Source organism: Jeotgalibacillus proteolyticus, from assembly GCF_050107735.1.
GTDB lineage: Bacteria > Bacillota > Bacilli > Bacillales > Jeotgalibacillaceae > Jeotgalibacillus > Jeotgalibacillus proteolyticus_A.
The window spans coordinates 1-57,671 of record NZ_JBNILO010000010.1 but is presented as its reverse complement, the minus strand read 5'-3'; the positions used below and the strand labels follow the sequence as shown (position 1 = coordinate 57,671).

Here is a 57,671-nt window from a genome sequence, read left to right as displayed (position 1 = left end):
AAGTCGTAAAACCAAGCTGAATTGTTATGCTCCAACTGCCAATTGCAGCAAAAAGAGGGTGAAATGAACCCATTTCACCCTCAACTGTACCCTAAAATTCAATTAATGCTCTCATTGCTTCCAAACGATTTCTGGAAATCGGCAAGTTTACCTTGTTGCTTCCCCGAAGTATTAATGTATACGAATTTTTCGAGTAGCTCACTAATTCGGAGACCCGCTGTAAATTCACTAAGTAGGATCTGTGGCATCTGAAGAATCCGAATCGGGTAAGCTTTTCTTCCAGTTCATTCATTGTCAAAGCAGTGGGGAAATATTCTTCACCGATACGGATCGTGCTTACGCTGTTGACACTTTCAATGAAATCAATTTCGTCCGGGCTGAAAAAGATGGTTTTATCAGCCATCTTACTCGATACCTTGTACACGCTCGCCGGTTTACGATCTGTATCGTTTGCTTCAGAAGACTCTGCTTTGCTTTCATTGATAAGATCTGTTTTTTCTAAACCGGTATTCCGGTTGCATCGATAAATCTCGTTACTCACTAATACGAGCTCTTCAAGAAAATGAGAGGTGAATAAAATGGCGACATTTTGAGACTGCAGGTATTCCAGTGCTTTTTTATATAGCTCGATGCCCTCAACAGTAGAATGGCTTAAGGGACTTTGAATCAATAAAAGCTTTGGGGAAAATAAGGACATTCGAAATAAACTGAGCCTTTTCTTTTGATCAAATGATAAATGCTTGATCTTTGTATCCCACACATCGGATAAAGAAAAAATGGCACTGAATTCCTTCAAAGGATTTTTAAAGTCAGCAATTTTCTTGAAAATGTCTAAATAGCTGAAAACAGACAAATTGTCATATAAACCATCCTCCGTAAATTCCATCAGGATCCCATTTGTTTCTCTGTTAATCTGGCCGCTCGAAGGAGTCATTTCACCGGTGAGTAATTTGAAGAAAACGCAGCTTTCTTCGTTCGTCATCTTGATGCCGATTTGAGATTGTTCTTCTATCATTAAATCGATGTTTTTTAAAAGGGTGGTATTGTCTTCTTGTTTCATGACATTTTCTAACGTGACTAATGGCACCGTCAACACTCGCTTTCGTTGTGATATGGGATTGTCCATTTCATACATTATGGTTGTATAGGACTTAAAAGAAAAGGGCTATGCATTGATTTATGTTGCTTGAATTCCTCAGTTTTTTGCAACACTTACATATGGAGTGATCGTAACGTACGTCGCAGTTCTGGCAATGAGTTTTAAATAAATTGCAGATTACTTCGTTGTTTAATAGTAAAGTAAAATGAAAAGGATGAATAAAAGAAGTGCTTTTTGGCTCTATGGTAAAAGGTCATCCGACAGAAAAAGATCATGAAATAATTTTTGAAATGCGAGGCTGATTAAATTGGATAAGAAGGTCCATATTCTTGTAGTGGAAGATGATGCAGCTATTAATCGACTGCTTTGTGATGTCGCAGCTAAAGGCGGATATTTTCCTAAGCCCGCATTTTCGGGCACTGAAGCGATGGTTTATCTGGAAAACCAGGATTGGGATATGGTGTTAATTGATTTAATGCTCCCGGGTTTATCAGGTGAAGAACTTTTAGAAAAAGTGACAAACCAAAGTGATGTTCCAGTCATTATTATCTCTGCAAAGCTTGAAACACAATCAAAAGTTAATGCTTTAAGGTGCGGGGCTGATGACTATATTACAAAACCTTTCGATATCGAAGAGGTGTCTGCCAGGATCGATTCCTGTCTCAGAAGACGCGGCAGGTCCAACACGACGATTACAAAACTTGAACATAAAGATATCATGATGGATAAGGAAGCTAAGATTGTAGAAGTGAGTGGAATGGAGATTAAATTGACAGCTCGGGAATATGAGATCTTGCATTTGATGATGTGTTCGCCAAATAAGGTTTTTTCTAAGGCTAATTTATTTGAAAGTGTCTGGCACGAAACCTTTCATGGTGACGATAATATCATTAATGTTCATTTAAGTAATATTAGAAATAAATTATCCAAGGCTAATCAGCAGGAAGAATATATTGAAACTGTCTGGGGGATGGGCTACAAGCTGAAAACTTAAGAGTTTCTTAAGCATTTACTTAAGAGTATTTTAAGGTTCTCTGCTTATTGTTAAATCATCAAGCTTAAGGAGGGAATCAAATTGAATGAGCATGTCTTACGAACGAATGGGCTGTCAAAAAAATATCAACATACTATGGCACTAGATAAAGTGAGTCTACGTATTAAAAAGGGCTCCATCTATGGATTTATAGGGCAAAATGGCGCAGGGAAATCAACATTGATTCGTGTAATAACAGGTCTTGCTTCTCCATCTCAAGGAACGTATGAATTATTTGGAAAAATTCATGAAAGGGAAATCATTGAAGCAAGAAAAAGAATTGGCACCATCATTGAAGGTCCTGCTTTGTATCCGCAAATGACGGCTGTCGAAAATCTTGAAGCCCATCGTCTGTTAAAAGGGATACCAGGGAAAGAGTGTATTGATAAAACACTTAAGATGGTAGGTTTGCAGAATACAGGAAAAAAGAAAGCGAAGAATTTTTCTTTAGGAATGAAACAGCGTCTCGGACTTGCCATAGCCTTATTGGGGGATCCTGAGTTTCTGATTCTTGATGAGCCAATCAATGGACTCGATCCAATGGGTGTAGTTGAAATAAGAGAATTACTAAAGAAGCTGAACCGGGAATACGAAATTACGATCTTAATTTCAAGCCATATTTTAAGCGAGCTGCATTTGCTTGCCACCCATTATGGCATTATTCATAAGGGGAAGCTGATTGAGCAGTTATCTGCAAAAGAACTGCAGGGGAAATGTCAGCAGTATTTGCATATAAAAGTGGATCATCCAGAGAAGGCGGCAACGATAATAGAAAGTCAGTTGTCTACCCGGGAGTTTGAAGTTATGCCTGATGGAATCATTAAATTATTTACTTTAGTAGATTCTCCTGGAAAAGTGTCCAGTATTTTAGCGGGTGAAGGGCTGGTTATTGAACAATTTATGCCGATGGGAGAAGATTTGGAAACGTATTTTACTAATCGCATCGGAGGTGAAAAGCATGGGCAGACTGATGAAAGCGGAATGGTATAAATTAACGAAAGATCGTTCGTTCCGATTTTTGACCTGGATGCTGTTGATTGCTGCCGTGCTGGGCCCGCTTGTGGAATTCGATAATGGGGCTCCCGGGCTTCCTGCTGTAAAAGATTACTACATTGAAAGCATCCTCGGTCCGCATGCAAATATAGTAAAGCTTATTCCAAGTATTCTCGCCGGCTTTTTTATTACAAGCGAATACTCTATAGGGACCATGAAAAGCATGGTTTCTGCTGGTAATAACAGAATGAGCATTTATTCTGCAAAACTTTTTGTATTTTCACTTGGAGCCATTTTGTTATCGCTTATTTTGCCGATCATTATGACAGGGATGAGTGCTGTTTATTTTGGCTTCGAAGGCATGCCTGAATGGTCCTACTATTTCCAAACGATCGGATTAATCCTTTTATATGCTGCAGCTTTTGCCTCGATTATGGCGGTTTTTTCTATCTTGTTTACTGACAGCGGAAAAACGATAGGGTTTCTGCTGATGTTTTTTGTGTTTGTGGATTGGCCCTTGCAATTAGTAGCAGTTAAAATCCCTTCGTTTGAACCAGTTCTTTCTCATTCTGTTTTCAAGTTAATTTACGATATCAGTATTGTGAATGACGTAAGCAGCACGGATAAACTATTCCTTTATGGAATTCCCGTTTTAACGTTCGTGCTCTTTTGGGGAATAGGCGTTTCTATTTTTATGCGAAAAGAAATTAAGTAAACGAAAGGTGAGTGAGGGTAGATGCTCTACTTAATGATTGGTGCGATAATAGGGTTTATTTATCTACTCACTCGCCTGTATCTGCTCAAAAAAGAAATAAAAAACACAGCACGGCAGCTTCATCAGGTGAACCAAAATCAAACCAATAAAAAATTGGATGTTTCCTTTTTTGATCGGGATTTTGAGGAACTGGCAATGAAGATTAATGGGCAGATTGATTTAACGAAACAGGCGGAAGCGACGAAGCGTTCAACTGAATATGAGCTGAAACAAGCGATCTCACATATTTCTCATGACATCCGCACCCCTATGACATCAATTATAGGCTATATTCAGCTCTTGGAATCAGATGAAATTAGCTCAGAGTTAAAAAAAGAATATCTGGCAACAATTAAAAATAGTGCAGCACGATTGAAGGTTTTACTTGAGGATTTTTTTGAGTTATCCATTATTGAACAAGATGATTTTCCTTTAAAGATGGAAACGATACGACTAAATGATTTAGTTATGGATACATTATTCAGTTTCTACGGAGAATTTACCAACAACCGCATAGAGCCGAATATTCACATTACTGAAGATGAGATTTATATGAAGACGGATTCTTCTGCATTCATAAGAATTATAGAAAATTTAATCGTTAATGCTATCAGATATTCTACAGGCGATATTATCATTGATCTGGAGAAAATGAATTCAGTGGTACAGCTGAAAATTTCAAATACTGCAGACAACATAAGTGAAGAGGATGTAAAGCAAATGTTTGACCGTTTTTTCAAAGCAGATCAAACGAGAACGGGAAAAGGAACTGGCCTGGGCCTGCCCATTGCCAAAAGTTTGATGGGGAAAATAAATGGAACGATTCGTGCAGAGTTAAGGGGTAATTACTTAACAATCACATGTGAGTGGAAAATCTAGCTGCGGAGAAATGTAATCTGAAGAAAGTTCAGGAGATGAGGCATGAAGGAAGAGATGAAATCGTTAAAACAAGCGAAGACGGTAAGGCCAATCAGCACGATTAGTATCTAATTAATCATTCGTTTACCTTAGCAGTCATAAATGGTTAAAGGATAATCAACTAGGATGATGTTTAACACGTCATCCTTTTTTGGTATCTCTATATACACAGTAAGAAAAAAATAGATGATTGTGCTTTGGCATGGAAATGCAAACATCTATTTCCCGGCAATGTCTTTCCAAATTGTAAGCTATCTTACGAATGAATCTCCAAGCATGAAAGAGGAACTGCTTCCTGTTATAGTTTTTTTGTATCAAGGGATTAAATCTTAGATTAAAAACTGATCACACCAACCAAGCTTTGAGAGGAGAATGCAGCATGGCAAAAATGAATGAAAAAATTACCGCAATTTCTAAAGGAATGTATACAGAGGGTAAATCTCATGAGCATACGGTTGTAATTGATGAACCGGCTAGCATGGGAGGGACGAATGAAGGTGCAAATCCTTTAGCTACTCTGTTGGTATCGCTCGCAGGGTGTGAGAACGCAATCGCTAACTTTGTAGCAAAAGAAATGGAGTTTGATCTGCAAGGCATCGATTTTGAAGTGCAGGGTGAGCTAGATTCACGTGGAATGATGGGAGACGAAGAGGTTCGTCCATATTTTCAGAAAATCACCGTACATGCATCCGTTCACACGAGTGAATCCGAAGAACGTTTAAAAGAACTGCAGGAAAAAGTAGACAAGCGCTGTCCTGTATACACCACTATGGTAGCCGCAGATGTTGAAATGGTCCCTAAATGGATTAAAGCATAATCAAAGGATTGTCCCTCTTGAAAGAAATCAAGGGGGATTATTCAATCATTTCGGCAAATACTTCTCTGGAAAAGATAAATGACTTACTCTTTTTGAAGAGGCCGGCAGAATTGTAGGGGGCTGTTTCACTTAAACGGCTCAATTAAGGATTTTTTAGAAACTCCTGTGTCCTGTCAGCGTCAATGGATAATACAGTTTTCTTTTGAATATAACCCTCTTTTTTTAGTTGGCTCATAATGGAGCTGGTGGTTTCTCGAGTAGCACCAATCATATTGGCAAGGTCCTGATGAGTCAGCTTCATCTCGATCGTTTGCCAATTTTGTTTTCTTCTTCCCGTCTTTTGACTGAGCATTAATAATAGGTATAATAATCGATGTTTAATACCGCTTAGAGCTATTTTTTCACTCAGACCGTAAAAGTCTTTTAACCTCGAAGACAGGATATCGATTAATTTTAAGGCGACAAGTGGGTTTTGTTTTATGAACTGTTCATAGTCACTATGACTCAGCGTGCAAATGCAGGTATCCGTCATCGCTTCAGCGTAGGTTTGATCATCCGTTAAACTAATTGTAGACGTTTCACCAAATATATTTCCATCAACCAGAATATCCAACGTGAATTGTTTACCTTCCTCATTCATTCGAAATAGGCGTACTTGTCCTTTTTTCAATAATAATAAAGCATTAATAGGGTTATCAGGAGAGAGTATGATCGTCCCCTTTTTAACAGATCTCATTTCGCTTATTTGATTAATACGTAACAGCTCTTCTCGAGACAGTTCCTCAAACAAGCTGATTTGAGATAGCAGGGCCAGTTTATCCACTTTCATTCACCTCATTTTATGTCCTCTTACATTTCTTATCCTTCTCAGTTAGACCATCATTCAATTTAATGTATAGTGAAGTCTTTAAGGACTAATATAATTTTATTTTGTCCTATTTACAAGTGAAGCAGCTGGCGTGCAGCAATAAAGATAACTTCTGCTCTTCATTTTACTTAAACGTTTCCAGAGAAAATATACTCCATGAAAGTCCGGTAGTAAAAAAAAACCCGGTTTCTCAAATTGAGCAGCCGGGCAGTTCCTTATTTGTGCAATGAATTGCCTTTATAGGACGGGTGTAAAAGGGGATTATTCTTCAGTCAAACCAAGCCATTTTTTTACTGGATTGCGGAAATATAATGTAATTCCCAGTAAACCTAGAAACACAGCTGCAGCGATCATTATCGTAATTACTTCACCTGAAGCGATACTCGCCCCTAAGAAGCTGTAAGCGAAGGTGCCAGGGATCATTCCAAAAATAGTGGCGAAAATAAATGACTTAAAACGCACTTTGGAGATTCCCCCAGCGTAACTTAGCAAATCAAAGCTCACAATGGGAATGAGTCTTAAAGTGAAAATGTATAAAAAACCACGTTTCTCCATTTGTTTAAAAAGCTTTTCTGACCATGCAAAGTTTTCTATTTTTAATACGGACCTTCCAAATAAACGGGCCATTATATATCCCGTTGTGGCTGCACCCGTAGCTCCAATAATGATATACAAAACGCCTGGCCACACGCCAAAAGCTAATCCAGCACCGAGAGATAGAACTGATGTAGGGAAAAATACGATGGGTCCGATTGTATAAATCAGAAAAAAGATTACAGGTCCCCACCATCCAAAGGACAAAATAAAATCCCTGATATCTGAAGGCCTGATGTCAAAATGGAAGTGAGTAATGTATGAAACTGTGATAAATAACAGCACGATTGAAATCACTTTTACCCACTGGGATCGGGATGTCATATGCGTCTATTCCTTTCTGAGGAGGCTTATTAAACTATTGTAAAAAACAGCACATTCTGCAAGGGGGTTACTCTTCTGGATCCAAACTAAATACCTGCTGCCTTCACCAGTTTAAAGAACTCGTCATGAAGATAATGTGTGCTGTCTTACAAAAAAATAGGTTTTCACAAAAAGTTCATGAGTGGTGTTTACCAGAGAGGCGATAGGATGGGGGCAGGTGATGACCAAATAGTAAACAACAACTGATGGGGTGTACGGTTCGCAAGGCGTTATGTCAGCATGCCATGCTTAGCCTCCAAAGAAAGCATGAAAGTGGCTGTACAGTTACATCAGCCACTTCGTTAAGATCAGTACTATTCTATCTATTTCGTTTCTAAGTTCTTGATTGTTTCTCCTTCAATAATCACAGGCTGATAATACGTTTCGTTCGGCAGATCTTTTGTTCCTTGCAATTTTTTTATAATCCACTCAGCAGCATCGCGTCCCATTTTTTCCTGTGGATGGGTGAGAGTGGAGAGTTTGATGTTGGCATTTTTTGCAATATACGAATTATCCTGGCCAATAACGGATAGTTGTCCTGGAACAGTGATACCGAGCTGGTTGCATACATTGATTACTTCCAGACCGACTTCGTCATTGTAGCAAACGATTGCTGTAAGCATGTCTTTATTATGAGTTAGAAATTGTTTTAAATTGTTGTATAGGTCGAGCTTTGTCTCAGTTTTAAATGAAAGAACATGCTCTGGTTGGAACTTTAACTTTGCCTCGCCAAGTGCCTTAATATAGCCTTTCATTCGATATTTCCCCTGTAAATCATCCATTTTTGAGATAAGCCCAATATTGGAGTGGCCTTTTGAGATTAGTTCTTTCGTGGCGAGGTAGCTTGATTGCACGTCATCAAGCCGGAGAAACGGGACATCTAATTCTTCATAATGTGCATTAATCATAATAAGTGGAACGTCCTGTGCCTTGAACGATAAATAGTAGGCAATATTGGGATTGTACAGATTGCTTTTGGTCGGTTCTACGATCAGGCCGTCCACACCGAATGACAGCATCATTTCAAGGGCCTTTTTTTCCTGTTCGACATCGTTGTTTGTGCTGACTAACAGCAGTGAATAATTGTCTTCTTTTAATCGCTCTTCAATTCCCCGGATAATCGAAGGGAAAATGTAATCGGAGATGTAAGTGGTAATGACTCCAATTATTTTATTGTTGGCATTGTCACGGGACTTTGATAGATATTGATTGCTGACGTAGGTCCCTGACCCTTTTTCACTTCTTAAAAATCCGTCGTTGGATAGCTCCAAAATGGCTTTTCGAACAGTATGGCGGCTGACCCCGTATAGCTCCTGCAAAGCAGATTCAGTGGGAATTTTTTCTCCTGCTGTATAATCTCCTGAAAGAATCTTGCTTTTTATATCCTCAAACAATGTCTGATACTTTGGCTTCATTGAGAAATCACTACTTTCTGTGTTCGATTAAATGCTTAGTGGAGTCAGTTGTCTGCTCATAGTATAGCGCAGCTTGATTTGGTTGAAAAGCTGTACTCTTTAACCTGCTTTCAGAGGATTATTTGTATGTACATTTATTGTTTGTTTGACAAATAGTACGTACAGAAATTATACTGGACATGTTGAAAACGCAATCAAAAGAGGTGAAAAAGTGAGTGGAGTACAATCAGAAATAAACCAGAGCGTTGCAAATGGAGAGACATCACTCGGAGTGGAGCTTGGATCTACGCGGATTAAAGCAGTATTAATGGATCATCAATTTAATACAATCGCCTCTGGTAGTCATGAGTGGGAAAATCGTCTGGAGAATGGTTTTTGGACGTACAAATTGGAGGATATACTGACAGGTTTACAGGAAGCTTATCGGGATTTAAAGGAGGAAGTGGAGCGCAAGTACGGCGTCACCCTTCGTAAAATTGGATCGATTGGCATTTCAGCTATGATGCATGGCTACTTGGCTTTTGACAAAAAGGGTGAGCTGTTAGTTCCGTTTAGAACATGGCGAAATGGAACCACATCTTCTGCGTCAAAAGAATTAACGGAATATTTTAACTTTAATATCCCGGAACGATGGAGTATTGCCCATCTTTACCAGGCAATTCTGGATCAGGAGAAACATGTAGAAAAAGTGGATTACATCACCACATTAGCCGGGTTTATTCATAGGCTGCTGACGGGACAGAAGGTGATTGGGATAGGAGACGCTTCAGGAATGTTTCCTATAGATGAATCTACTCATACCTACAATGAAACGATGGTGCAAGCGTTTGATGAACTGATCGGAAGCCATAGCTATCCGTGGAAACTGAAGGATATTATGCCCGCTGTCTATCAATCTGGCAATCAGGCAGGAGAGCTGACTGACGTCGGTGCTAAACTGCTGGACCGCTCAGAAAGTCTGCAGCCTGGAATTCCATTCTGCCCTCCTGAAGGAGATGCGGGAACTGGGATGGTTGCTACCAACAGTGTAAGAAAACGGACTGGAAATGTCTCTGTGGGAACGTCGGTTTTCGCAATGATCGTGCTGGAGAAGAAGCTTTCAAGGGTATATCCACAAATTGACCTGGTGACGACACCAAGCGGCAGTCCTGTTGGGATGGTTCATGCTAATAATTGTTCAAGTGACCTCAATGCCTGGATCGGTTTGTTTCGTGAGTTTTACGAATCGATGGGACAAAAAGCAGAAACGGGTGAGTTATTTACAGTGCTGATGAACAAGGCCCTTGAAGGAGATCCAGATGGCGGTGGATTGCTCAGCTACGGGTATTACTCAGGTGAAAATATTACAGGTGTTGAAGCAGGCCGCCCGCTGTTTGTCCGTTCGCCGCAGAGTCAGTTTACGTTAGCGAACTTTATGCGCGTTCATCTATTTACAGCCTTTGGCGCCTTGAAATTAGGCGTGGACATTATGACGAAAGAAGAAAATGTCTCCATTGACCATCTTCTTGGCCATGGCGGGTTATTTAAAACGCCTGTTGTCGTTCAGAAAATACTCGCTGCTGCAATGAATGTTCCGGTCTCTGTTATGCCAACCGCTGGAGAAGGGGGAGCCTGGGGAATGGCCATTCTCGCTCATTATATGAAGGAAAAAGAAGAGAATGAAAGTTTAGAAGAATTTCTGGATGAAAAAGTGTTCTCGAGTGCTGAGGTACAGGAAATTCATCCTGATCAAGTGGACGTTGAAGGCTTTGAAGCATTTATCAAGCGATATACAGAAGGACTATCGATTGAACGGGCTGCCATTAACAGTCTGTCTGAACGGGAGGGATTGAGTTGTTAGAGCAGCTGAAAGAAGAGGTATTCAGGGCAAATCTTGAATTGCCGAAGCAGGGACTTGTGAAATACACATGGGGAAATGCGAGCGCGATTGACCGTGAGAGTGGGTTGTTTGTGATCAAGCCCAGCGGTGTGCAGTATGACGAAATGAAAGCAAGCGATATGGTGGTCGTGGATTTAGATGGCAATGTTGTAGAAGGAGAGCTTAATCCTTCCTCAGATACCCCCACTCATGCAGTTTTGTATAAGCATTTTCAAGAAATTGGGGGCATCGCACACACCCATTCCACATGGGCGACGATTTGGGCTCAGGCAGGTCTTGATGTACCCGCTATGGGCACTACCCATGCAGATACTTTTTACGGGGATGTCCCATGTGCCCGTTTTTTAACGCAGGAGGAAATTGACCGCGGCTATGAAGCAGAAACAGGACATGTCATTATAGAAACCTTCAAGCAAAGAGGGCTGGATGTGTTAGCTGTACCAGGCGTCCTGCTTCAGGGACACGCTCCATTTACATGGGGAAAAGACGTAGCATCCGCCGTCATGAATAGTGTGGTGCTCGAGGAAGTATCAAAAATGAATTTATTTGCACGGGAATTAAATCATTTCGCCAAAGAGCTGCCGCAGCGGATTTTAGATAAGCATTACTTAAGAAAGCATGGCGAGAATGCTTATTATGGACAAAAATAATAAAACGATGAAAAAGGGGATTTGAACATGACAGAGAAAAAAGAGTTTTGGTTTGTTGTAGGCTCACAGCAGCTTTACGGAGAAGAAGCGCTGGCTCAGGTTAAAGCCAATGCCCAGTCGATGACAGATGCATTAAATGAAAGCGGTATCTTACCGTACAGGCTTGTGCTGCAGGATTTGGCAGTAAGTGCAGATAAGATTACAAGCATGATGAAAGAAGTAAACTACCGGGATGAAGTAGCGGGCGTCATCACCTGGATGCATACATTCTCCCCGTCAAAAATGTGGATCCGGGGCACAAAATTATTACAGAAACCGCTGCTGCATTTAGCGACTCAATTTAATGAAAGCATACCGTGGCAATCCATTGATATGGATTTTATGAACCTGAATCAATCGGCTCACGGCGACCGGGAATATGGATTTATGAATGCCCGTTTAAATAAAAATAATAAGGTTGTAGTCGGCTACTGGGAACGGCCGGAGGTTCAAAAACAGATGGCAGACTGGATGGATGTTGCGGTTGCGTACAATGAGAGTTTCAACATTAAAGTTGCCCGCTTCGGAGATAATATGCGCCATGTTGGAGTAACTGAGGGAGATAAAATTGAAGCACAAATTCAATTCGGTTGGACGGTTGACTACTATGGGATTGCCGATCTGGTTCAGTATGTAAAGGAAGTTTCAGAGGAAGAAGTAGATGCTCTGTTTAAAGAGTATGAAGAACTTTATGCATTTGATTACGGTTCTTACAGCAAAGAGGACTGGACAGCAAGCGTAAGAGTACAGGCCGGCTATGAAATTGCCATTAAGCGTTTTCTTAATGAGGGAGGTTATACTGCTTTCACCTCGAACTTTGAAACACTGCATGAGATGAAGCAGCTTCCGGGTCTTGCCGTTCAGCGTTTAATGGCACAGGGGTACGGCTTCGCAGGAGAAGGAGACTGGAAAACAGCAGCGCTTGACCGCCTGCTTAAAGTTATGAGCCATAACCAATCAACTGGATTTATGGAGGACTATACGTATGAGCTGGCTTCGGGGCAGGAATCTATTCTTCAGTCCCATATGCTTGAAGTGGATCCTACGCTTGCAAACAATAAACCAGCTATTGTGGTTTCGCCTTTAGGAATCGGTGACCGGGAAGATCCTGCCCGCTTAGTTTTTGACGGGAAAGCAGGAGAAGGTGTAGTCGTGTCGATGGCTGACTTTGGCACGCACTTCAAGCTGTTGATTAATGAGGTTTCAGCGTTTGAACCAACCGTAGAAGCACCAAAACTGCCGGTGGCACGCGTGCTGTGGGAAGTTAAACCGAATTTTCACGATGGCGTGAAGGCCTGGATCGAAAATGGCGGCGGTCATCATACTGTCGTATCCCTTAACCTCACCACTGATCAAATTGTTGCTTACGCAAAGCTGGTTGATCTTGAATACGTCATTATCAAGTAAAGCTGCAGGATCCTATTAGCTATGAGGAGCCGGACCGTCTATTATATCATCGACGGATTCGGCTCACTTTAAGAGATTTCGCTTGTATAAAATTGACTGTTACCAAGAAGCGGAGGGCTGTTAAACGGTCCAACGCGTTCCTGGATCACTATATGCATCTTGTGCTTGCAGACAAGGAGGATACAAATGTTAGAAAAACATTCAACCTGGTATGTTATTGTCATAGCAGTATCGGCTGGTATGGCCGGACTGTTATATGGCTTTGATACAGCAGTTATTTCTGGAGCGATTGGTTATTTGCAGGAGCTATATGATTTAAGCCCCGCAATGGAAGGCTGGGTCATCTCCTGTGTCATGATTGGGGGAGTCCTTGGAGTTGCGGCATCCGGTTTCTTAAGTGAACGATTCGGCCGTAAAAATATTATGATCGTAGCAGCGGTGCTGTTTATTATTTCAGCGCTTGGTTCAGCCTTTGCGACAGGTGTAACCATGCTGGTCTGGGCCAGAATCATCGGCGGGTTTGGAATCGGTTTTGCTTCCGCACTATCCGTTACCTACATCAGTGAATGTGCGCCGCCGGCTATCCGGGGGAGACTTGGATCACTTTATCAGTTATTCACGATCTTTGGTATTTGCGCCACATTTTATATCAACTATGGCGTGGCCAACAGCGGAAGCTATGCATGGGGGCTGGAAGAAGGATGGCGCTGGATGCTCGGCTATGGAACCATACCGGGAATCATTTTTTTAATCCTGTTATTCTTCATTCCGGAAAGTCCGAGATACCTGATAAAAAAAGGCAGGGACTCAGAGGCATTTCAAATTCTCAAGCGTATTAACGGAGAAACGGTCGCGAAAAAAGAATCAAAAGAAATTAAAGCTTCACTGGATGTTGAGCAAAGCTATTCAGCCAAGGAACTTTTAAAGCCAGGGCTTCGTATGGCACTCGGTGTAGGTATTTTCCTTGCTCTGTTCAACCAGGTAATCGGAATGAACGCTGTCACGTATTATGGACCGGATATCTTCAGAAGTGTCGGCTTTGAGAACAATACCGAATTCCTGGCAACAAGCATCATCGGTAGTGTGCAGGTAGTCTTCACCATCGTTGCCCTTTTATTAATTGATAAGCTGGGAAGAAAGAAGCTGATGGCAATTGGCTCCAGCCTCATGGCCATTTTCATGGTCCTGATTGGAAGCGTATTCTACTTTGAACCGGCCAGCAGCGGACCCCTGCTTATTATCTTTATCGCTGGATTTACTGCCGCCTTCTGCGTTTCCATGGGACCCATTCCCTGGATTATGATCCCGGAAATTTTCCCTAACCATCTGCGTGCTAAGGCAGTCGGGATCGCAACGATGTTTCTATGGGGAGCCAATTGGGCAATCGGTCAATTTACACCAGTTCTGATTAACAATATGGGCGGTGCATTCACTTTCTGGATGTTTGCCGTCATCAATGTCATTTGCTTCACCTTTGTCATGACCATTGTTCCTGAAACGAAAAACAAAACCCTCGAAGAAATAGGGGAGCTGTGGAAGCCAAAGAATAAAACTGAAAAGCAAATAGCACGGGAAGGATAGATGCGTGAAAAAGTCAGGCCATTGGGTCTGGCTTTTTTCAATACTGATCTTATTAGCATAACAAGGCCCAAGAAGACCAACGCCGTCCCTGCGGAAAGCGTCCGTCTAAAGCACAGTAAGATGCTCAAAAAGCCTGAGACACCTTTTGTCTCAGGCTCATTGGTATAATAACCAATTGATCAGAAGTTTGATTAATGCCCCATCATTTCTTCAGCAATTTCCTCACCGCTTAAGTCTGAGAAGTAATAAGTCGGCCAGTTGGTGACTTCATCCAGCAGCGCTTCGCGGTCATCTCCCCAATACAAGTGATAGTGGTCTGCATCGGTTGGTTCGATTCCGTGGTCACTGAACTGAATATAGGCAGGCATGGATCCTTCCTGTTCTTCATCCAGTTTGAAAATGTAACGTACGCCACGGTTGCCTTTTTCATACTCAAGTACCTCATACCCGTCATACGTATAGCTTCCAGAAGATTCTTCACCGTTTTCAAAGAAGGTAAACGTATCTCCTTCAATCACAATGCGATCAACTTCTGTTTCATATCCTACCTTGTAGTATTTCTTGTATTCTTCAGCCGTCATGTCGCCTTCTTCTGCTTTATGGGCAAACACTTCGTCTAACGTTCCATCTTCTAAATATGGATAAACAGATTGCCAGTCGCCTTCCCAATCAGACAGCTCACGGTCTTGAATTTGGTCGTCTTCGAAGTAGCCGTCATAGATTTTTTGTGCTTCTTCATCTACCTCATGATCATGATCGTGGCCATGCTCATGCTCCTCGTCGTGATCATGATCGTGCTCTTCTTCATGGTCATGATCATGCTCTTCTTCGTGGTTAGCTTCCTGTTCCTCAACTTCTTCTGAAGCAGAGCCGTTTTCCTCTTCATTTGTAGCCGTATTTTCTTCTCCACAAGCCGCCAGCGTGAAGGCAGTTAGAAAAACAAACATTATCATCCATTTTTTGCTCATATGTATCTCCTCCTCATATTTTACATAACACAATATATCGTAATCATTACGATTTGTAAATAGTAATCATTCCTTTTTACGAATTTAATTCAAAAGCTCATTTTTAAAAGCAGAAGGTGATTAGAATACCAATCAGTCGATGCAGAAGCGCTAAAAAAGCCTGAAACACATTGGTTTCAGGCTCATCAATTCTATAAGAAGAGCAGCACAAATCCCTGCATATAGATCTGTGTCATCACATAAAACGCTATCGCATACTTGTAATTAAACATCAGACTGTTCTTCACAATACTCAGCCGATTTACAGCGCTTAATACAATCGTCGGTAAAATAAGGGGGGAGAGCATGATGGAAATCACACTTCCGGAGGTGATCCCAAGAACAATTAGCTCCGGTGGATAAGGTACTTCAACACCCTGTAAAATTCCTGATACTAAGACGATCACAGTTAGAGGTCCAAGTCCGATAAAGCCTAAAATAATAACCACAAAAGGCAAAATCCAGAGGAAGTTTAAAAATGGAACGGCATCTGTTACATAAAATAGACCATCCACGATATACTCACCATACCCTGACTGATTGACTGCATCGATTAAAAATCCGGCAGCTAACAGTATAGAAAACTGCTGTGCCTTATTAGGGATGCCATTTTTCAAATAATGCTTCCCGTTTTCTATGATCCTGATGCTTTTTTGGGTAATGAAAAAATAGATCGTGACCCAGGCCGTGATCACGATAGGAATGATAAATAGTAAACTGGCATCCCAGATCGCATTTAACAGAAAAATAGATCCAAACAGAGTAATAAAGAGAAAAACAAACTCAATTACATTCCGTTTTCCCTGTGTTTCAGAAAACGTGTTTTTTGAGATTTTTGCGAGCTGTTCCTGAATTCCTTCCGTCAGGTCCACTCCGTAATGCCGTTCCTGGAAGTAGGAAAAAAGTACAGCAAGCAGCACCCCTGCAAAAGAGAGGAAAAAGCCCTGCAGAATCGATAAACCTAATGAAGCGCCAAGTGCATCAACGGCAAATATGAAACTCGGAATGCTGACAACCCACATGGTGGTTAAGGCAAAGGCACGAAGTAAAGCTGTTCCTTTATAGTTTTCCCAGACTTCACCCTTTTGATCGCTTAAAAATCCGTTTACCATTCCATACACCATTGGAATCGCTCCAAATAATAAAAAGTAGGAAATGATTTGTGTAATCATCAGCATGCCAAAATAAAATTTACGGCTTGTATTCAAAAGCTTTTGTGCAAAATGGATAACCGATTCTATATAAGGCTTTTCTTCAAGTACCCAGCTGATAGAAGGGACAATCAGTAAAAGTGCAATCAGTCCGCTCATTACCGTAAAGCCCGCAACGCCTGATTGAATTAGAGAAGTATCAGCTGATAAATGAATGATCACCGCAATTCCAAAAAGTAAAAGAGAAATGGAGGCCTGTTTCAACGGGAGAAAAAAATATCCGATTATAAAAGCGGCTAAACCTAGTAAAGACAAGGTTGTCACTAGTGATTCACCTTGTATGAACGAAACGATAAAATGCATGATAACGTACAAACTGATTAATAGGGTATATCCCCGTTTAGCGAATTGATTCATTCTGGATACTCCCATCTTTAAATATGACTCTCAACTATGGTATCACAGCAAAGAGGAAAGAACGTATTAGGTGATTTCACATAAATAGTTTTTATCTTATCCAGACTATAAACAAGGATTTAGCCATTGAGTATAGAATTGATAGGGAGAACAAGTTACCTATGGCAGAACGACTACATAGAAAGGGAGGTGATTTCATGGATTTAGGACAAACAATCGCAAGTGGCAACACTGCGCAGATCTATCTCTCTAACAATAAGATTATAAAAGTTTTCAAGGATTTTTTGCCTGATACAGAGTCTGTAAAGGAAGCCAATAAACAAAGATATGCCTATTCGTGCGGGCTTCCAGTACCTGAAGTATTGGAGGTGGCCACCATAAATGGAAAACAAGCCATCATCATGGAATATGTGAATGGAGTTTCATTAGGGGATAGGTTCTTACAAAATAGAGAAGCCATGCATGAATACTTAGCGATTTCAGTGGATGCCCAGCTCAAGATTCACAGTGTCATCCCGGATAACATTGAAACGATGTTTGATAAACTTCATAGGCAGATTGAGTCCCTGCAGAAAGTAGATCAAAGAATTAAAGAACATTTGTTAAAAAAACTGGATTCCTTCACCTATGAAAGCAGGCTTTGTCATGGAGATTTTCATTTATTTAACTTAATTCAGATAGGTCAGCAGATTATGGTTATTGACTGGGTTGATTCGAGTGCAGGGGATATTCGCGCAGACGTCTGTCGAACCTATCTATTATATATGCCTTTTTCAATTGAATTAGCGGAGTTGTATGTGACTATTTACTGTGAAAAGAGCGGGCTATTAAAGTCGGAAATTATGCAATGGGCACCCATTATTGCTGCGGCAAGATTAGCTGAACATGTTTCAACGGAAGATTCAGAACTGCTGATGAAGTTGATACAGAACAACTCCTAGTTCAAAACATGAGCAAGAAGGGATAAAATAAATGACATTTCCAGAATTAGAAACTAGTCGTCTGAGACTCGTCGAAATAAAAGAAGATCACATACAAAGCTATTTTGAAATTATGTCTAATGATGATCTAACAAAGTATTATGGTATGGATTCACTGAAAAAGCTGGAACAAGCTGAGAGTATCATTGCTTCTATGCAACGTACATATAAGAGTAAAAGAGGGATCAGATGGGGGATAGTGCTCAAGGAAACAGGTGAGTTTTCCGGTACGGTCGGACTGAATAATCTGAATCTGCCGGCAAAGCGTGCAGAGATTGGCTACGAGTTGAAGCCCTCGCTCTGGGGGAAAGGGATTACGAGTGAAGCCGTAGGGGAAGTGCTTCACTATTCATTTGATCATCTGGATTTATTCCGAATGGGTACTGTCACCTTCCCTCAGAATATACCGTCTATCAAGCTTTTGAAAAAAGCAGGATTTACAGAAGAAGGACGGCTGAGAGGGTACCTTTATCAAAACAATCAGTCCCACGATGCGGTGGTGTTTTCGCTTTTAAGAACGGAAATAAAGAACGCTCTTCAATGATTGTGAAGATTGATACAACTTGTTAACCAATTCAGGAGGTTGAGAAAGGCAAAGTCTCCTTCTTCTGTAATAATAAAAATTATCATACCACTCTACCAAATAACTGAATTTTTTGATATATTTTTATTTGTAGTGCATTTGTTTTCTGAATAAACAAGCTTGCAGTGCTTCGCAGTCTCTGGTTAACATTTTTTCTGCAAGCCCTAAAGGTATTACTGTTTTACTTTCAGGCTTTTAAATCCGGATGTTGTCATTCATTCAAGGATGCTTGGATTACAAAATGGGAGGCTTTAAAATGAGAACAATAGCAGAAGGTAATACGTTAATCACCGAACGCACGTTTTCTGTTTCACAGGAGAGGCTGTTTCAGGCTTTTACAAATTCAAATGAACTTGAAGCGTGGTGGGGTCCTGAAGGCTGGCAAACAGAAAACAAGCGGTTTGAATTTGAGCCGGGCGGAATCTGGCACTACTGCATGAAATGTGAGGATGAAAGCCAGGGTGATTTCTACGGCATGGAATCATGGGGGATTGGAAAATTCAAAGAAATCCAGGCACCTGAACGATTTCACTATGAGGACATGTTTTCCGATCCGGAAGGCAACGTGAACACGGAAATGCCTGCAATGGATATTAAAGTGGAGTTTAAACCGGCAGATGGCGGCACGATGGTTGTGACAACTACAACATTTGATTCACCTGAAACATTGGAAAAAATGAGCGAGATGGGCATGATCGAAGGATATAACTCACAGATGACAAAACTGAAAAACTACTTAACTAAATAGAAGCTTGCGGGGCAGCCAGTAATAAATTCTTACGTGTACTTACTGCACGGGAATTTTCAGGCTGCCTTTTATTTGTGAAAGATGGTAAAAGAATCTGAATAGGGGACGCGGAATGAAACATACACTTTGGGCAATCTTAGGGGCCAGCATAGCATGGGGTGTCATTAGCTGCTTTACAGATGACTGGGACATGTGGGGGTTATCGTGCTTAATTATAGGAATCGGAATAGTATACGGGATTCGAAAATATAGCGAAGAAAACACGTGGTGATTTTTCAAGATTACGGGATTAATTTGTTTTAAAAGGGAGTTATACAACATTAAGACTATCAGGACCAGCGCAATTCTGACCTTTAGAATTACGCTGGTTTTTTATTTATCAACATTTTTGATTCTTGACAGCATCACTACTCTGTTTTACTATATACTAGTAGTAAGTTATACTAAATACCAACGTCAATATTGTAAGGCAAGTCAAAAATGCAAGGGAATCAGGAGGGGAAAATGGATAATTTCAGAGAAATGCTGAAAGGGGTGCTTGAGGGGTGTGTACTTGAGATCATCAGCCGCGGCGAAACCTATGGCTATGAAATCACACAGCAGCTGCGGGAGCTTGGTTTCACTGATGTAGTGGAAGGAACGGTATACACCATTACTATGAGGCTTGAAAAAAACAATCTGGTGGACATTAAGAAAAAGCCATCCACTATGGGTCCCCCAAGAAAATTTTACACACTCAATGCAGCAGGACATGAGCATCTTGAAACGTTTTGGAGAAAATGGGATTTTGTCTCGAGCAAAATCAACGAAGTGAAAGCAAAAAAAATTCAAAAGGATGTGTAACATGAGTATATTTGAGAAGATTATCGGCAGCATGAACGACAAGCGGGAATGGAAGGCGATGGAGGCGCGGGCAGAATCACTTCCAAGTGAATACCACAATGCTTACAAAGCAATGCAAAAATATTTGTGGAACACTGGGGGTATAATCGATTGGCAGGAAACGAAACTGGTCTTTACTCACATCATTGACCTGCTTGAAGAAGCAGCTGCCAATGACAAACGCGTGAAAGAAGTGACCGGCGGTGACGTAGCAGCTTTTTGTGACGAACTGGTCATGGATGCGAAATCCTGGAGAGATAAAGAACGGCAAAAGCTGAATGACTCGATTAAATAATCGCATCGGCTGAAAAGAATACGTAGGCCAGCACTCCTGTGACAACGGGGTACTGGCCTTTTTCCTTATCAGCTTTGCTGCATCTGATACACTTCTTCATATGGCTGCACTACCACAAATCCATTGCCAGAGAATTTCATTTGCACAGATTCTCCGCTTCCTCTACTAAATAAGCTTTTCAGCTGAATATCTGTTACGAATTCCGGCTCAAGGTTTCCGGACCAGGCGACCGTTGCGTTAGGATCTGTGAATACGGGTCTGTCTGGTGTAACGAGTAAAGTAAGCGGCTCATAGTGAGAAGTAAAGGCAACAAGTCCCTGTCCCTCGAGACGTACATTAAATAGTCCGCCGGCCATCATTCCCGCTACACGGCGCATGAGCTTGATGTCCCAATCAAGGCCGTCCTGAAAAGCAAGAAGGTCATTCCCATTTATAAAAATGCTTTCTCCCTCCAGATCCAAAACAGTGATTTTCTTCCCCATATCCGCTACATACAGTTTTCCCTGCCCGTTGGCTTTCATTAGCTGAGCGCCTTCGCCACTTAATGCTTTTTTTACAAATCGTCCAATACCGTGCTCTAACATTCCTTCACGTTCAAACTTGATGGCTCCCTCATAGGAAATCATTGATCCCGCTTTTGCCCATACCTGTCCGTTTAAATTCACTTCTAAAATCCGGTCTGTTTCGAGCTCAAAAAAGGCACGAGCGCTTTCTTCCTGCTTTGTTTTCTGAACAAATTGTTTAATGGAGTACTTTGACATAAAAATTCCTCCTTAATGTGGATACTATTCTTACGTTTGGGCGGACCAAAAGTTCTGATTAAGAAAAAACTTTGATTACAAGCGCATTAAACGTCAACTACTCTTGATCCATTTCTTCAGCCATTTCGTTGATGTGATCACCAAAATTTGTTGCTATGTATGGCATAGTTGGTGAAAAAGTTAACTTTCCCAACATCTTCAAATGATCGGTTCCATTTAAACATTTTCATGAAAATCGTGAATGTAGGTTTGTAATGCGATTTTTCTACCCGAAGCTTTTGTTTAAGAAATCTTTTAATGATGCGATAGGTTCTTATCGAGTATCTAGTATTTAAATAGATAATGATATCTGCCTCATTAAAACTGCTGCGCATCCAATCTTCATTGTGGATACCTTCTACAATCCATTGATTAGTTTGAAGAATGCCGTTTAGATATTCTTCTCTTTCCGGTTCAGTTCTTCTGATATCTCCATTGCTGCTTCTGATCCAAACCGCATTATCCAGTTCGAAATAAGGGATTCTTAACATGGCGGAAAGTTCTTTTGCTAACGTCGTTTTACCGCTTCCTACAGAGCCGATAATGTGGATTTTATTTAGAGATTGTTTTTTCATATTTTCACTCCGTTTTATTGCCGTTTACCGTTTTTATTCCAGTTCATAGTTTGAATCTCCTCCTTCCTTAACACAAATAAGTTGTTTTACCAGTAAATTAAAAGGTAAATACGTATAAAGGAACAGGGAGGTGCAGCAATGAGATACCCAATCACAATTTTTATTATAGTAATTGCTGCTATTTTGAGCGGATGTACATCTGAAGAAGAAAAAAATAGCGATGCTTTGAAACAGCAGGAAGGCATTATTGCGGAGAAAAATGAGGATCACATTTTAGTAATTCCAAACTTCAAAAAAGAAGATATTGAAAATAAAAGAAACGAAGAGCTGGTGATGATGGCCAGCGAAAATGGGGGCGCCTTCTATGAAGTTGAAGCTGAGCAATTGAAAGAGCTGGAGAAGGGCATCCGGGTTCTAGTGTATTGGAATGGTGAGCAGGAGGAATCAGATCCTCCCATACGTCAGGCTGAAGAAATAGAATCCTTACAGTAAGAAAAATGTTTAGCATAAAAATAGTACATATCATCTAATTCGTTTAACCGCATCTGCCACAGGGTAATTAGCGGGATGTAAGTGTTTATATGTAGTTAAATCAGGGAGGTAAATTCCATGGAAAAATTTAAAGTAACGTATCATTTGATTACTGGAGCAGAAGTAGTCGATCATGTGAAGGCTGAAGATAAAACAAGCGCAGTCCTAATGTTTGGTCATGATGAGAATAAATTTTTGGAAAGTGCAGATGGCAAACTCCATAAGTTTAATTTAAAACATGTAGTAATGGTGACAGTGGATCCAAATTAAACAGGTAATTATAAAATAAGAGCATTCAGTTGAGTGCTCTTTTTTTAAATAAAATTTTTAGTTGAAGAGCAATGCTGCCTTTTTCGGCTCCATTACATAGGTCATAAAAGGTTTTAAGCTGCCGCTTTACATTCATGTTGAAAGAAGAAGGAAGAAAAAGGAGTCAAAAAGGTAAGTCAGTGAGAATTTTATACAATTCACCTACTAGTTTGGAGGGATCTTATGAAGTATAAAGGTGTATTTTTAGTTATGCTTGCCGCTATATTCTGGGGTGTTAGCGGAGTGATTGGGGATATCCTTATGGATAGAGAATGGAGCCCCCTTGTCATCTCATTTTACCGAGGAGCAATCGGTCTGCTGCTTTTTCTCGTATGGTTTTTACTGCGCTTTAAGAAAAACTGGATTGTCTCTAAACCTTTATATATCTGGTCCCTGCTTGCTGGCGTAGGAGTAGCTGGGAATTTCACTTTCTATTTTTTAAGCATCGAGGCTTCCAGTGTACCGGTAGCGTCCACATTAATGTACACCGCGCCTGTCTTTGTACTGATTACTTCTTTCTTATTAAAAATGGAGCGCTCTACATGGTTTAAATGGGCCTGCATAGGCGGAGTGCTCCTGGGCATTATTCTTCTTACCGGCGCGTACAACCCCGGTTCTATTTCAGTAAGTTTCGCAGGAGTTGCAACAGGACTTGCCGCTGGGCTTTCCTATGCTTTATTTATATTCGGATTCAAAAAAGCATCTACATACGGTAAGCCTCCTATTATCTTAACCATCGCATTTTTGTCATTTTGCCTAGTACTCTTCTTATTTACAGACAATAATCAGGCAGCAGCCGTACTGACTTCAAATGACATTGGCTGGTTTTTATTATTAGGATTGTTGGGGGCGGGACTGTCTTTCATTTTCTATGTTATTGGGATAAGGCTGACTGCCGCTTCAACTGCTTCTATGGTGGCCATGATTGAGCCGGTCACAGCATCCTTGCTTGGCGTTTTACTGCTTGGAGATCATTTGGGTGTCATTCAAGTCCTTGGAATGGTGGTCATTCTGACAACCATTACGCTGCTTAGCGTGAAGCAGTCATCGTGAGTCATGTAAAACATGCCATTGTCCCTGTAATAGTATAGTTGAACCCCTCAAAAAACCTGTGACACCTCGTCGCAGGCTTTTTTCTGTGCTGAATAAATACAATCCATTCTGTCAGTTTCTCTTAAAGTAGTTTCAATCCCTAAAAATGACATGATTATGTGTGAAAGACGAAGGGATGTAAGCGCTTTTTTGTGATGATATACTGGCAAAAACATCATGGAAAAGAGGAGTTTTATATGAAATTCAGCAATGGGAATTGGATGGACAGGGAAGGCTTTACTCTGCAATATCCGTCACAGCTGCATGATACAGCCGTTCACGAAGACAAAGCAGTTTTGTATGCCCCGTTTGTTCCTGTGGTACATAGAGGGAATACACTCGACGGAGGTATGATGACGATTGAGTTGACAGCACCGGCAACAGATGTCATTGGTGTGAAACTGATTCATCATAAGGGGAAAATGAAGGAATTTCCTTCATTTGAAGTAAGATCTGGTGAGCCGTCCTTTCATACAGAAGACACAGATCGTACGTTCACGTTCCAAAGCGGCCGGCTAAAAACGGAAGTGAACAAGTCTGGTGGATGGTCTGTTCAGTTTAAAGGGGACGATGAGCTGTTAACTGAAACAGGCTCGAGAAATATGAGTTATATCATGAGTGATGAAAAGCAGGTTTTCATGCGCGAACAGCTTTCACTGGATGTGGGGGAACTTATTTACGGTCTTGGAGAGCGGTTTGGCCCATTTGTGAAAAATGGACAAAGCATTGATATTTGGAATGAAGATGGCGGCACAGGAAGTGAGCAGGCCTATAAGAGTATTCCATTTTACATAAGCAGCAAAGGATACGGAATTTTTGTCAATCAGCCGGAGAACGTCTCGTTTGAAGTTGGGTCTGAAAAAGTGTCCAATGTACAGTTTTCCGTTAAAGGGGAGTCGCTGGAGTACTATGTGATCTATGGTCCGACAATGAAAGAAGTGCTGAAAAAATACACCGATTTAACGGGAAAGCCATCTTTGCCGCCTGCATGGTCGTTCGGATTATGGCTGAGCACGTCCTTTACGACCGATTATGATGAAGAAACCGTGAACCAATTCGTAGACGGCATGATTGAAAGGGATATTCCGCTTGATGTATTTCACTTTGACTGCTTTTGGATGAAAGAGTTTGAATGGTGCAACTTTGAGTGGGATGACCGTGTATTCCCGGAACCGGCTGCCATGCTTAAACGATTAAAGGAGAAGGGGTTAAAAATCTGCGTGTGGATTAATCCCTACATAGGACAGAAATCACAGCTGTTTGACGAAGGTCAGCAAAAAGGCTATTTACTAAAAAGAGAGGACGGCTCGGTCTGGCAATGGGATAAATGGCAGGCAGGGCAGGCGATTGTGGATTTTACCAATCCTGATGCCTGCAAGTGGTTCGAAGAAAAGCTTGAGGTACTGATGGACATGGGAGTGGATTCGTTTAAAACCGATTTCGGCGAACGGATCCCGACTGATGTCGTATACCATAATGGGGAAGATCCCGAAAAAATGCACAATTATTACACCTATTTATATAATGAAACGGTCTTTAATCTTTTAGAACGCAAAAGAGGTAAGGGAGAGGCTGCTCTGTTTGCTCGTTCTGCGACTGCAGGAAGCCAAAAATTCCCTGTCCACTGGGGAGGAGACTGCTGGTCCAACTACCGTTCGATGGCGGAAACGCTTCGCGGGGGGCTGTCTTTCACCTTATCCGGTTTCAGCTTCTGGAGTCATGACATTTCAGGCTTTGAACATGGAGCAACGCCTGATCTTTATAAACGCTGGACACAATTTGGTCTGCTGTCTTCACACAGCCGCTATCATGGGAATTCTGAATACAAGGTGCCATGGAAATACGGGGATGAGGCAGTGGACGTGACACGGAAGTTTACCAAGCTGAAAAACCGATTGATGCCCTATTTATTTTCTCAGGCATGTGAAGCAACTGAAAGCGGTGTGGCCATGATGCGTCCAATGGTACTGGAGTTTCCCGAAGATGATACATGTCAGTATCTTGACCGGCAGTATATGCTTGGGGATTCACTTCTTGTTGCGCCGATTTTCAATGATAAAGGAACGGTGCGGTATTATGTTCCAAAAGGAAGCTGGACTAATATATTAACTGAAGAAAAAATGGCAGGCGGACGCTGGTATACAGAAGAACACAGCTATATGACTTTGCCGCTTCTGGTAAAAGGATCGTCCCTTTTGATTACAGGAGCTCAGGAACAAACAGCTGAGTACGATTATCTGCAGGGTGTGACCGTACATGTATTTGATCTTCAGGATGGGGAAACGGCTGCTGCGGATGTTTGGACAAAAGAGGGAGAAAAAGCAGGGTGGGCAAAAGCCTCGCGAAGCGGAAACACCATCACGGTAGAAACAGGAGGCTTGTCAGGCTGTACTCTCCACCTCCATCGTGAAGATATAGACCGGGCTGACGTCGGAAAGCTTGAAGCTGCAGGAAAAGGTAAAACGCTTGTTATGACAGGAGATAAAGCAGTTCTTTCACTAAATGAGAGAAGAGAGTCTCATTTATGATTCATGAAAAAGTAAAAAAAGTGCTCTACGGAGGCGACTACAATCCGGAACAATGGCCAAAAGAGATTTGGAAGGAAGATATGAGAATCACAAAGCTTGCCGAAATGGATATCATGACGGTCAATGTGTTTAGCTGGGCAAAGCTGCAGCCAGATGAAGACACCTACGATTTTTCCACACTTGATGAAGTTATGGATCTACTGGCGAAAGAAAATCGCTTTGCATGCCTTGCCACCTCTACTGCAGTGCATCCGGCCTGGATGGCGCATCGTTATCCCGATGTTTTGCGGACAGATTTTGACGGCCGGAGAAGGAAATTTGGTCTTCGGCACAATTCCTGTCCGAACAGTCCCTTCTACCGCCGCTTCGCAGGGAGGCTTGTTGAACAGATTGCAAAGAGGTATCACAATCATCCTGCGCTCCTGCTGTGGCATGTATCCAATGAATTTGGAGGAGATTGCTACTGCAGCCAGTGCGAAGAAGGCTTTCGGAACTGGCTCAAAAACAAATACGGTTCGCTGGATGAAGTGAACAGGGTGTGGAATACCTCATTTTGGGGTCACACATTTTACCACTGGGACGAAATCGTAGCGCCAAATAATCTCAGTGAGCATTTGGGTCAATATGATTACACAGCGTTTCAAGGGATTTCACTCGACTACCGACGCTTTAACTCAGACAGCATGCTTGATTGCTTTAAGCTTGAGCGGGACATTTTAAAAAAATGGACGCCTGGGATCAGTGTAACGACTAACCTGATGGGGACGTATAAACCTCTTGATTATCATAAATGGGCGAAAGAAATGGACATTGTATCATGGGACAGCTATCCGCAGGCAGGATCTTCCCCGCTTTTAAATTCGATGAGCCATGATGTTATGCGCGGGTTAAAACAGGGTCAGTCCTTCATGCTGATGGAACAGACACCGAGCGTAACTAACTGGCATCCGTACAATGAACTGAAGCGGCCGGGTGAAATGAGGCTTCACAGCTGGCAGGCGATTGCTCATGGGGCAGATACCGTGATGTTTTTCCAAATTCGGCGGTCGATCGGTGCGTGTGAGAAATTTCATGGAGCGGTTATTGATCATGCAGGTCATGAACACACCCGTGTTTTCCGAGAATGTGCAGCGCTTGGCAATGAACTGACTGCTCTTGGAGATACGCTACTTCACGCCACAACTCCTGCTAAAGCCGCCATCCTGTTTGACTGGGATAATTGGTGGGCGATGGAGCTGTCAAGCGGACCGAGCCGGGACTTAAACTATGTTGAGGAAGTATTTAACTATTACGAAGCGTTCCAGCGATGCAATGTTCCGGTAGATCTGATTAGTGCAGAGGATGATTTGAGCAGCTACCAAATCGTCGCAGCGCCGGTGCTGTATATGGTGAAGCCGGGAATGGCAAAGAAACTCGAGGCTTTTACCCAAAGCGGCGGGACATTTATTACCACTTTTTTCAGCGGAATCGTCGATGAAAACGACTTAGTCGTAACAGGTGGATATCCTGGTGAACTTCGCACTTTGCTTGGCGTATGGGTGGAAGAAATTGATTCCCTGCCTCCTGGTAAAACCAATAAAGTGGTGATGAAGGAAGACGGGAGTGAATACGAGGCCTCCATCTTATGCGATTTGCTTCATTTAGAAGGGGCTGAAGCGGTTGCGTCATTCGCCAGCGATTTTTATGAGGGGATGCCCGCACTGACAAAAAACCGCTTTGGCCAAGGACACGCCTGGTATGTGGCGGCAAGTATGGATCATGAATTTACGGAGCGGATTGTTTCATCGCTGTGCACCTCTCATGGTCTTAAGCCTCTGCTTGGGTCAAAGGCTCCTGGCGACGTTGAAGTGACGGCGCGTGAAAAAGACGGCGTCACGTATATATTCCTATTAAATCATTCACAGGAGAGCGGGACAGTTTCATTAGATAAAATCTACACGAATATACTGGATGGAGAGGAATATGAAGGGGCCATCGATCTTTCTCCATATGGCGTGGCAGTATTGAAGGAGAGAGGACATTGAGCGGCAGAAGCCTGCAAGTGCCAAGACACGGTACGCACAGTCTGACTCCTGCCTTAACCTGGCAATTCGGTCATATGACAGGCAATGGGGAAATGGGAGTGATTCAGTATGGGCCGCCCGAAAAAGAGCGGATCGTCTTAAGCCATGCAGAGCTTTTTATGCCGCTTGGCTCTCCAAACTCCATTCCGGATATGGCGCCTTATTTGGAGGAAGCGCGGAGAATCAGCCGATCAGAAGGATACAGGGCTGGACATGATTACTTTATCCGAAAAGGGGAGGAACTGGGTCATACGATTATTTCAACCGACCCTTTTCATCCCGCATTAACACTTGTGATCGAGCAGGAGGAGGCAAGTGGAGCAGGAGACTATAGCCGCTCGGTTAATTATGCAACCGGCGAAATCACCTCCCGTTGTGAGACGTTTACGCATCAATTGTTTGCCTCTCGTCCGGACGGCTGCGTCATACTGCGAATTTCATCCAGCCATCCGCTTCAAAATGTACGTCTGTCAATTGAAGAAGCAGGCCATCCAGGGGTAAAAGCCGATGTCCAATTCAAAGGGGAAACCTGGGACGGAATCCACTCCTATACACACGGTGGCGGGTATCGAAGCAAAATTGAAACAACTCATAATGGTGAAGCGAGATTTGCAGACGGGTGTTTAATTATAAACGGTGCGACAACGATTGAACTAAAAATGAGAGTGGCTCCAAAAATCGGGAGTGACTTCTTATTCTCAAGTGGCAGCTATGCAGAATGCTTTGAACGTCACCAAAAAGAACATAAAGAGCTATTTTACAAGGCTTCATTGGATTTAAGTGGAGGAGAAAGAAGAAGCTGGACAGGTGAAGAACTGCTTAAAGAAATCAAAGAAAAGGGTGTACTGCACCCTGCACTGATTGAAAAATGCTACGACGCAGGACGCTATATGTTCTTGTGCAGTGCAGGCAGCCGCCCCCCTAATCTGCAAGGGATCTGGACGGGCACCTTTGATCCGCCGTGGTCCTCGGATTACACCATGGACTCGAATTTGCAGCTGGCGATGGCATCCGTTTTCAGTGCCAACATGCTGCACGGAATGGAACCTTATACGCGCCTGCTGGAATCCTATATGGATGACTTCCGTTATAATGCCAGAAGGATGTTTGGCTGCAGGGGAATTTTATCGGGCGTTTGTGCCTCTTCGGGCGGACGTCACACTCATTGGGGCGATTCAAGCTGGGGGGACCGGGAGTGCGATACATTTTTTGGTGCGTTTTGGACGTGCGGCGCAGGGTGGCTGGCTCATTGGCTTTTTGATTATTATCAATACACTGGAGACCTCGAATATTTACGTGATCATGCCCTTCCTTTTATGAGGGAAGCAGCACTGTTTTATGAGGATTTTTTAATAGAAGAGGACGGCAAACTGCTTTTTTTACCGTCCTATTCAGCGGAAAATGGGATTGCTGCCAATAGTACGATGGACATTGCGGTGGTTAGAGAGCTTCTGACCAATTTGATTAGGGCACATACCCTTCTTGAGACAGGAGAAGAAGACATTCCACGCTGGCAGAAGATGCTGGAGAAGCTGCCTTCTTACGAATTAACTGAGGATGGTGCATTGAAGGAGTGGGCTGTAGCCGATCACGAAGAAAATGATAACCACCGCCATTTTTCACACTTGTATCCGCTGTTTCAAAGCTATGAATTTACCCCGGAAAAAACCCCGGTTTTATGGAAAGCGGCAGAAAAAGCTTATCAAAATAAGCTGAAGCATTGGCTGTACAATCCGGATACAGATACATCGTCTCATGGCCGTATGCATGCAGCTCTCTGTGCGGCGAGACTTGGAGACGGTAAAACCATCGTGAATATAATGAAAATGATGCTTTCAGGAGGTGCAGTGTATCCAAGCTTTATGACCGCACATTTTGAAAATCACCATGTGTTTAATGTGGATGCAAATGGGGCGTTTCCCGAACTGGTTCAAAATACGGCACTCTTTTCTTTGCCAGGCAGGATCGAACTGCTTCCGGCACTGCCGGTTGAAATGAGTAAAGGTATCTTAAGAGGCATGCTGTGCCGGGGAGGATTGACTGTCCTCCGGTTTAACTGGAATGTACCAGCCGGCATTATGCAGCTGGTCATCAAGTCAAAAACAGAGCAGGACGTTGTCTTCTTTACCCGGCAGCCCGGATGGTCACTAAATGAAGAGGAAGGAACCGAGTGGATGCAAACTTTACCCGCAGAAGAACCGATTCAACTTGAATGGAGGAGATCGTATGCAAATGGGCGGAATGCTTGGAAGTGTGCACCAGAGTGCGAGCTGGATCACAAAGGGAGCAAGCCTTAACTTTCTGTGGTTTTTATGCAACGCTCCGCTTTTTTTTATACTGGCGGATTATTGGGCAAACGGCGGAGAGCTGGCTTTAGGGCTGGGTGTACCTATTGCCCTCGTGCCGCTGCTGTTTTTTCCGTCCACAGCCGCCTTGTTTGCGATTGTCCGGAAGTGGGTGTTGAAGGAAGAGGAGACGGTGTTGTCCTTTTTTCAATATTTTAAAGACAACTTCATTCAAAGCCTGATCGGAGGAGTGTTTTTTACGATTGTCTGGACCGGCTGGCTTGCACAGGCCGGATCACTTCCTCAGGTGGTTATCGTCATCATCAGCAGCTGGCTGATGGCATGGATGTTCTTTTTCTTTACGTTTCAAGTACATTTTTCCGTAAATGTACTGCACACAATTAAAAATGCAGTAATTATGACTGCTATGAGACCGCTCTCTGTCGTCATGATAGCTGCCATGGCGGGGACGCTCTTTTACATCTCTTCTATCTACACCTTTTTACTGCCTTTTTGTTCAGCCGTTGTTCTTGCTTATATTGCGTTTAGTCTCTTTTACCGCTTTTATCAGGTAAGACTGACTCAGCAAACGGAATTTGTAAAGGAGGAGAATATGGAAAGTGCCGGGCATACCCGTCCTATATCAAAACTCGATATGGCCATTTCAAAAGCAAGTGAGTAGCGCAAATGAAAAATCCTGAGGAACATTTGCCTTATGAAAAATCCGAACGCAATCGAAATTTTTTCAGTTTCGATTGCGTTCGGATTTTGCTGTTTATATGTAATTAAGCAATTTTCAGCAGGTATCTGGAGTTGAATATCACTAATTTTGACATGAAAATAGATACAGTATACACTTTCAGAAAACAAAACAGATCATGATAAAATGAGGTAACATAATTGGAAGCGCTTACAGATGAACAGGAAGGTGTTTATGTGAAAAAGTGGCTGCTTTTGCGGTTTAACAATATGAAATTGCCAGAGAAGTTTATTTGGTTTTTTCTCATTATCGTTGTATTTCCGATTCTGTCTGCAGGTATCTATTTAACAAATGAAATGCGTCAGGACGCTCTTGATGATGCGATTGCCCAGTCTGCATTAAATAATGAGCGGGTTCGTCAGCGGACATCGGAAGTGCTTCGTGTGCCTGTATTTGTCTCCAACAACCTTATGTTTGATGACCGTCTCAGAATGCTTGTCAATACCCGGTTTACAAGAACAAACGAGGTGGTGGAAGCCTATCGTTCATTCAATACGTTTTCTTACTATAAACAATACTACCCTGATATACAGTCCATCAGATTGTATACACAAAATCAAACAATGATCAATAATTGGGAACTGATCCCACTGAATGAAACGATAATGGACGAAACCTGGTACCGGGAAGCAGCCGCTGATGCCGGGTTTATGAAATGGCAGTACATAGAAGATGAAACAAAAGGCGGCAAGCCTTATCTAAGCCTGATTCGCCGCATCAATTTTTTAGAGGAAAAAAGCTTCGCTATTTTAATTATTACGATCAACCCTGCTGTTTTAGATGTAATTTTAAATCAGGAAATGTTTTTAACGATGATTGTAGATGAAAATGATCATATTGTTGCCTCCAATGACCCTTCAAATAAAGGTCAGAAGCTCGGCACGGTTTTGGACGACAGTACAGAAGATGATGAGGAGGTGCTATATGAAGCGGTTGTAGATGGCAATGCTTCTCAAATTATAACTAGTGATATTTTAATCGATGAATTAAGTCAAAATCGGCTTCGTGTAGTATCTGCTGTTCAGCATCATCATATCGTTGGCAACGCAAATGCCCTGGCCGCAAAAGGGGCACTCATGACGGTTTTAGCTGCACTTGTGGCGATTGGATTTATTGCCATTATGTCCCGTTTGTTTTCAAAAAGGCTTGATGAGCTAAGCGTTAGGATCAGCAGAGTTGCCACAGGAGACTTATCGACAAGTGTTGAAATGTCAGGCAATGATGAAATTGGGGAACTGTCCCGTCAGTTTCAGCACATGGTGGAAGAACTGGATGCATCGATTGAGACCCTGAAGGAATCAAACAGCCAAAAAGCACAGCTGCAGCGTAACCAGGCAGATATAAAATTGAAGATGATGGCAAGTCAAATCAATCCCCATTTTTTATTTAACACGCTTGAATCAATCCGGATGAAAGCCCATATGGAAGGGGCAAAGGAAGCGGCAGGCATTGTTAAGCTGTTAGGAAAGCTGATGAGAAAAAGCATTGAGACTGGCGGGCGACCGGTTCCTGTGGAAATGGAATTAGAAATGGTCCGCTGTTATTTGGAAATTCAATCGTTCCGCTATGAGAAACGTCTCTCCTATGACCTTTTTGTAGATCCTTCAGCAAAAGATGTGTATATTGAACCTCTTATTATTCAGCCGCTTGTGGAAAACTCAGTTATTCACGGACTTGAAGATAAAGACGACGGAGGAAGGGTATCTGTTTATGTTCAAATCGTGTCTGGCGGGATGAAAGTGACCGTAAAAGATGACGGTAAAGGATTTACAGAAAAACGGCTATCTGAAGTGCTCCATTTTATTAATGATACAGAAGAGGAAAATCGAATTGGGTTAAGAAACGTGCATCAGCGGCTTCTGCTGACATATGGCGAATCATCCGGACTGCAGATTAGAAGTGATGAAGGAGAAGGTACAGTGATTCATTTTGTGATTCCTATACAAGGAGAGTGACATGATGCGTGACGTTTTGATTGTAGATGATGAACCGATGATCCGAGAGGGACTAAAGACGCTGATTGACTGGGAGGAATACGGCTATCGTGTGGTCGGACTCGCCAGAAATGGAAGAGACGGCTATGAAAAATTTCAGCAACTGAAGCCGGATTTAATTATAGCCGATATTAAAATGCCGGAAATGGATGGAATTACACTGCTCGAAACACTTCGCGATGAATCAAACAATATCCGCTTTATTCTTCTAAGCGGTTATGCTGACTTCAACTACGCAAGGCGTGCCATCAGCTGCGGTGCTGAGGCTTACTTGCTTAAGCCGATTGATGAAGATGAGCTGATTGAGAAGCTTATCGAGATTCAGTCATCTTTTATTCCCGCTGTCCATCAACCAAGCCGGTCCAGCGCCTGGAAAGAACTTTTTCAGCATATTCCTGATGAAAATGGTACTGAAGCCATTTCTATTTTTGAACAAAAAGGAATTTGGCAGGGACCCTCCCGCCTTTTAGTCGTAAAGCCTGGTCGCTATTTGCAGCAGTGGCAGCAGAGGATAGATGAACTGGTCCACCGGACGGAATCAGTGATTGTTTTTCCTATTAAAGACCTCTTTATTTTTATTTTGCCCGTCTCTTCCCATGCAGCTACATTCCTGCAGGAACTTGGCGAATCATTGCCTTATCACGTGGCAGCCTCTGCGGTTCTTCATCAGGTACAAGATAGCCTGCTGCAATGGAAGGACATTCAGCGGGTAATGGATTCATCATTTTACATACCTGAAAAAACAGTCCTTCAGCAGCCGTTTGATCGTGAAGATGTGGTAACAAGAGAATGGCATCCGGATGTGTACCGCAATCGTCTTTTCTTTGCCCTGGAAGCTTCAAGCAGTGAAGCAGCGTACGCCATATTAGATGAGGTAATGGAAGAATGGAAAGCAAGAAAATGGCCGGAGCAGACAGTGAAAAAAGAAGCAGCTTCCCTATGCAATCAGGTGATGAATAAACTTGCTGCCGTCCATCCCAGAAAACAATCATTGCTTCTCAAAACGGGATTAAAAACAACGGAGTTATATGAGGCTTCTTCAATGGAAGCTATGCACGTATCATGCAAATCTTTTCTCACAGCGGTACTTGACATAATGGATGACGGTACACCGGACAGCGTCATGAATAAAATGATTGACTTGATCCGCACACGCTATAACGAAAATTTGAGACTCGAAACGCTGGCCGGGATCTTCAACTATAATAGTGCCTATCTGGGAAAGCTCTTTAAGAGCCATACTGGTGAATACTTTAATACGTATGTAGATAAAGTCCGCACCGAAAAAGCGAAAGAGATGCTGAACAAAGGCTATAAAGTATATGAAGTCGCAGAAAAAGTCGGGTATGCAAATGTGGATTACTTTCACCGGAAGTTCAAAAAGCACGCAGGTGTCTCTCCAACGGCTTTTAAAAACAAGTTCAACCAATAAAGATGTCCGTTCTCCATTGCTTTAAAACAATGAGGACGGACATCCTTTAATTTTGACATGATTTTTAACGCAAATCAGCAGGTATTGAACCTGGATCTTTCCTTGTAAGATGGAGGTATAGAACAGGGGGAGATAAAGTGGAATCGGTTGAAAAGAAAGCGCATACAAAAATAAACCGTTCTGCCAAAACACAGCACAGATTTTTTAAAACGATGAAGCAGCAAAAGTATTTATATGCGATGTCTGTTCCATTTGTTCTGTGGGTGCTTGTATTTAATTATGTCCCGCTTTGGGGCTGGACCATGGCCTTTCAGGACTTTAAACCGGCAAGGTCTTTCATGGAGCAGGAGTGGGTGGGTCTTGCGAACTTTACGGCCCTTTTTCAGGATGAACGGTTCTATTTAGTTCTCCGCAACACGCTGGCGATGAGCGTCATGGGGCTGGCGATTGGATTTGTTGTTCCGATTATTTTTGCGGTTTTTCTGAACGAAGTGCGTGTACGGGCATTTAAAAGAACGGTTCAGACGGTATCCTATTTGCCCCATTTTGTCTCATGGGTCGTTGTGGCGGGCATTGTTACCAAGATGCTTTCTACCGACGGGGGAATCGTCAATGAAATGCTGATGGCAGCAGGCTTTGTAAATGAACCGGTTCAATTTATGACAAAAGGCGAATGGTTCTGGATGATTGTGACGCTGTCGGATTTGTGGAAGGAGATGGGCTGGAATTCGATTATTTTTTTGGCCGCAATGGCAGGGGTTGATCCGCAGCAATACGAAGCAGCGAAAGTAGACGGTGCGAGCAGGCTGCGTCAAATTTGGCATATAACGCTGCCCGGGATCCGGCCTACCATTCTTGTGGTACTGATTTTATCCATCGGCCACTTAATCACCATCGGTTTTGAAAAGCAATTTCTACTCGGCAACCCGATTGTCGTGGATTACGCTGAAGTGCTTGACCTGTATGCGCTAAATTATGGAATCGGTCTTGGCCGTTTCTCCTACGGAACAGCGATTGGAATTTTCAACTCACTGGTAAGTATCGTTCTGCTGTTTCTTGCAAATGGCATCTTTAAGCGCTACACGAATCAAAGTGTCATGTAAAGGAGGGATATTATGAAAGGAAGCAGAAAAGGATGGGATGATCGGCTGTTTGATGTAGTGAACTATTCATTTTTAACAGTCGTTTTACTCGTGACGCTTTATCCGTTTTTAAATGTGCTGGCGATTTCATTAAATGAATCCACCGATACAGTTAGAGGCGGCATTACCATTTTCCCCCGGGAGTTTACACTAACCAATTACCAGACCATTTTTGAGTACGATAATCTGATCACCGGCTTTATAAATTCTACCTTACGTACGGTAATCGGCACGGTGCTCGGTGTTGTGTCCTCTGCTATGGTAGCGTTTACATTAAGCAGGGCAGATTTTCAGGGAAGAAAAGCTTTCTCAACCGTTCTTGTTCTTACGCTTTATTTTTCCGGCGGTCTGATTCCCGGCTATATGTTAATGCGTGATTTACAGCTCATTGATACATTCTGGGTCTACGTCCTTCCGGGGATGGTAAATGCTTTCAACATTATTATCGTCCGTTCGTTTATGGATGGACTGCCGTTTGCTTTACAGGAATCAGCCAAAATGGATGGTGCTAATGACTTTGCTATTTTCTGGCGGATCATCCTGCCGCTATGTACACCGGTACTTGCAACAATCGCTCTTTTTATCGCAGTAGGCCAATGGAATTCATGGTTTGACACCTACTTATACAATAGTTCCAATCCGAGTTTAACTACACTGCAGTTTGAATTAATGAAAATACTGCAAAATACCACAATGGGTTCTACAGATGCCAATGCATTCCGTGATGCTCAAGGTCAGGAGGCAGCTTCTTCTGTGTCACCGGAATCGATTAAAATGGCTATCTCAATGGTTACCATTATTCCGATTTTGCTGGTTTATCCATTTCTGCAGCGGTTTTTTGTGCAAGGCATGACGCTTGGAGCAGTAAAAAGCTAACTAGAAAAAGGGGAGAAATCGATGAAAACAAAGTGGAGAAGAGCAAGTGCTGTGTTCATTATGGGGACCATGCTTACAGTGGCAGGCTGTCAAAGTGACAATGCAGCGACAAAAGAAGAAACAACCGGCCCAGTCACGTTTTCACTCTTTAGTGCAGATCCTCATTCCCAGTGGGACAACATGGAAAGCCCGGTCAGCCAGAAGGTAAAAGAGGCAACAGAAGTCACGATTGAGCCGGAATTTGACGTTGGAGGCGGAGAGCAGAAGATTCCTCTTATGATCGCAAGCGGTGAATATCCGGATTTGATTCTGCCAAAAGGAAATGCAGGCAAACTGGTCGATGCGGGTGCGCTCATTGATTTAACGGATCTGATTGAAGAGCATGCGCCGAATCTGAAAAAAGTATATGGTGATTATTTTAACCGGTTAAAATGGAGCGGAGAAGACGAATCCATTTATATTTTGCCTACTTCACAAGTGGATCATACCTACTGGGCACCTGGAAATGGCTTTATGCTGCAGCATGATGTAGTAAAACAGCTGGGTTATCCGGAAATTCGTACAGTAGACGATTTTGAGAATGCAATCAGAGACTACAAGGAAAAGAACCCAACTATTGACGGGCAGCCAACTATCGGGTTGTCATTGCTGGCTGATGACTGGAGAATCATGATTTCAACAACGAATCCGGCTTTTTACGCAACAGGTGCTCCGGATGACGGCGAATTTTATATTGATCCCGAGACATATGAAGCGACGATGCATTATCGCCGTCCTGAAGAAAAAGAGTACTTTAAGTGGCTGAACCATATGAACGCTGAAGGTCTGCTGGACCAGGAGAGTTTTGTTCAAAAGTATGATCAGTACTTGGCGAAAATATCCTCTGGCCGTGTGCTTGGCCTGATTGATACAGACTGGGAAGTAGGAGACGCACAGCGGGCACTTCGTGAAGCAGGTAAAACAGAGAGAATGCATGGGATGTATCCCGTCACTTTAACAGAAGAGTATAAACATCCGAACTTCCAGGATACTGGTTATCTTGGAGGGTGGGGGATCGGAATCACAACAGAATGTGAAGATCCGGTAAGAGCGATAAAGTTCCTGGATTACCTGGCATCTGAGGAAGGTCAAATTCTTCAAAACTGGGGAATCGAAGGTGAACATTATACAATTGAAGACGGCAAACGTGTCATTTCTGATGAAGAGATGAACGAGCGCAATAACAATGCCAACTATGCGAAAAATACCGGCATCGGAGTATTAAGCGGTTTTGCCCCGTTGTATGGGGATGGGGTAACGGATTCAACCGGGCAGACTTATTCCATAGCCAGTCCGGATCAAATCATTAATGCTTACACCGATACAGAAAAAGAAGTACTGTCCAACTACAATGTAGAGATGTGGAAAGACCTTTATCCGCAAAAAGAAGAATTCCCTGTAAAACCATGGGGTGCAGCGTTTAATATGCAGGTGGAAGCTGGTTCTGATCTTGAACTGATCATGCAAAAATCCCTGGATGTTGTGAAAAAACGAATACCTGAAGCCATTTTGGCAGACCCGTCTGAGTTTGACGATGTATGGGAGAGCTTCATGGCTGACCTGGAGAGTGCAGGTGTTGAACAGGCAGAGGCAGATTACACAGAAATGATTAAGGATCGACTTGAGCTTTGGCAGTAACAGTGGTATAAAGTAAAAAAAAGACATTGGAAGTCAATTCTTCCAATGTCTTTTTATGTAACTATTTAATGGAAAACTGCTTCATAACTCATTGAAGGAATGGCGTCACTCACTTGTTATGGCCGCTCCAGCACAGCAGCAAGCATACGGTGGACAACTTCATGGTCACTCGGATCGTTCAGGCGGTAGTCTTTGCCGGGTAAAGTGTACCATTCCTTGGCTCCGGCATATGTAATGGCAAGGGTAAGCATACCGCTGTTATCACAAGTTGTGAGAAGCTCAAGCTCTCCACTGATGACACCAACTTCAGCAGTCATGACGCCATGAGTTGCAGTGAAAGTGGTCGACTTTTTATCCATGAGAGAAACTCCTTTCCAGTTTGAATTTACAATTAATATGAACAGGTGTTAAGCATTGTTTGCAGTGAAGTCTTTTCAGATTCCTGAAGGCTAAGGTTCCATGTGTGCTTTGTGTTAATCCACCATTTAGCATATCCGCAATGTGCGCTGTAGCGGGGAGGCTGCCAAGTTGATGGATCCTGGTCCCCTTTGGAGCGGTTAACACTGGCGGTTACGGCAATCAGATGCGGACCGCTTAAGTCATTTGCAAATTCACGGCGCTGTGCTTCTGTCCAGCTGCTTGCTCCGGAGCGCCATGCTTCAGCTAGAGGAACGACATGATCCACATCAAGTTCAGATGGAGAATAGACCGTGATGCCGTCGAAGTAGCTGTACCACTTGCCGGATGTGACAGGGCAGTCCCCGCTGTAATAGTCAGCATCGCGCTGAAGAACCAATTGACGGGTATCACAGCCGCTGCCCTGTCCGATCCAGTGAGGAAATTCATCACGCGAATAGCCGGCCATTGAGCTTTCCGCTTCTACCGTAAGCGAGTTTAGTTGAGATTGGGCAGCTGACTTGGAAGGGGTGTCTGGCAAAAAGGCTGAAGCTGGCTGTGCATCAAACTGAAAAGCAGCAATAGACAAAAGCAGGGCAAAAACAAATACCATCGATTTTTTTAACAAAATAATGCCTCCTAGTATGTAATTTTATATATTTACATTCTGTTCATGTGAATTGAACAAAATGTGAATACCGCGGGTAGGGGGAGTACATTAAATTAAATAGTATAATTGTTATCTGACAGATAAAACAGAAATGTTTCTAGTTGCAATGATAGAGAATAGGCCGATCATATAACAAGTTAATTATTTGTAAACTGACACTTTTCTCAGCTTACTTTTGTGTTTCCTGAGAGTGAAAAAGTAGTGAGGAATGAATCATTTTACTCTTTAAAAAATCTCCCATAGATAAAATGATAGAGTAAGCCGTTGAGAACAAGGAGTTATTGCTTGATAAATTCTGGTTCAATAGGACAATAAAGCAAATCGATATAGCACAGGTCGATTTACTGAATCTTAATATGAAAGATTTTGGTTTCTATTCCAAACACTTCATTTAGTTTGAATAAGAACGAGGCAGAATTCCTATTCGAAATTCTCATGAGTAATGCCCAATAGAATGATAAGATGGAAAGGGAAGGATAATGATGATCGATAAGAATACATAAAAAAATGTTTGAAGTGAATGCAACAGAAGGGGGCTTCATTGTAATGGACAAAAATTATCTGGATTTACTTGCGCAGAAATATAACAGCGAAGAAAAAGTCGTGACTGAGATTATTAATTATGAAGCGATCTTAAATCTGCCTAAAGGCACGGAGCATTTTGTAAGTGACTTACATGGGGAATACCAGGCGTTTCAGCATGTACTGAGAAATGGATCCGGAAGAGTGAAAGAGAAGATTAGGGACATTTTCAGCGGGGTCATATATGAAAATGAAATTAATGATATGGCGGCGCTCGTGTATTATCCTGAAGAGAAATTACAGATTATTAAAAATAGTTTTGATAACGAAAAAGAGCTGAATCACTGGTATAAAGAAATGATCCAGCGGATGATTAAGCTGATTTCCTATGCATCTTCTAAATATACAAGGTCGAAGCTGCGAAAGGCTTTGCCGGAACAGTTTGCGTATATCATTGAAGAACTGCTGTATAAGAAAGACGAATTTGCGAATAAAGAGCAGTACTATAACAAAATCGTTCAGCAGATTATTTCGCTCGGACAGGCGGATAAGCTCATTATTGGACTTGCCTACAGCACGCAGCGGCTTGTCGTGGATCATCTTCACGTTGTTGGGGATATCTATGACCGGGGACCCGAGCCGGATAAAATTATGGAGGCGCTTATTCACTATCATTCTGTTGATATCCAGTGGGGCAATCATGATGTGCTCTGGCTTGGTGCGTTTTCCGGATCCAAGGTGTGTCTTGCAAATATCATTCGAATCTGCGCACGCTATGACAATCTGGATATTATTGAAGACGTGTATGGCATCAACTTAAGACCTCTTTTGAACCTGGCTGAAAAATACTACGAGGATAATCCGGTATTCAGACCAAAAACCCAAACGGATAAAAACACCTCTGACCATGAACGGCTGCAAATAACGAAAATTCATCAGGCGATTGCGATGATCCAGTTTAAGCTTGAAAGCCCAATTATTAAAAGACGTCCTAATTTCAATATGTCAGGCAGGCTTCTGCTTGAAAAAATAGATTTTGAAAAAAATGAAATTGATATAAATGGAAAAAAATATGGTCTTGAAAATACCTGCTTTAAAACGGTTAACCCGCAGCAGCCGGATGAGCTTTTAGAAGAAGAAAGCAAAGTGATGGACAAGTTGTTATTTTCGGTCCAGCATTCAGAAAAATTGGCCAGACATATGAATTTTCTCATGAAAAAAGGGAGTCTTTATTTACAATACAATGGGAATCTATTAATTCATGGATGCATTCCTTTAGATGAAAAAGGAAATATGGAGAAAATGATGATCGAAGATGAAACCTATGCAGGCCGAGAGCTGCTCGATCTTTTTGAGCAATGTCTCCGCCGGTCATTTGCCCATCCTGATCAAACCGAAGACCTTGATACGGATATGGTTTGGTATTTGTGGACCGGGCAATACTCCTCCCTTTTCGGAAAGCGCGAAATGACCACCTTTGAACGGTATTTCATTCAGGATAAAGAAGCGCACAAAGAAAGAAAGAATCCCTACTACCATTTACGTGAAAAGGAGGAAATCTGCCGCAGCATCCTTGAGGAATTCGGCCTCAATCCGGATCAGGGTCACATCATTAACGGCCACACACCGGTGAAGGAAATCGACGGGGAAAATCCAATTAAAGCGAATGGCAAAATGATCGTGATTGACGGCGGCTTTTCAAAAGCCTATCAATCTAAGACTGGCATCGCGGGCTATACGCTATTATATAATTCCTACGGCATGCAGCTGGTCGCTCATCAGCACTTTAATTCAAAAGAAGACATCTTGATTAATGGAACAGATGTATTATCCGTTAAAAGGCTGGTAGATAAAGAGCTAAAAAGAAAAAAAGTGATGGAAACAAATGTTGGAGAAGAACTGCTTCAGAAGGTCACCCTGCTGAACCGTTTAATGGAATACCGTTATATGAAATGATTAGAATAAACGAATTGTATTCTAATAAAGATGGCTGGGATCCATGTGTCTCAGCCATTCGTTTACTTAATCTAAAAGAAGATGGTGCATGTTTGAGAAATAATAAATCCATCCCTCTTCTTTGATCACTGCTTCATTTTCGTTTGGGGGGTGAGCCAGCTTTGGGAGTAATTCACCTTCACTTCCAAAAGCCACAGCATAGAGTGCACAGATGCAGGCATCGTAGGCATCAGTTCCCGGGTTTTCATTTTTAGGCATAAACCGCCTCAAGTGCTCATGCACCTCTTCAAACCTTTTTTCCTTTACTAAAGCAGGGTACACTTCAATGATAAACCGATTATCATATTCTGCTGTTTCACGAAATGGCAGGGCTTTAAATCCTTCTTCTTTTTCCCATAGTCTACTGTGCATCATCGCTGCCGTGGCATTATTTCCAATTCGATCGAATGAGGCTGACAGAGGTTTTTTACCGAAAACAGAATATATTTCCCTGTCTGTGAGTCTATATGCAAACGGGTTATAAATTTCTTTGTCCGGTTTTATCATGTCAGGTATTTCACCCTTTAAGAGTTTGTGAAAGGGTGCAGGAAATCCTAAAGGAGCATCTATTCCTATGACAAATAATGTCTTCATATCGGTATCTTTAAAAGTGAAGAAAGGATCCACTTGACAAGTAAGTTCTTTTATAGAAAGTAAACTTTGAACAGGAAGCGATATTTCTGCAGGAGCTCCAATCCATTTGATTTGGTTAGTCCGGCGTTCCCACTGACAAATGGCTATCCCGTGATTGCTTCCCATCCAACCCCCTGCATCCCAACCAATCCCGATTACCCTATCAAAAGACATGACCAATCCTCCCATTGTAGAACTCATATTTTATAACAGCCCGCTACTAAATAAGACCTGATTATCATCGTAACACTGACCATTTAAATGACTTAATTATTTGCTTGAGTAGAACCTATGACAGAAGAATAGTGATCAACTAGTAAAGGATAAGATGACTACAAACTAGAAGGCTATTATGTACGCGATACTCATGGATGCCCTCTATTAAAGAGATTGAGGAAGAAATAAATCTTCACAGTAACGGTCACCGTCTGTTCCTTGAGGTGAACGTTTCCCTGCTGAAAAATTCATTTTGAACGTTCTCCTCTATTTTGATCCTTGTGCTGCTCTTTTCGCAGCCTGAATATTTGTCCGGCTTTCGACAAAAAGTTTGTTGAACAGCTAACACTCGAAATATATATTTTTCAGAAAAAAATACACTCCAAAAAGTTCTATACTGGAGAGAAAACCTTAGGAAATCTAATTATTTTTATCATATAGGCAGAAAGAGCCAATGCACATTATTCAATAATCGACTTTTTTCTATAAGTAAATCCTTATATAATTACCTATATCGACTGTTTTTTTACAATTTATGTGTAAAATCTGTTTAAATTTGAACGAATTAATAAATTCCACACTGCTCTCATAAACAGAGTTTTTTCATAAACACATTTTATAATGACAAATCAAGGAAAATATGGTTACAAAAAACTAGTTGTATGTATAATAGCTTGTTTCATATGACCTGTTTTTAAATAGTTTGAAAATTCATTCTTTTTTCGACAACATCCTTTTATCACTATTAGTAGAGTATAGATATACCTATTTTCCTACATAATTGATTGGTTAAAACTGATCTCAAAACAACTGCGTACATGTGGAGCTGCGTTCTGAATTGCTGCTTTCAATGCCTGACACGGATCATAGGGAACATAGTGAAAGGGGGAACGATCTTTTCATTCACACACTACAAATAATGGGAGGATGAGAATGAATAAGAACATGAAAAGAAAGATTACGAGAGCGGCGTCATTGGTTATGTGCATGCTGTTAATTGCACCGTCATTCACTTATGGCCAGGCATCGGCACAATCAAATGGACCTTCAACCTCTTATCTGGGCAGCAGTAAGGAAATAGTAGAAAGTAAAGTGGATAAAAAGTTAAGTCAGCTATACGAAGAGGACGAAATGGTAACATTTTTAGTGCGGATGAAGGAGCAAGTGGATACGGCAAGTGTTGCAAAAGAAGCGGATGAAACCGCCGAAAAATCAAAATTGTCGCCTTCAAAAGCCCAATTGTCCAAAAGATCTTTAATCGTTAATGAATTAAGATCCACTGCTAAAGTATCACAAGAAAGAGTCATGGATCTTTTGCAAAAGCAGGAAAGTAAAGGAAATGCAAAGGATATTCAATCCTTTTACATTGTGAATGGACTTGCCGTTACAGCTTCAAAGGAGGTAATGGAAAAAATCGCATTGCTTCCTGAAGTAGCAAGTATCGATCCGAATGAAATACGGGCAGTAATCGATACAGACACGGCAGCACCTGAAAATCAAACCGAAGCCATTGAATGGGGTGTCGATCAAATCGGTGCACCTGCGGCATGGGAACAGGGTATTGATGGCGCCGGAATTGTAGTGGCATCTATCGACACAGGTGCTCAATGGGATCACCCTGCTCTTAAAGAACAGTACAGGGGATTCAATAACGGTGAAGTCAGCCATGAATTTAACTGGTTTGATCCTGTGAATGGCTCTGCCACACCTGTAGATCCTGATGGTCACGGAACGCATGTAACCGGAACGATGACGGGTACAGAGCCTGACGAGGTCAATCAGGTTGGGGTCGCACCAGGGGCTAAATGGATTTCAGCCAATGCATTCGGTCCATTAGGCGGAGAGGATATTCACTTATTGCAAGCGGGTGAATGGATTTTAGCGCCTACTGATGCAGAGGGCAACCCTAATCCAGCCATGGCTCCTGATATCGTAAATAATTCTTGGGGCGGCGGTCCTGGACTTGATGAATGGTATCGCCCAATGGTTCAGGCATGGAGAGCAGCTGAAATCATTCCGGTTTTTGCTGCAGGAAACACACGTGAAGGAAATCCAGGCGGGCCTGGCTCCGTATCAGCTCCGGGGAATTACCCTGAATCTTTTGCTGTTGGAGCAACGGATGTTAATCAGGAACTGGCTTCTTTCTCTTTGCAAGGACCTTCTCCATATGATACACAGAAACCGGACGTATCCGCACCGGGCGTCTCGATTCGCTCGTCCATTCCGGGAGATTCTTATGGAAATTACAACGGGACTTCAATGGCAGCACCGCATGTTGCAGGGGCGGCTGCGCTGGTCCTTCAGGCTAATTCAAGCCTAAGTATTGATGATGTAGAAGATTTACTTATGGACACAGCAACTCCAAGAACAAATGAACAATACCCTACCGCACCGAATAATGGTTTCGGCGACGGGATTATCAATGTATTTGACGCAGTATCTGCTGTCATTTCCGGACTGGGAACCATCAGCGGTCAGGTAACAAAAGATGGAGAAGATACTACTGCTCCTGTCATTGACTACTCGGGCCCTGATGAAGTATTTGCAGGCATCCCGATCACGTTAGAGGCTGCGGTAACAGATGATATAAGTGTTACGGACGTAATGCTTGAGTACCAGAAGGAAGATGGAGCTTGGGAAACGGCAGCTGCATCACGTGTTGGCGGTGATTATCTTAATGGAACGTACCGTGCAGTCATTGATGGCGCTCAGGTTTCAGAAGGCACAATCGTTTATCGCTGGAAAGCGGTGGATTTTGGTGCAAATGAAACCATTAGTGAAGAAGCTGACATAACCGTTAATGCCCCTCCGACTGTCGGGTACGAGCAGGATTTTGAAGACAATATTAGTGGCTGGACAATCACAGGTCCAATGCAAACATGGCAGTGGGGTGCTCCTGAATCCGGTCCTGGTTCAGCATTCTCAGGTGAGAAAGTCATAGCAACTAATTTAGCTGGAGATTATGACAATGATTTATTTGAATCAGTTGAATCTCCGCCATTTGCCATACCTGAAGAAGGTGCCGCCTATCTTCAGTTTAAACACTGGTACAATATTGAGACGAACTGGGATTTCGGCCATGTATTTATCTCGGAGGACGGGGGAACTACATGGGAGTTAATTGACTCATTTACCGGATTAAGCGGTGATTGGATTGATGGTCAATATGACTTATCTGCATATGCCGGTAAAACCATTGTTGTAGCTTTTGAGCTTGAGTCAGACTTTACCATTGTCAGACCAGGCTGGTATATCGATGATTTCAAAATTACGGATGAAGCACTTTCATCCATGACCAAAGTAAAATCGGTAAAAGACAGCGGACCCGTTAAAAAAGAACGTGCACCTAAATTTGATGCACAAAAAGCCGTCGATCGGAAAAATGCCGAAGAAGCGGAAGAGAAAAATACAATTTCAGAAGAATCCGTTCTTTCGGGATTGCCTGTAAGTGCAAGAGTGACGGTGGAAGAAACGAATCGTTCTGTCAATACAGACCCTGCAACGGGAGAGTTTTCTATGACTCATGCGGTTGGCGATTACACGCTGCTTGCTGAAGCATATGGATTTGCACCTCAATCTCAAGAGGTTGCCGTTGTGGAAGATGAAAATACAGACGTTTCCTTCTCACTTGAAGAGCTTCCAACAGGAACGGTAACAGGAACAGTTGTCAACCAGGCAACGGGTGCACCTATTAGCGGAGCAACTGTATATCTGATGGAAGATGCCGCGGTTGCGCCTGTTGAAACAGATGAAAATGGAGACTATTCCATTACAGGCTACGAAGGCAGCTACACATTAAAGGTTGTAGCACCTAACTTCTACGGGGAAGAAGTTGAAGTAACACTCGAAGGGGATGTGGAACAGGATATTGAACTGCGTCCATTCATCGGCTATCCAGGTGAAATTGGCTATGACGATGGAACTGCTGAAAATGCACGGGCATTCTATGAAGCTGGAAATGGCTGGGCTGTAAAAATGTCACTGGAAGAAGGTCAGAATGCGGCACTCGTAACTGGCGGTTTATTCCGATTCTGGGATACTGAATGGCCGGTTCCAGGCGGCACAGAGTTCCAGGTAGAGATCTATGATGCGAGCGGAGCAGATGGTGCACCTGGACAAAAATTAGCAGGTCCAATTGATGCTGAAGCTAAGCGTGATGGTACTTGGACTCAGGTGGATCTAAGCAGCGAGGGTGTAGTAGTAGAAGGAGACTTCTATTTAGTCTACATTCAATCCAAGGCGGATCCTGATTCCCCTGGACTTGGAACAGATGAAGATGGACCAAATGCTGGCAGAAGCTGGCAGTATGTTGATGGTGCATGGTCACAAGTCCCGGAGGAAGAAGGAAACTATATGATACGTGCGCTTGTGGACTATGAAGTAACAGCGCCGTCTATTACCTCACCTGCAGATGGTTCATTTACGAATGAAACATCCGTCAATGTAACAGGTAATGCAGCACCGAATACAGATGTAATTGTCTACAACCAAGGGGAAGAAGCTGCAACAACAACTTCTTCTGAGGAGGGACAATATGAGGTATCTGTTGACTTGTCAGAAGGGGAAAATGTACTTACTGCCAGAGTTTCTACCGAAGCCGGCATGACAGACGAGTCCTCTCCTGTAACGATTACAGTAGATCTGACATCCCCTGTCATAGAAGTGACGAGTCCTGAAGACGGGTTGAAGACCAATAAAGAGACGATCACCATCACAGGAATGGTAAACGAGGAGCATCTTGACACCTTCACGATTAACGGGCAGAACGTCTCCGTTACTGACGGTGCCTTCTCCAAGCGATTACTGCTGGAAAACGGTGAAAATCACTTTGAAATGACGGCAACAGACTTAGCTGGCAACTCGACAACTGAAACTTTAACAGTTGAAGCGAAGTTTGGCGAAATTGAAATACAAAACCTTCAGCCTTCAGAAGATGTTTATCTTAAAGCAGGAGAATCTGTTAAGATCTCGTTTGAAAGTGAAGAAGAGTTGGATGCCAGCTTTATATTACGGATGCCTTTAACGAATATTTCAGGCACAAGTAATGTAACCGAGCTTCCTGTCAATGAAGTAGCTCCGGGTCAATATGAGGCGTATTGGACAGCTACATCATCCGTTATTGCTGATGGGGTTGGAGTAGAAGTCATGGTCAACGATGAGTTCGGAAACGAAGCTCGTCAACTTGCTGAAGGCAAGCTGTTTATTAACAGCTGGTCGCCTGGGGATAAAGACCGCCCTGTAAGACCGATACCGGGAAGACCTGACATTCCTGGCAGATAACTTAAGAAAGAGTGAAGATGTAGCTAATACATCTTTACTCTTTTCCAAAAAAAATGCGGAATCCTGTAAGAGAACAATAGTGGTTTAAAACAGTGTAAATCGTTTAATAAAATGAGATATCTATTGTCTATTAGTTCTTAATTAAGAACTATATTCTTACTAAAGAACAACAAGTGATCAAATAAGAGGAGGAATTTAAATGGGAATGAAGAAGAAACTTGTAATGGGACTGGCTCCGGCGGCACTTGGATTAACCTTAATGGCTGGAGGTACATACGCATACTTCACAGATGCAGCCGAAGCAAATGGTACGTTTGCAGCGGGTACTTTAGACATTGCAGTAAATCCGGAGACCATTATCGATGTTGATGGCATGAAACCCGGTGACTGGATGAACCGTGTTTTTCATCTTGAAAATAATGGGTCTCTCGATATCCCGCAAGTAATGTTAAATTCTTCTTACGAAGTAATGGATTCAAATAACGACAATACAGAAGACTTTGGAAAATACATTCAAGTGAATTTTCTTGAAAATGCAGATAAAACAGGCCGTGCTGAATATAACGATATCATTTATCAAACAACGCTCTATGATCTGCAATCTTTAACACCCGACGCCGTGGAAAAAATTATAGATGAAGCTTTTGGAGAAGAGAGTGGTCTAGACGCCGGAACAAGTGACACCATGTTTGTTCAGTTTGAATTTATCGATAACGGGTCAGATCAAAATCAATTCCAGGGTGACTCTTTATCGATTACATGGGAATTTATTGCGAATCAAGGTGAAGGAGAGCATATTGAATAAAAGGATCTAAAGGCCGGGAAGGTGGGGAAACTCGCCTTCCTATCCTAAATAGAAATATATTGAATTTTGAGCGTACCGTAATAGTATGCTATTGAAGTACGCTGAAAAGTTAATGCGGCATTGAGTAGAAATGGGGGATTACAATAAAATCATCTAAGCAGATTAAAAAAAGCTATCTTTTAGCCGCTTACTCTATAGGCGTTTTTTATATGATGTTTATGATCGCAGCCTACATAAGTTCTGCAACAACCGCTTATTATACCACCTCCTATCGTTTTACAGGAACGATCCAGGCAGGTCATTGGGAAGAAAAGTCAGAGAAGGACGAAAAGAAGGTGAACGAAGAAACAGATACATCTGCTGCCTTAACTGAAGAAGAAAATGACATGGAGGAAGAACCGGCAGTCAAGGATGAAAAAGCAGAAAATACTGTTGTGGAAGATCCAGCTAATTTAAACGAAGCATCAAACCAAGATAAAAATGAAGATGTAATAAATAAAGAAATTGATGAAATAGAAGAAATAGAAGAAATAGAAGAAATAGATGAAGCAGACGTAGTAGATGAAAAACAGGAGGAAGATTTAATAGAAGCAGGTGAAGAAGAGGAAAAGGGTGAAAATGAAGATGAACATGAAAGTGAAGACATGGAACAGGTTGAAGAGCCGGAAGCACATGCTGAGGAAGGAGAAAATGAGGAAAATACCACTATAGAGGATGAAGAAATAGAAGTTGAGAATGAGAGGTGATAGAAGTGAAGGAAAAAATGGTACTATTTTTAACGAAATGCATAACCGGTTTGTTTTATTTGCTGCTGGTGACCATGGTTTTTTTCGTTGCTTCATCTAAGGTCACCGGGGAACCGCCGCAAGTATTTGGGTATCAAATAAAAACTGTATTATCGGGATCGATGGAGCCCGGCATTCAAACGGGATCCATCATTGTGGTAAAAGCTGCGCGAGATCTTGAAAGGTTTAAAGAAAATGACATCGTCACCTATAAAGTGAATCGCCATCAGCTCGTCACGCATAGAATTATAGAAGTCATTTCGCAAAACAATGAGATTATGTACAGAACAAAAGGAGATGCGAATGACGGGCCGGATACTGCCCTTCTGCTGCCCCAAAATATAGTGGCTGAATACGAAGGAGTGACGGTTCCTTATATCGGCTATCTTATTGAGTTTTCTCAGTCAAAAAACGGTATTTTCCTGCTGTTTTTTTTGCCCGGTCTATTTCTGCTCAGCCAATCCCTTTATCAAGTGGCAAGATTAATAATAGAGGAAAATAAAAAAAGCATAAAAGAATCACATGCTGGATGACCCAGTAGAAATGCCAATCTAAACTATTGTTTAAAGAGAAGCTTTGATATAACTGAAAAGTTGTAGAATGATGCATTAATAGTATGAAAAGAAATTAGGAGAAAGGGTTCGTCTGAATCGAAGTGAACCGGTCTTAGAGCCTGACACACCGTGTCCCAGGCTCTTTCTTACTGTTGATCGCAGCATTCACATCATGTTCGTGAAGGAACTGATTCAAACCTGTTCCCCAAAAGCAAAAATTGACATGTTTTCTTTTTTCGAATCCATTATGATGATCATAAGGAGTGAAGCTTATGAACTGGATTCAGTCATTACAGGCATCTATTGACTACATTGAAACCCATCTTCTTAAAGAGATTCAGCTGCAAGAAGCAGCAAACCGGGCCTCGGTGTCACCGTATCACTTTCAGCGCATGTTTTTGATGCTGACGGACATGTCAGTTGGAGAATATATACGCAAAAGAAGACTGACACTCGCAGCGCACGAGTTGGTAAGAGAAGATGTAAAGGTTATTGATGCCGCTTTGAAGTTTGGCTATCACACTCCTGAATCGTTTTCAAAAGCCTTTCGAAAGCAGCATGGACTTTCACCAAGAGAAGCAAAGAGCGGGAAAGGAAAGCTTAAATATTATAATCGCCTGGTGGTCCAGGTGATCGTGAGGGGAGAAACGCCGATGAATGTTGAGATTATTGAAAAGGGACCTGTTCAAATTGTCGGATTAAAACAGGAAGTGAGTTGTGTGGATGGTAAAAACGTAGTAGAGATTCCGAAAATTTGGGACAGGGTTAATGAGGATGGCACGACAGAGGAACTTGCTGTGATGAATACTGGTTCGATTGAGGGAATTCTAGGCATTTGCGTTGACAAAAGCAAAGAGAAGGCTGACACACTGGATTATTGGGTTGCAGTTGCTCACGATGGAAGCAGTGAAGAACGTTTTGAAAAGATGGAACTGCCTGCATCTAAATGGGCGGTGTTTGAAGTAAGAGGAGCAATGCCGCATGCGATTCAACAGATGTGGAATCGCATTTACACGGAATGGTTTCCAGTGAGTAATTACAAACACGCTGGTACTCCGGATTTAGAGGTCTATCCTGCAGGTGATCCAAACTCAGAGGATTACTATTGTGAAATCTGGATTCCGGTAAAGAAAATAAATCAGTAAGTCAATAATGAAAGAAGAGGGGTCCAATTGCATTATATGGACGTCTCTTCTTTTTTATGGGTTAAATTACGCATGTAGTAAAAGAATAAGGGTATCGTATGGTAGGTTACGTTTATTCTGAAACGATTTTTTTACAAGAAGTTTTTTAAAGAGACTGTTGTTGACTCAGTCCGAATCTTTATTTTATAAACCAATGATGAACGAAAGGAGCTCGTCATATGGCAGTGATTAAAACAGATGTCTTAATTATAGGTGCAGGACCGGCTGGACTGATGGCCGCGAATGTCATGCAGAAAAGAGGAGTGGACTTTGTCTGCCTTGAAAAAAAAGCAGGGCGCTCAGTTCTTTCTAAGGCCCTCGGGATTCAAGCCAGGTCTCTTGAATTATTTGAATTTCTTGGTGTGAATCAGCCTTTTGTAAAAAGGGGCTATCCAGGTCCTGGTGCAAAGCTTCATTTGGCAGGAAAAGCACCTTCCTATGTGGAGATGTATCATATAAAAAGCAGATATCCCTATTTGCTAATCATTCCTCAGCACGAGATAGAAGAAATTCTTGAGGAGCATTTAAGTGACCGGGGTGGAGAAATTTCACGTGAACATGAGGTCCTCGAAGTAGATGAGCAGGCTGAAGGCGTGTATGTTACAGCACAGCACCACGGCGAAAAGAAAACCTACTTGGCCAATTATGTACTTGCCTGCGACGGCGCACATAGTAAAGTCCGTGAGCTATTAAACGTTGAGTTTGTGGGTGAGGATGAGGGAATTACATTTTTCACAGGAGATGTGGAAATCCCGGACATGAAGGAAATTCATATTAATCTTCATCTAAACGACCGTGGAGCTGCCGCCTTTTTCCCATACAAGGATGGTACGTACCGTGTAGTGGGATTTGACCGGACAAGACAGGATGGCCCCCGAAAAAGGAAAATGGAGCTTCAAGAACTGCAAAGCACCCTAGATACAATTTTGGATACATCTTATCAGGTCGAAAACCCTAAGTGGCTGGCTTATTTCGGAACAGCCCACAGACAAGTCCCCAATTACCGAAAAGGAAGGGTCTTCTTTGTAGGAGATGCTGCCCATATTAATAATCCGCTTGGCGGCCAGGGAATGAACATCGGACTTGAAGATGTGGCGAATCTTTGCTGGAAAATCGATACGGTATTAAAGGGATATGCCGGCAATCCTTTTCTGGATACGTATCATGAAGAAAGGGCTCCTGTTGCCAAAGAGGTGATTCGACACACCACGATGGAGTTGAAGCTCATTCGTTTGCAGGGTATACCAGGAAAGCTCCGTAACTGGGCAGGCAAGGCAGCTTTAACTCAAGATTGGGTTCAGGCTATCTTCGCTAAAGCCTTGTCCCATGTTCACAGCGATTACGATAAAACGCCGATCAACCGCTCATTTAAAGATCCTTCTTTGCCAAAAAGAGCCATTCAGGCAGGCGAACGGGTGCCGGATCAGCTGCTATTTATGAACGGGACCACGGATGAAAGACTGTATCCGATCATTCAAAGAATGGGGTATGTCTGCTTAATTTATATTGATTCCTATCAGCAGGACCTGGTGGATTATGCGTATGAGTTTACAGAAAAAGCAAATGAAGCATTTCCCGATATGATGAAGGTGTATCTTGTGGCAAGAGGCGGGACCGTGCTGACTGACAGAGATGAACTGCCTATTATTTATGATTCCTATCGCCACTTAGACAGGAATCTTGGGATGAAAAAAGGCAGCACATTATTCATTCGCCCGGATGGACATGTAGGGTTTCATGATGGATCTGCTGACTTGCAGCAGGTGATGGGGAAGTTGAAGCGTTATTTTATTTGAATTGAATAGATAATTTTCCTTAAAGAAGACCGGTTCATTTCCGTGGCGGGAGGTGAGCCCTCTTGATGCTGTCGCATCTGCATGGTCTCACCTTTCCCGCTGCATCACGCAGGAGTCCCCGGTCTCCGCTGCAATGAACCTATTCTTTTGTGATTTCACTCGTAAATAAAATGTGAAACCCTTTCTATTCTTCTTTCTGCAAGCAACTTTGAATTGAAAGGGAAGGGGACCGGTTCATTTCCGCTCCGTCCGGAGGCTTTCCGCGTAGCGGGAGGCGAGTTACCAGAACAAGCTTTAAATAACATTAAATTCAATGAGGTTAATTATTCAGAGGCCGAATTAAATCAAACTGTAGAAGATATTTCAAAGGACAGAAGTACTTTAGCTGAAAAGAATATTTCTTTATCTTCAGTGTCCTCTAATGAAAAAGAAAACATGGTAGAAGTAGGAATCGAACCCTACTCTAGTGAAACAGAGACATATCTTAAAGAAACATACGGGGAAAATATGATTAATGTGATGAATAAAGAAAAACCAAAAGAGGAAAGTCGTACTCAAGACTATTGGTATATGTATGGTGGTTTACAGATAGCAAATACAAGTGCTAATAGCACAGGAAGTTCTGGTTATTGTTCTAATGGTTTTTCCTTGGATTCTTCAGATGGATATTTTATAGTAACAGCAGGACACTGTACAGATGATTGGTCATCTTTTTATCAAGGCGGAAAATATAAAGGAAGTGTCTACCTTACTGACAAAGGAGGATCTGCTGACGTTGGAGTAGTTAAATTAGATTCTGATAGGACAACAAACTCCTTGTATAGGTATGACTTTGGGGATCGAGATCTAACAAGCTATCAATTAGTTAATTCAGATTATGTAGGGCAACAAGTAGCTAAGACTGGAGCAAGAACAGGTGTAACAACAGGTGAAATACAGAGTCGGAGTTGGAGTGGATATATTTCCGACCCTAATGGGGATAGTGTGTACTATACGAATTTAAGGGATGCATCATATGATTCGGCTGGAGGTGACAGTGGGGGAACGATCTATTGGGGTAATGAACTTAGAGGTCTTCATACAGGTTCAAATGGGAAGTTTAGCCACATCCATTATACTTTACAAAAAATTCCTGGCACACCTACTTTAGATTAAACACTTGATATAATAGGAGGCTAATTTTTGTCAACCGTATTAAAAGTTAGTATGCATGGCTTAATGCTAGTAGTAATTATGGCAGCTTGTACAAATGACAATAATGAAGCTGGAAATAGTCCAAAGGATACTAAAAGTGATGGGATTAGTAAGGAGAAAGCAGAAGAAGTTGCATTAGAAGACGTAGAAAGTTTTAAAAAAGATAATAGTGACTTTTCTATTAACAGTATTGAGAGAAAAGATATGAAATATAGAGATTCCGGGGAAGAACTTGATTCATGGGTAATTATTATTGAATCAAAAGAAGCTAATGAAGATGAAGCTTCTCCTAACATTCTTTATCAAATTGATGCTCAAGATGGTTCTATTATTGATAAAACAGACCACGCAATGGCTGAATAACTATATTTTTAATTTATTAATTAAGAAAAAGTGATACTATAATACTCCTTATAAAGCAATTTATAATTGTGGCGATTTCAATTGCCATCTTTCGCCCAAATTCTATAAGGGTTAACACTTGGGGTGGCAATGTGTAAGGAGGTCTCTTTACTATGATGGAAGAGGCCTTTTTATTTATTTAATTTCTCCAATATCTTTATCGTCCTTCGAACTATGTACATTTAGGATTTACCATTCAGTGACTTATCCCCGTACTTTACAAAAATAAAAAACTTCACTATCTACATAAATTTTTTTAAAAAACAGAAAAGAAATAATAAATATATGTCGAATATATAGTCCTAAAGGAGGTTTTAATTATGAGTGACATTACTTTAGACTCAGGTTTTGGTTACACACTCGATTATCCAAAAGAGAGTGATATTGGAATTCTATGGTCCTTAAAAAAACGGAGAGGACGATCGTTATATCGTTATGGAATATTTACCGAACTATCCCTTCCGCAAAGTCCTACAATCGCAAATCCACACATTGGAAGACCGCGCAAAAGACTTCTTACTTAGTCAACTAACGGATATAGAAGAAGGTAAATACGACACTGAAAAGCCAATATTAAAAGAAATCTATGCTATTGATACACCGCTTGGCAGCGTTGAAAAGGGTATCTAATAGCATGAAAGCTCACCAACAAAGGTGAGCTTTTTTAATTGAAACTAACGGAATCTTTTATTGTATCTATTCTTTCCATTACATATAATAAGAACAAACGTTCGGAATAAAGGAGTGATTTAAATGGTTAGCATGCTAAATCGATCCTTAACTAATAAGGAGAAGCTAGAAATGATTTACCTGGATGCTGACGGTGAGCTTTCTCATAGAATTATTAAAGTAGTTAAATTCTCGGAAAATGATGTGCTAGCTTATTGTTTCTCGAAAAAACAAGTTCGCTTGTTTAAAAAGGATAGTATCCTCTCCGTTTATCCTTATAAAGCGCTTGAGAGGATGAAAGCATAATGGGGCAGCAGAACGATCGAGGAACAATCAAGTGGACTTCTCTCATGTTGCCCGAGCATGTTGAAATGGTAAAAGAAATTTATAAGGAGCAAAATAAAGTAGATAAACCTTTACTAGATGAACAACAAATTCAGGATCATACTTTTTTATTAGAAATGCGAACGTTCGTAAGGTGTTTTAGGGCCTTTACGAACGTTCTTTTAAATTTTATTAAATCTTTTTTAACCGTTCGTAAAAGTGTACTTTTAAGAACGGGAATCTAGCCGATTATTTGAATTACAGATGAACATGAAGTTTTTTATGTATAAAAAGCAATGGTGGTACGGAGACAGTTGCGGTAATGGGGCACGTTGATAAGGACTCAATGGGTACGTCATTAAAAGAAAATATGAGAAGGCCAGATTGGAGTTTGTATGCTTTTAACGTCTTTAAAGAAAAACCTTCGATTCGTTTATCAGCTTCATAGGTTTTGTATGCTTGTGATATAAGCATTGTAATTCCTCCTGTAGCAAGTTTTTATACAGGGATTATTGACCTTTTCATTTAAAGAATACAAAAAACTGACAACAAAAAAAGGAAATTAATGTTAAACTAAGGGCAGTTTAACACAACAAGATGAACGTCAAATATAAGGTGACGGTCTGCTTCCTAGGTTTCGTATTAAGGAACCTGCTAAATCATTTAAGGGGGATAATTATGTCCAATACATCATTTTTTATAGGTGTTCTTCTTAGTTTTCTAAGTTTATCGATATATCTGTTTCCTGGTGTAGAATTTTTTTGGGATTTACTAATGTTTATAGAGACTTGGATTCCGATTATAGCTGGTATAGGGATATTATTAGGAGTAATCCAGTTAGTAAGAGGGGTTAAAAAAGCTAACACATCAAAATGGTTGTCCCTTTCAGTAATAGGTATTGTACTATGTATCATTAATACTGGAGTTTATTATTTCTATTGGAATTTTAGTTAGTAACTACTAAACAAAAGTACTTTTTTCTTCGGTAGTAAAAAGGAAATTAATGTTAAACTAAAGGGGCAGGATAGCTTTGGAAGGCACTTTTCGCAAGAGTAAGAATTGGTAGAATAACATTAGGAATTATTGAGAGGTGTAAAACTATGGAAATACTTATACGAGACGCCAAACAAAGCGATTACGAGTTATTGTTGCCGTTATTTAGGCAGGTTCATGAGTTCCACGTTTTTGTAAGACCAGATCTTTACAAAGACAATTCCACTCCTGTAGAACAAGAATTTTTTGAAGACCAATTGATTGATAGAAAGCAGCATATTTTTGTTGCTACTATAAACAATAATATAGTTGGGGTGATAGTGACAAAGGAAGAAGAAGTAACTGAAAATACTTTTATTAAAGGCAAGGAAGTGTTATTTATAAAGAGTTTATGCGTTGCTGATAACTTTAGAGCGCAAGGTGTTGGGAAAAAACTAACTAATTACGTTTTCGATCTCGGAAGAAGACTCAAAGTGGATACTATTGAATTAGGAGTATCCGAGGAAAATAAATCTGCCATTGAATTTTATAGGTCAATTGGGATGAAAACGAAGAGTAGAAAGATGGAAATTATTTTGAACTAACGGGTGCGCGCGACAAGTTCTGCTATAAGCGCTTTGCAGCGTGAAATGCAGGGAATTCGATTAAGAAATTCCAACTTTACAACCGAAGGTCGGAATGATGAAACCATGTTTTTCCGAAACGACCTCATCAAG

General features: G+C 41.8%; 52 protein-coding genes. 41 read left to right on the top strand and 11 right to left on the bottom strand.

Features of this window, described 5'->3' with window-relative positions; genetic code table 11:
• Nucleotides 1-91: 91 nt before the first annotated feature.
• A complete protein-coding gene (locus ACQCT8_RS14965) occupies nt 92-1,087 on the bottom strand; it encodes a LytTR family transcriptional regulator DNA-binding domain-containing protein (protein WP_426872345.1) in 996 nt (331 codons plus the stop codon).
• A 319-nt stretch (nt 1,088-1,406) separates the two neighbouring features.
• Between ACQCT8_RS14965 and ACQCT8_RS14960 the strand changes: the two genes are divergently transcribed.
• The 5 genes from ACQCT8_RS14960 to ACQCT8_RS14940 all read left to right on the top strand — a co-directional run bounded on the left by ACQCT8_RS14960 (nt 1,407) and on the right by ACQCT8_RS14940 (nt 5,614).
• A complete protein-coding gene (locus tag ACQCT8_RS14960) occupies nt 1,407-2,093 on the top strand; it encodes a response regulator transcription factor (protein ID WP_426872343.1) in 687 nt (228 codons plus the stop codon).
• 81 nt (nt 2,094-2,174) lie between these two features.
• A complete protein-coding gene (locus ACQCT8_RS14955) occupies nt 2,175-3,122 on the top strand; it encodes an ABC transporter ATP-binding protein (protein WP_426872341.1) in 948 nt (315 codons plus the stop codon).
• Nucleotides 3,091-3,840: an ABC transporter permease gene (locus ACQCT8_RS14950; protein WP_426872339.1), complete on the top strand. Its 750-nt coding sequence runs from the start codon at nt 3,091-3,093 to the stop codon at nt 3,838-3,840. Before ACQCT8_RS14955 ends, ACQCT8_RS14950 begins: the two co-directional genes overlap by 32 nt.
• A 21-nt stretch (nt 3,841-3,861) precedes the next feature.
• Nucleotides 3,862-4,758, top strand: coding sequence for a sensor histidine kinase (locus tag ACQCT8_RS14945; RefSeq protein ID WP_426872337.1), 897 nt, complete (start codon nt 3,862-3,864; stop codon nt 4,756-4,758).
• A gap of 418 nt (nt 4,759-5,176) precedes the next feature.
• Nucleotides 5,177-5,614 carry an OsmC family protein gene (locus ACQCT8_RS14940; RefSeq protein ID WP_426872335.1) on the top strand — a complete coding sequence of 146 codons (438 nt, stop codon included), beginning with the start codon at nt 5,177-5,179 and terminating at the stop codon, nt 5,612-5,614.
• A 142-nt stretch (nt 5,615-5,756) separates the two neighbouring features.
• Here the strand turns inward: ACQCT8_RS14940 and ACQCT8_RS14935 are convergent, their stop codons facing one another.
• The 3 genes from ACQCT8_RS14935 to ACQCT8_RS14925 form a co-directional block, all read right to left on the bottom strand.
• Complete coding sequence (locus ACQCT8_RS14935) at nt 5,757-6,437, bottom strand: Crp/Fnr family transcriptional regulator (RefSeq protein WP_426872333.1); 681 nt, start codon at nt 6,435-6,437, stop codon at nt 5,757-5,759.
• Between the two features lie 306 nt (nt 6,438-6,743).
• Nucleotides 6,744-7,400 carry a TVP38/TMEM64 family protein gene (locus ACQCT8_RS14930; RefSeq protein WP_426872331.1) on the bottom strand — a complete coding sequence of 219 codons (657 nt, stop codon included), beginning with the start codon at nt 7,398-7,400 and terminating at the stop codon, nt 6,744-6,746.
• A gap of 362 nt (nt 7,401-7,762) precedes the next feature.
• Nucleotides 7,763-8,854 carry a GntR family transcriptional regulator gene (locus ACQCT8_RS14925; protein ID WP_426872329.1) on the bottom strand — a complete coding sequence of 364 codons (1,092 nt, stop codon included), beginning with the start codon at nt 8,852-8,854 and terminating at the stop codon, nt 7,763-7,765.
• A 211-nt stretch (nt 8,855-9,065) separates the two neighbouring features.
• Between ACQCT8_RS14925 and ACQCT8_RS14920 the strand changes: the two genes are divergently transcribed.
• The 4 genes from ACQCT8_RS14920 (at nt 9,066) to ACQCT8_RS14905 (ending at nt 14,410) form a co-directional block, all read left to right on the top strand.
• Nucleotides 9,066-10,694 (top strand): xylulokinase, encoded by a 1,629-nt coding sequence (locus tag ACQCT8_RS14920; protein WP_426872327.1) that lies wholly within the window; start codon nt 9,066-9,068, stop codon nt 10,692-10,694.
• On the top strand, nt 10,688-11,383 hold the full coding sequence (locus ACQCT8_RS14915; RefSeq protein WP_426872325.1) for an L-ribulose-5-phosphate 4-epimerase: 696 nt from the start codon (nt 10,688-10,690) through the stop codon (nt 11,381-11,383). The genes ACQCT8_RS14920 and ACQCT8_RS14915 overlap by 7 nt, the downstream gene beginning before the upstream one ends.
• 27 nt (nt 11,384-11,410) lie before the next feature.
• A complete protein-coding gene (gene araA, locus ACQCT8_RS14910) occupies nt 11,411-12,829 on the top strand; it encodes an L-arabinose isomerase (RefSeq protein ID WP_426872323.1) in 1,419 nt (472 codons plus the stop codon).
• A gap of 186 nt (nt 12,830-13,015) precedes the next feature.
• Nucleotides 13,016-14,410 (top strand): sugar porter family MFS transporter, encoded by a 1,395-nt coding sequence (locus tag ACQCT8_RS14905; protein ID WP_426872321.1) that lies wholly within the window; start codon nt 13,016-13,018, stop codon nt 14,408-14,410.
• A gap of 191 nt (nt 14,411-14,601) precedes the next feature.
• Here ACQCT8_RS14905 and ACQCT8_RS14900 read toward each other — a convergent pair whose 3' ends face one another.
• Entirely contained in the window at nt 14,602-15,378 is a 777-nt protein-coding gene (locus ACQCT8_RS14900; RefSeq protein ID WP_426872319.1) for a metal-binding protein ZinT, read from the bottom strand.
• A gap of 191 nt (nt 15,379-15,569) precedes the next feature.
• Nucleotides 15,570-16,985: a hypothetical protein gene (locus tag ACQCT8_RS14895; protein ID WP_426872317.1), complete on the bottom strand. Its 1,416-nt coding sequence runs from the start codon at nt 16,983-16,985 to the stop codon at nt 15,570-15,572.
• 197 nt (nt 16,986-17,182) lie between these two features.
• Here ACQCT8_RS14895 and ACQCT8_RS14890 point away from each other — a divergent pair, with 197 nt between their 5' ends.
• The 6 genes from ACQCT8_RS14890 to ACQCT8_RS14865 all read left to right on the top strand — a co-directional run bounded on the left by ACQCT8_RS14890 (nt 17,183) and on the right by ACQCT8_RS14865 (nt 20,473).
• Entirely contained in the window at nt 17,183-17,926 is a 744-nt protein-coding gene (locus ACQCT8_RS14890) for a phosphotransferase family protein (protein WP_426872315.1), read from the top strand.
• 31 nt (nt 17,927-17,957) lie between these two features.
• Nucleotides 17,958-18,509 carry a GNAT family N-acetyltransferase gene (locus tag ACQCT8_RS14885; protein ID WP_426872313.1) on the top strand — a complete coding sequence of 184 codons (552 nt, stop codon included), beginning with the start codon at nt 17,958-17,960 and terminating at the stop codon, nt 18,507-18,509.
• A gap of 295 nt (nt 18,510-18,804) precedes the next feature.
• The gene (locus tag ACQCT8_RS14880; protein WP_426872311.1) at nt 18,805-19,296 is read left to right on the top strand and encodes an SRPBCC family protein; all 492 of its coding nucleotides are present in this window, start codon (nt 18,805-18,807) and stop codon (nt 19,294-19,296) included.
• A 112-nt stretch (nt 19,297-19,408) separates the two neighbouring features.
• Nucleotides 19,409-19,567: a hypothetical protein gene (locus tag ACQCT8_RS14875; RefSeq protein ID WP_426872309.1), complete on the top strand. Its 159-nt coding sequence runs from the start codon at nt 19,409-19,411 to the stop codon at nt 19,565-19,567.
• 233 nt (nt 19,568-19,800) lie between these two features.
• Nucleotides 19,801-20,139: a PadR family transcriptional regulator gene (locus ACQCT8_RS14870; protein ID WP_426872307.1), complete on the top strand. Its 339-nt coding sequence runs from the start codon at nt 19,801-19,803 to the stop codon at nt 20,137-20,139.
• A 1-nt stretch (nt 20,140) separates the two neighbouring features.
• Nucleotides 20,141-20,473: a DUF1048 domain-containing protein gene (locus tag ACQCT8_RS14865; RefSeq protein WP_426872305.1), complete on the top strand. Its 333-nt coding sequence runs from the start codon at nt 20,141-20,143 to the stop codon at nt 20,471-20,473.
• 68 nt (nt 20,474-20,541) lie between these two features.
• On the opposite strand, the gene ACQCT8_RS14860 is transcribed toward ACQCT8_RS14865, so the two are convergent.
• Complete coding sequence (locus tag ACQCT8_RS14860) at nt 20,542-21,234, bottom strand: AIM24 family protein (RefSeq protein WP_426872303.1); 693 nt, start codon at nt 21,232-21,234, stop codon at nt 20,542-20,544.
• Nucleotides 21,235-21,371: 137 nt separating this feature from the next.
• Complete coding sequence (locus ACQCT8_RS14855) at nt 21,372-21,848, bottom strand: DNA topology modulation protein FlaR (protein ID WP_426872301.1); 477 nt, start codon at nt 21,846-21,848, stop codon at nt 21,372-21,374.
• Between the two features lie 138 nt (nt 21,849-21,986).
• Here ACQCT8_RS14855 and ACQCT8_RS14850 point away from each other — a divergent pair, with 138 nt between their 5' ends.
• The 12 genes from ACQCT8_RS14850 to ACQCT8_RS14795 all read left to right on the top strand — a co-directional run bounded on the left by ACQCT8_RS14850 (nt 21,987) and on the right by ACQCT8_RS14795 (nt 38,537).
• The gene (locus ACQCT8_RS14850; RefSeq protein WP_426872299.1) at nt 21,987-22,340 is read left to right on the top strand and encodes a DUF3221 domain-containing protein; all 354 of its coding nucleotides are present in this window, start codon (nt 21,987-21,989) and stop codon (nt 22,338-22,340) included.
• A 117-nt stretch (nt 22,341-22,457) separates the two neighbouring features.
• Nucleotides 22,458-22,649 (top strand): hypothetical protein, encoded by a 192-nt coding sequence (locus tag ACQCT8_RS14845; RefSeq protein ID WP_426872297.1) that lies wholly within the window; start codon nt 22,458-22,460, stop codon nt 22,647-22,649.
• Between the two features lie 222 nt (nt 22,650-22,871).
• The gene (locus ACQCT8_RS14840) at nt 22,872-23,741 is read left to right on the top strand and encodes a DMT family transporter (RefSeq protein ID WP_426872295.1); all 870 of its coding nucleotides are present in this window, start codon (nt 22,872-22,874) and stop codon (nt 23,739-23,741) included.
• A gap of 236 nt (nt 23,742-23,977) precedes the next feature.
• Entirely contained in the window at nt 23,978-26,308 is a 2,331-nt protein-coding gene (gene yicI / locus ACQCT8_RS14835) for an alpha-xylosidase (RefSeq protein WP_426872293.1), read from the top strand.
• A complete protein-coding gene (locus ACQCT8_RS14830; RefSeq protein WP_426872291.1) occupies nt 26,305-28,332 on the top strand; it encodes a beta-galactosidase in 2,028 nt (675 codons plus the stop codon). The genes yicI and ACQCT8_RS14830 overlap by 4 nt, the downstream gene beginning before the upstream one ends.
• Nucleotides 28,329-30,668, top strand: a complete 2,340-nt coding sequence (locus ACQCT8_RS14825; protein WP_426872289.1) for a glycosyl hydrolase family 95 catalytic domain-containing protein — start codon at nt 28,329-28,331, stop codon at nt 30,666-30,668. The genes ACQCT8_RS14830 and ACQCT8_RS14825 overlap by 4 nt, the downstream gene beginning before the upstream one ends.
• Nucleotides 30,598-31,338, top strand: a complete 741-nt coding sequence (locus tag ACQCT8_RS14820; protein ID WP_426872287.1) for a YesL family protein — start codon at nt 30,598-30,600, stop codon at nt 31,336-31,338. Before ACQCT8_RS14825 ends, ACQCT8_RS14820 begins: the two co-directional genes overlap by 71 nt.
• Nucleotides 31,339-31,556: 218 nt before the next feature.
• Nucleotides 31,557-33,371 (top strand): cache domain-containing sensor histidine kinase, encoded by a 1,815-nt coding sequence (locus ACQCT8_RS14815; protein ID WP_426872285.1) that lies wholly within the window; start codon nt 31,557-31,559, stop codon nt 33,369-33,371.
• 4 nt (nt 33,372-33,375) lie between these two features.
• Complete coding sequence (locus ACQCT8_RS14810; protein WP_426872283.1) at nt 33,376-34,842, top strand: response regulator transcription factor; 1,467 nt, start codon at nt 33,376-33,378, stop codon at nt 34,840-34,842.
• Nucleotides 34,843-35,054: 212 nt separating this feature from the next.
• Nucleotides 35,055-35,945: an ABC transporter permease gene (locus tag ACQCT8_RS14805; RefSeq protein WP_426872487.1), complete on the top strand. Its 891-nt coding sequence runs from the start codon at nt 35,055-35,057 to the stop codon at nt 35,943-35,945.
• Nucleotides 35,946-35,957: 12 nt separating this feature from the next.
• Nucleotides 35,958-36,860: a carbohydrate ABC transporter permease gene (locus ACQCT8_RS14800; protein ID WP_426872281.1), complete on the top strand. Its 903-nt coding sequence runs from the start codon at nt 35,958-35,960 to the stop codon at nt 36,858-36,860.
• A 21-nt stretch (nt 36,861-36,881) separates the two neighbouring features.
• Entirely contained in the window at nt 36,882-38,537 is a 1,656-nt protein-coding gene (locus tag ACQCT8_RS14795; protein ID WP_426872279.1) for an ABC transporter substrate-binding protein, read from the top strand.
• A 116-nt stretch (nt 38,538-38,653) separates the two neighbouring features.
• Here the strand turns inward: ACQCT8_RS14795 and ACQCT8_RS14790 are convergent, their stop codons facing one another.
• Together ACQCT8_RS14790 and ACQCT8_RS14785 are read right to left on the bottom strand one after the other, a co-directional pair.
• Nucleotides 38,654-38,896 carry a hypothetical protein gene (locus tag ACQCT8_RS14790; RefSeq protein ID WP_426872277.1) on the bottom strand — a complete coding sequence of 81 codons (243 nt, stop codon included), beginning with the start codon at nt 38,894-38,896 and terminating at the stop codon, nt 38,654-38,656.
• A gap of 32 nt (nt 38,897-38,928) precedes the next feature.
• The gene (locus ACQCT8_RS14785; RefSeq protein WP_426872275.1) at nt 38,929-39,561 is read right to left on the bottom strand and encodes an HNH endonuclease family protein; all 633 of its coding nucleotides are present in this window, start codon (nt 39,559-39,561) and stop codon (nt 38,929-38,931) included.
• Nucleotides 39,562-40,149: 588 nt separating this feature from the next.
• On the opposite strand from ACQCT8_RS14785, the gene fbp reads away from it, so the two are divergent.
• Entirely contained in the window at nt 40,150-42,081 is a 1,932-nt protein-coding gene (gene fbp, locus ACQCT8_RS14780) for a fructose-1,6-bisphosphatase (RefSeq protein ID WP_426872273.1), read from the top strand.
• A gap of 66 nt (nt 42,082-42,147) precedes the next feature.
• Here the strand turns inward: fbp and ACQCT8_RS14775 are convergent, their stop codons facing one another.
• Nucleotides 42,148-42,927 (bottom strand): hypothetical protein, encoded by a 780-nt coding sequence (locus tag ACQCT8_RS14775; RefSeq protein ID WP_426872271.1) that lies wholly within the window; start codon nt 42,925-42,927, stop codon nt 42,148-42,150.
• A 987-nt stretch (nt 42,928-43,914) separates the two neighbouring features.
• Between ACQCT8_RS14775 and ACQCT8_RS14770 the strand changes: the two genes are divergently transcribed.
• The 13 genes from ACQCT8_RS14770 (at nt 43,915) to ACQCT8_RS14710 (ending at nt 57,539) form a co-directional block, all read left to right on the top strand.
• A complete protein-coding gene (locus tag ACQCT8_RS14770; RefSeq protein WP_426872485.1) occupies nt 43,915-48,249 on the top strand; it encodes a S8 family serine peptidase in 4,335 nt (1,444 codons plus the stop codon).
• A 199-nt stretch (nt 48,250-48,448) separates the two neighbouring features.
• Nucleotides 48,449-49,054 (top strand): TasA family protein, encoded by a 606-nt coding sequence (locus ACQCT8_RS14765; RefSeq protein WP_426872270.1) that lies wholly within the window; start codon nt 48,449-48,451, stop codon nt 49,052-49,054.
• A 209-nt stretch (nt 49,055-49,263) separates the two neighbouring features.
• Complete coding sequence (locus ACQCT8_RS14760) at nt 49,264-49,800, top strand: hypothetical protein (RefSeq protein ID WP_426872268.1); 537 nt, start codon at nt 49,264-49,266, stop codon at nt 49,798-49,800.
• 5 nt (nt 49,801-49,805) lie between these two features.
• On the top strand, nt 49,806-50,372 hold the full coding sequence (gene sipW, locus ACQCT8_RS14755; protein WP_426872266.1) for a signal peptidase I SipW: 567 nt from the start codon (nt 49,806-49,808) through the stop codon (nt 50,370-50,372).
• Nucleotides 50,373-50,665: 293 nt separating this feature from the next.
• Nucleotides 50,666-51,538, top strand: coding sequence for an AraC family transcriptional regulator (locus ACQCT8_RS14750; RefSeq protein WP_426872264.1), 873 nt, complete (start codon nt 50,666-50,668; stop codon nt 51,536-51,538).
• A gap of 218 nt (nt 51,539-51,756) precedes the next feature.
• A complete protein-coding gene (locus tag ACQCT8_RS14745) occupies nt 51,757-53,373 on the top strand; it encodes an FAD-dependent monooxygenase (RefSeq protein ID WP_426872261.1) in 1,617 nt (538 codons plus the stop codon).
• 213 nt (nt 53,374-53,586) lie between these two features.
• The gene (locus tag ACQCT8_RS14740) at nt 53,587-54,528 is read left to right on the top strand and encodes a S1 family peptidase (RefSeq protein WP_426872260.1); all 942 of its coding nucleotides are present in this window, start codon (nt 53,587-53,589) and stop codon (nt 54,526-54,528) included.
• A gap of 27 nt (nt 54,529-54,555) precedes the next feature.
• Nucleotides 54,556-54,930, top strand: a complete 375-nt coding sequence (locus ACQCT8_RS14735) for a hypothetical protein (protein WP_426872258.1) — start codon at nt 54,556-54,558, stop codon at nt 54,928-54,930.
• 474 nt (nt 54,931-55,404) lie between these two features.
• Nucleotides 55,405-55,599, top strand: coding sequence for a hypothetical protein (locus ACQCT8_RS14730; RefSeq protein WP_426872256.1), 195 nt, complete (start codon nt 55,405-55,407; stop codon nt 55,597-55,599).
• A gap of 123 nt (nt 55,600-55,722) precedes the next feature.
• Nucleotides 55,723-55,944: a hypothetical protein gene (locus ACQCT8_RS14725; RefSeq protein ID WP_426872254.1), complete on the top strand. Its 222-nt coding sequence runs from the start codon at nt 55,723-55,725 to the stop codon at nt 55,942-55,944.
• Entirely contained in the window at nt 55,944-56,207 is a 264-nt protein-coding gene (locus ACQCT8_RS14720; RefSeq protein WP_426872252.1) for a YolD-like family protein, read from the top strand. The genes ACQCT8_RS14725 and ACQCT8_RS14720 overlap by 1 nt, the downstream gene beginning before the upstream one ends.
• Nucleotides 56,208-56,640: 433 nt before the next feature.
• Nucleotides 56,641-56,916 (top strand): hypothetical protein, encoded by a 276-nt coding sequence (locus ACQCT8_RS14715; protein WP_426872250.1) that lies wholly within the window; start codon nt 56,641-56,643, stop codon nt 56,914-56,916.
• Between the two features lie 146 nt (nt 56,917-57,062).
• Nucleotides 57,063-57,539 (top strand): N-acetyltransferase family protein, encoded by a 477-nt coding sequence (locus ACQCT8_RS14710; protein WP_426872248.1) that lies wholly within the window; start codon nt 57,063-57,065, stop codon nt 57,537-57,539.
• Nucleotides 57,540-57,671 lie beyond the last annotated feature (132 nt).

Bases quoted from the DNA above. Each gene is read 5' to 3' on its own strand.
- ACQCT8_RS14750 (WP_426872264.1), top strand. From the start codon at position 50,666: ATGAACTGGATTCAGTCATTACAGGCATCTATTGACTACATTGAAACC.
- ACQCT8_RS14810 (WP_426872283.1), top strand. From the start codon at position 33,376: ATGCGTGACGTTTTGATTGTAGATGATGAACCGATGATCCGAGAGGGA.
- fbp (WP_426872273.1), top strand. From the start codon at position 40,150: ATGGACAAAAATTATCTGGATTTACTTGCGCAGAAATATAACAGCGAA.
- ACQCT8_RS14885 (WP_426872313.1), top strand. From the start codon at position 17,958: ATGACATTTCCAGAATTAGAAACTAGTCGTCTGAGACTCGTCGAAATA.
- ACQCT8_RS14790 (WP_426872277.1), bottom strand. From the start codon at position 38,896: ATGGATAAAAAGTCGACCACTTTCACTGCAACTCATGGCGTCATGACT.
- yicI (WP_426872293.1), top strand. From the start codon at position 23,978: ATGAAATTCAGCAATGGGAATTGGATGGACAGGGAAGGCTTTACTCTG.
- ACQCT8_RS14830 (WP_426872291.1), top strand. From the start codon at position 26,305: ATGATTCATGAAAAAGTAAAAAAAGTGCTCTACGGAGGCGACTACAAT.
- ACQCT8_RS14820 (WP_426872287.1), top strand. From the start codon at position 30,598: ATGCAAATGGGCGGAATGCTTGGAAGTGTGCACCAGAGTGCGAGCTGG.
- ACQCT8_RS14865 (WP_426872305.1), top strand. From the start codon at position 20,141: ATGAGTATATTTGAGAAGATTATCGGCAGCATGAACGACAAGCGGGAA.
- ACQCT8_RS14765 (WP_426872270.1), top strand. From the start codon at position 48,449: ATGGGAATGAAGAAGAAACTTGTAATGGGACTGGCTCCGGCGGCACTT.
- ACQCT8_RS14940 (WP_426872335.1), top strand. From the start codon at position 5,177: ATGGCAAAAATGAATGAAAAAATTACCGCAATTTCTAAAGGAATGTAT.
- ACQCT8_RS14875 (WP_426872309.1), top strand. From the start codon at position 19,409: ATGAAACATACACTTTGGGCAATCTTAGGGGCCAGCATAGCATGGGGT.
- ACQCT8_RS14840 (WP_426872295.1), top strand. From the start codon at position 22,872: ATGAAGTATAAAGGTGTATTTTTAGTTATGCTTGCCGCTATATTCTGG.
- ACQCT8_RS14760 (WP_426872268.1), top strand. From the start codon at position 49,264: ATGATGTTTATGATCGCAGCCTACATAAGTTCTGCAACAACCGCTTAT.
- ACQCT8_RS14805 (WP_426872487.1), top strand. From the start codon at position 35,055: ATGAAGCAGCAAAAGTATTTATATGCGATGTCTGTTCCATTTGTTCTG.
- ACQCT8_RS14945 (WP_426872337.1), top strand. From the start codon at position 3,862: ATGCTCTACTTAATGATTGGTGCGATAATAGGGTTTATTTATCTACTC.
- ACQCT8_RS14720 (WP_426872252.1), top strand. From the start codon at position 55,944: ATGGGGCAGCAGAACGATCGAGGAACAATCAAGTGGACTTCTCTCATG.
- ACQCT8_RS14855 (WP_426872301.1), bottom strand. From the start codon at position 21,848: ATGAAAAAACAATCTCTAAATAAAATCCACATTATCGGCTCTGTAGGA.
- ACQCT8_RS14925 (WP_426872329.1), bottom strand. From the start codon at position 8,854: ATGAAGCCAAAGTATCAGACATTGTTTGAGGATATAAAAAGCAAGATT.
- ACQCT8_RS14715 (WP_426872250.1), top strand. From the start codon at position 56,641: ATGTCCAATACATCATTTTTTATAGGTGTTCTTCTTAGTTTTCTAAGT.
- ACQCT8_RS14850 (WP_426872299.1), top strand. From the start codon at position 21,987: ATGAGATACCCAATCACAATTTTTATTATAGTAATTGCTGCTATTTTG.
- ACQCT8_RS14870 (WP_426872307.1), top strand. From the start codon at position 19,801: ATGGATAATTTCAGAGAAATGCTGAAAGGGGTGCTTGAGGGGTGTGTA.
- ACQCT8_RS14795 (WP_426872279.1), top strand. From the start codon at position 36,882: ATGAAAACAAAGTGGAGAAGAGCAAGTGCTGTGTTCATTATGGGGACC.
- ACQCT8_RS14775 (WP_426872271.1), bottom strand. From the start codon at position 42,927: ATGTCTTTTGATAGGGTAATCGGGATTGGTTGGGATGCAGGGGGTTGG.
- ACQCT8_RS14745 (WP_426872261.1), top strand. From the start codon at position 51,757: ATGGCAGTGATTAAAACAGATGTCTTAATTATAGGTGCAGGACCGGCT.
- ACQCT8_RS14725 (WP_426872254.1), top strand. From the start codon at position 55,723: ATGGTTAGCATGCTAAATCGATCCTTAACTAATAAGGAGAAGCTAGAA.
- ACQCT8_RS14860 (WP_426872303.1), bottom strand. From the start codon at position 21,234: ATGTCAAAGTACTCCATTAAACAATTTGTTCAGAAAACAAAGCAGGAA.
- ACQCT8_RS14880 (WP_426872311.1), top strand. From the start codon at position 18,805: ATGAGAACAATAGCAGAAGGTAATACGTTAATCACCGAACGCACGTTT.
- ACQCT8_RS14930 (WP_426872331.1), bottom strand. From the start codon at position 7,400: ATGACATCCCGATCCCAGTGGGTAAAAGTGATTTCAATCGTGCTGTTA.
- ACQCT8_RS14770 (WP_426872485.1), top strand. From the start codon at position 43,915: ATGAAAAGAAAGATTACGAGAGCGGCGTCATTGGTTATGTGCATGCTG.
- ACQCT8_RS14890 (WP_426872315.1), top strand. From the start codon at position 17,183: ATGGATTTAGGACAAACAATCGCAAGTGGCAACACTGCGCAGATCTAT.
- ACQCT8_RS14800 (WP_426872281.1), top strand. From the start codon at position 35,958: ATGAAAGGAAGCAGAAAAGGATGGGATGATCGGCTGTTTGATGTAGTG.
- ACQCT8_RS14905 (WP_426872321.1), top strand. From the start codon at position 13,016: ATGTTAGAAAAACATTCAACCTGGTATGTTATTGTCATAGCAGTATCG.
- ACQCT8_RS14710 (WP_426872248.1), top strand. From the start codon at position 57,063: ATGGAAATACTTATACGAGACGCCAAACAAAGCGATTACGAGTTATTG.
- ACQCT8_RS14900 (WP_426872319.1), bottom strand. From the start codon at position 15,378: ATGAGCAAAAAATGGATGATAATGTTTGTTTTTCTAACTGCCTTCACG.
- ACQCT8_RS14950 (WP_426872339.1), top strand. From the start codon at position 3,091: ATGGGCAGACTGATGAAAGCGGAATGGTATAAATTAACGAAAGATCGT.
- ACQCT8_RS14895 (WP_426872317.1), bottom strand. From the start codon at position 16,985: ATGAATCAATTCGCTAAACGGGGATATACCCTATTAATCAGTTTGTAC.
- ACQCT8_RS14845 (WP_426872297.1), top strand. From the start codon at position 22,458: ATGGAAAAATTTAAAGTAACGTATCATTTGATTACTGGAGCAGAAGTA.
- araA (WP_426872323.1), top strand. From the start codon at position 11,411: ATGACAGAGAAAAAAGAGTTTTGGTTTGTTGTAGGCTCACAGCAGCTT.
- ACQCT8_RS14730 (WP_426872256.1), top strand. From the start codon at position 55,405: ATGGAATATTTACCGAACTATCCCTTCCGCAAAGTCCTACAATCGCAA.